Below are 56999 nucleotides of genomic sequence, written 5' to 3' on the forward strand. Positions count from 1 at the left end.
CCGGCCGCGCCGATCGCAAGCGCAGCATGGCCTGCAACCGCACAGGCGCCCAGTATTCTCCGGCTCACTCGGTCGCTTGAGCAGCCACCGGCACGGCTAGCGGCCTGCGGACGATCTCTGCCATTCCCCTTGCGGCCAGACGCGCATTGACATCCGGCAGACCGGTCTCGATCACCTGGTCGAGCGAAGCCAGCTGCTTGCCGAGCTCGGCAGACAGTGTCGCAAACACCGCCACTGTCTGATCGGTCGGCCGGGCCTCGGCGCTTTCCGCCACGTTGATCAGCCCGGCCAGCTTGTCATTGAGCATGATCGGATAGTTGAGCGGATCCTGCCGCGAGCGGTTGCGCACCTGGTAAATCTGCCCCTCGATGGCGCTCAGCTTCATGTCCAGCGCGGTAAGCGCAGTGCGCAGAGCAGGATCGGCTTTGGCATCGGTTGCGGCTGCGGCTGTCTGTTCCTTGATGCCACGGATCAGCAGCACCGCTTCATTCGCTTCGCTTACCCGCTTGCTGACCCGGTTGGCAAAGTCGAAGCGTGCAGCCAGATCGGCCTCGGTAACTCCCGTCAGGCGGGGGTCGGAGCGGATTTCAAAGGGCTGGGTGAAGGTCTTGCCATCCACCGTCAGCCTGGCCTGATAGCGACCGGGAATGGCCGTGATGCCGCCATTGCGACTGGTCCACAGGATCATTCCGGGAAAGTCGGTGAACCCGGGGTGACGCATCTTCCACACGAAGCGGTTTAGGCCGGGCTTCATGGTGGTGGTCGGCGCCGGCTTGGGCTTGAACGGATCGTCGTTCTCGCTGTCCTTCTTCTTGTCGTCCTTCTTGGGATCGACCGGATTGCCGGCGAAGCTCTGGATCAGCGCACCGTCCGGACCAAGAATGTCGAGCGCGAGCTGCTTCGGCCGGACCGGCAGGAAATAATCGATCGCCACGCCTTCATCGACCTCGCGCACGGCGGGTGCGGGAGCAAACAGCCGCTCGGTACGCGGCGCTCCGCTTTCGAGCTGGCGCAGCACGCCGATATTGTCGAGCACCCAGAACGAGCGGCCATGGGTTGCGATGACAAGATCGTTGGCGGTCACTGCCAGGTCGGACACCTGCACCGCAGGAAGGTTGCGCTGCAGCTTGCGCCAGTCCTTGCCCGCGTTGAATGACACCCATACGCCGCGCTCGGTCCCGAGATAGAGCAGCCCGGGGCGCACCGTGTCCTCGCGGATGCTGCGCGCCATCTCGTCGGCAGGCAGGCCCGACGTGATCGAGGTCCAGGTCTTGCCGTAATCGGTGGTCTTCAGCACATAGGGTTTGAAGTCGTTCAGCAGGAAGCGATGGCCGGTCATATAGGCCGTGCCATCGGCATGCGGCGAATCCTCGACCGTCGTGATCTTCAGGTAGCGCGGCAGGCCCTTGGGCGTGACGTTGCTCCACTGGCCGCCGCCATCGCGGGTCACATGGACGAGACCATCGTCCGACCCGGCCCAGATCAGCCCGCGCTCGCGCCGCGAGGGGGCGAGGGCGAATACGGTGGCATAGGTTTCCACACCGGTCTGGTCACGCGTGATCGGGCCACCCGACGGACCCAGGGTCTTCGGATCGGCGAGCGTCAGATCGGGGCTGATCTTCTCCCAGCTCTGGCCCTCGTTCCGGCTGCGCCAGACATGCTGCGAGGTGACGTACAGGCTCTTGGGATCGTGCGGATCGAACACGATCGGGAACGTCCACTGGAACCGCTCGGCAATCTCGCCCGCAGAATAGCCCATGGGGTTGTCCGGCAGCACGTTGATCGCGCGCGACTGACCGGTCGTGCGGTCGTAGCGGTCGAGCGTGCCGCCATAGCTTCCCGCATAGAAGATTTCCGGATTGAGCGGGTCATTAGTGACATAGCCGCTTTCGCCGCCGCCTGCGGCAAAGCCATATTGGCCGCCGCCAAGCACATTGACATGCTTCCAGTCGCGCGAGGGGACACAGATGGTCGAATTGTCCTGCTGCCCGCCGCATACGAAATAGGGGAAGTGGTTGCTCACCGACACACGGTACATCTGCGCGGTCGGGTAGTTCTGCCGCGTCCAGCTCTCGCCGCCATTGACGCTGACATTCGCGCCGCCGTCATTGGCCTGGATCATCCGCTGGTTGTTGGCCGGATCGATCCACAGGTCGTGGTTGTCGCCATGCGGCACTTTGATCTTGGTGAGTGTCTTGCCGCCGTCGTCCGAGCGGAAGAAATCGACGTTGAGGATATAGACCCGGTCCTTCTCGACCGGATCGGCAAGCAGGCGCGAGTAGTAGAAGGCGCGCTGGCGAAGATCACGGCTGTCGTTGGAGCGCCTCCAGCTGGCACCGGCATCGTCCGATACGAACAGTCCGCCTTCCTCGGCGTGTTCGACGATAGCATAGACGCGGTTCGCGTCGACCGGCGACACGCTCACCCCGATCTTGCCGATCAGCCCCGTTTGCGGCAGCCCGGGCGCGCGGGTCAGTTCCTTCCAGGTTTCCCCGCCATCGGTGCTGTGGAACAGGCCGCTGCCCGGTCCGCCAGAGCTCATGCCCCAGGGCTTGCGCCAGGCTTCCCACAAGGCGGCGTACATGTTGCGCGGGTTTTTCGGATCGATCGAGATATCGACCGCGCCGGTCCGGGTATCGCGGTAGAGCACCTTGCGCCAGCTCTTGCCACCATCGGTCGTCTTGAACACGCCGCGCTCGGCATTGGCTTCGCCATAATGGCCGAAGCCCGCGACAAAGGCGGTGTCGCAATTGCCCGGATCGATCCGGACACGCGCGAAATTCTGAACGTCCGCAAGCCCCGTCTTGGTCCAGGTCTTGCCGGCGTCCGTCGATTTCCACACACCGTTGCCCGGCAGGATGTTGCCGCGAAGCTGGGTTTCGCCGGTGGTGAGATAGAGGATATCGGGATTGGCTTCACACACCGCGACGCCGCCCACCGATGCCGTATCGAGCTGTCCGTCGGTGACCGGCTTCCAGGTCTGGCTGGCATCCGTGGTCTTCCACAATCCGCCGCCCACAGCGGTGAAATAATATTCGTTGGGGCGGCTGGCGCTGCCGGTGGCGGAGATGGAGCGCCCGCCGCGATCGGGGCCGATATTGCGCCAGGTCAGCGAGGTGAAATAGGCCTGCTCGTCGTCCGGCAGCGGCGCGTCAGCAGCCTCCTTGGCCTTGTCGAGCTCGTTTGCATCCTGCGCCATGGCGCCGCTGACCGGAACCCAGCAACATGCCAGCCCAATGAGCTTCATTCCCAGCTTCATGTGATTCTTCCCCTTGGCACCCCGGTATTTCGTCGCCCGGACCTGGCGGCGACCGTTATTTTCTATGGGAAGAACCATCGAGCCAATCGTCTGGAAAATCAAGCTGGATCATGACGTTGGTGCGCCAGGGCCATGCCAGCTGCTTCCGGGTGCAAGGCCATCAGGTTGATTGGGTTCAACTGGCTATCAAGCTGCGCAGAGCGTCATCTCGCGGACCGGCACGGCCTCAGCCACTCAAGTTCAGTCACGAATGTGGGAGCGCGGGGGGTGATCCGCGCTCCCGGTCAATGGCACTGGTACGGGTCGCGGAAGACCAGCACCATCAACAGCTCTTGTGATCGGCTTGCAAGAGAGCACCACGCAGGCCGTGCCCCCTGGCGCGAGCGCGCGGCATCCGTAGAGTGCACGCGGCCGAGCGGATCAGGGTTTCCTTGTGGAGCACCACAGGCGATAGACTTCATGATAGCCCGATGCGCAGCTTTCGCCCTCCTTCTTGGCATAGATCTTCGGCGCCAGCGTGCCCATCGGCTCGCAACGGTCGGTGTCGCCATCGGGTGTCCGCCAGCCGGAAGGGCAGGCGACTGCGCGGCTCGGCTTTTCTACGATGTTGCGGTTCTGGCCCTGCGCAAAGGCTGGCATGCTCAACGTGCTGATGGCCAGGCCCGCGATCAGCGCCATGTTGAAGAGTGCCATCGCGCCACCGATCAGGAGCCTGGTGCGGATATGCTGGGAGACCATGCGGGTTTTCCTTTGTCTGCCGAACGACTGCAGCAGGATTAGCGCCTTTGCATGTCCCACCCCATCCCGCGATTGCGGGATCGCGCCGCCGTAGCGGCCGCGCTAGGCTGATGGGTGGACAGCATGGTCCAAGCCTCGTTAGGCCTTGTGTCGGCGCGCATGCTGTGAAGAAGAGAAGCCATCCATGCGCGCGGATGCAAACCCGACGGATGGCAGAGGCTGGCCAGGGGGGATGGCGGATATGGATGACAGTCGCGAAACCGTACCAGGAAATCCCGCACCTGGCGCCGAGACGGGCGAACCCAGCCGCATCTTCATTGTCGAGGATGATTCGATCCTGCGCGCCAGTCTGATCGACCGGATCAGGCGTGAGCCGGACATGCGGGTGGTGGGCGAGGCCGACTGCCTGTCTGCAGCCAAAGCCGCGTTGCGCGGAGCAGCAGCCGGAGTCGATATCGTTCTGATCGATCTCGGGCTGCCGGATGGCTCAGGGCTCGAGCTGATCGATGCGATCCAGAAGAGCAAGGCGCCCGTCAAGATGCTGGTCTTCACCGTATTCGGCGATCGCAAGACGGTCAGTGACGCTCTGGCGGTGGGAGCGGACGGGTTCATCCTCAAGGACAGCGGCCCGGCAGAGCTGGCCACTGCCATACGCGCCGCCCGCGATGGTGGGGTGCCGATCAGCCCCAAGGCCGCGGCGCAGCTTTTGCGCGCCTTTCGCGAAGGTTCGTCCAACACGGGCGAGAGACCGCCCGCCGCTTCTGAAGAAACCCCTCAGGATTATGGCCTGACTGCCCGCGAGCGTGAAACGCTGGAAACCCTGGCGCGCGGTTTCAGTCAGCGCGAAGCAGCCGACATTCTGGGCGTGTCGCCGCATACCATCGTCTCGCATGTGAAGGCGATCTATCAGAAAATGGCCGTCAATTCTCGATCCGAGGCCGTGTTCGAGGCTATCCACAGCGGCCTCATCAAGGTGGAGGGCCGATGAATCCGGCGGCCTCGCCCGTGATTGCATTCCGGCATGCACAGACCATCCGCATGATCATCTGGATCATCGCGGTCCAGGCCGCGTTCTGGAGTCTGGCGCTGCTGGTTCGTCCGCCGGTGATCGACCCCGTCTTCAAGCAAAACAGGCTGGCGGACGTCGCATTGCAGGGCCCGGACGGTCAGATGCGCGAACCGGGCGGACGGCCCAATTACTATCTGGGAGAGGGACGCGAGGCCCGCTTCGTCGCCACGGTAAGGCTCGACAGCCCCGACCAGGGGCTGGTGGTATTTGCGCCGCGCTACAACCGTTGGGCCAGGCTTTCGGTCAACGGACAGGTCATCCCCTTGTCCGATGCCCCGGCCTGGCGTGGTGGCCGACTGGGCGGAAAATGGGTTGTCCCGCCAGGTTTCCTGCGGGCGGGCCGGAACGTCCTGACACTCGACATTGGGCGCGAGTGCTGCCGAGCCTATCTCGCAGCGCTGATTGCTGCACCGCCCGGCCCCATTGACCGTGCGATCCGGCAGTGGCGGCTGCAATCGGCTCTGCCACCTATCGGGCTGATGGTCCTGGGCCTGTTCGGGGCGGTGTCCTGCCTGATGGCGGCTGGCCGTTCTCCCTATCGTCAGCTCGGTCATGCTGCTGCGCTGGCCTTTATCGGCATGGCGCTGGGCGGCGTCTGGCAGATCGATGTTCTCACCCCCTCCAGCGAGCCGCTTTATGGTGCAGCGGGGCAATTGACCCTGCTCGCGACCTTCTCGGGGCTGGTGGCGCTGGCCGATCGCTGGTTTCCTGGAGGCCCCCGGTTCGACCGATATCTGACCGTGCTGGCGCCTGCATTTTTCGTCGTGATTGCAGCCACGGCCTTCACCACCGACGGCATGCCGACCCTTTTGCGCAATCTGGTCGATACAACCATCGTGGTGCTGGCCAATATTGCCATAATTGCATGCGTCCGCCGAGGTCTCCAGCAGGACCGGCAGGCCTGGATCCCGGATGCTGCCGTGGTCCTGCTGGTTCCATCGATCAGCCTGGCGGACCTGATCGACAGCATCCAGGTCGACCCGCTGGCGCTCAGTATTGCGCCCCTGGGCGTGCTCGCGCTGGCGATCCTGCTGATGCTCGGCATCGTTAGACGGGCGCGGATGCTGTCGCGGCGGCTTGAGGATGCCAATATCCTGCTCGATGCGCGGATTGCCGAAAAGCAGGCAGAACTAGAGGCAACCGCAGAGCTTCTGCGTCAGCGCGAGGCAGAAGCGGCCGTGCAGGGCGAACGCAGCCGGATCATGCGCGACATGCACGATGGCATGGGCGGACAGCTGCTGTCCGTGCTGATGCTCTCGCGTGACGAGAACAGCCCTCGGCACATGATAACGCGTACGGTAGAGCAGGCGATCGACGATCTGCGGCTGCTGATAGACAGTCTGGATTCGGTGGGCGACACGATGGACATCGCTCTCGGCCAGTTTCGCGAGCGTGCGGAGACGAAATTGCGGGCGGCAGGCATGAAGCTTGTCTGGTCCAATGCGCTTGACGGGCATTCGATCATGCTGGCGCCCGGCGCCATCCTGGCAGTCTATCGCATCATGCAGGAAGCGATAAACAACGCGGTGCGTCATTCGGGCGGGCAGGTGGTCAGCCTTGCAATCAGTCGGTACGGATCGAACGGGATAGAGATCGCCATTGCCGACGATGGCCGACCGGGGGCTGGCTTGTGGAAACGGGGGCGCGGTCTGTCCAACATGGAAATGCGCGCGCAGACTATCGGTGGATCGCTGGCGATTGAAACCGGGGCGCACGGCACACGGGTTGTGTTGCGCATCCCTGCGCATTGAGATCGCGTTTTGCACAGCAAGTGCCGGAAGCGGCCGGAGCAAAGCATGCGATCAAGCGCGCGCATGCGAGGGCTGCAACGGTTGCCACCCGCTGGGGGCCAGTGACGCTGCAGGTGGGCGCAGCATTTTTGCCCCCTAATTTTATGGGGGGAGCATGAAATTTAAACGAGTGATTAGGCATTTTGTCATATTTCCCGAAGCTCTCCAAACCTGCGACTAGGAGACCTTCGATGATTCAGTACTTTACCGCGAATGCACCCATTCGCCGGAAGTTCGACTTGTTGATTTTGCTGCTTGGCTCTCTGGCCAGTATCCCCTTGGTGGTGACATTTTCCGGGTTCGGCGGCCTTCTGGCGATCGAACTGGCAGAGGCTGTCGCCGTGGCCGCACTCATCGGCGTGATGCTGATCGCCAAGAAACTCATCTGTGACCCCTATGTCACGACCGTCGTTCGGATGGAGGGGCTTGCTTCGGGTGATGTTGCCCCGCCCATCCCTTATGTGCATTTCGAGGATTGTGTCGGGCGCATGAGCCGCGCGATGCTGATCTTCCGCGACAACGCCAAGGCCCGCGAGGACGCGGATGCGGCGCTGCAGGATGTAATCGGCGAGGTCACGACCGCCCTGGGTCATTTGCGCGACGGCGATCTTGGTTATTCGATCAGCATCAGGGCCGCGCTGGGCGAGCAGGCCAATGCGATCAGTAAGGCGTTCAACGATGCGACGGCGGCGCTATCGGCCATCATGTCCAAGGTCGCGGATACTGCAGGCAATGTCCTCAATGGTGCGACCGAGATTCGATCGGCCTCGGACGATCTTGCTGCCCGCACCGAGCAGCAGGCCGCCAATCTTCGCGACAGCGCACTCGCCATGGCAGAGGTCACGCAGATGGTGCAGCAGACCGCAACAAATGCGGGCGAAGTCGGTACACAGGTTGCCGAGGCCCATTCGGCTGCGACCGATGGCGGCAAGGTCGTGCATCGCGCCGTGGCCGCCATGCAGGCCATCCAGAAATCGGCGAGCGAGATCACCAATATCATCGACGTCATTGATGGCATCGCCTTCCAGACCAACCTGCTTGCACTCAATGCGGGGGTTGAGGCGGCGCGCGCGGGCGATGCGGGCAAGGGGTTTGCCGTCGTTGCCAACGAGGTGCGCGCTCTGGCCCAGCGCTCGGCCGAAGCGGCCAAGGATATAAAGGAGCTCATTTCCGCCTCCACGGCCAGTGTGTCGGATGGCGTGGCGCTGGTTGACGAGACAGGCTCAGTGCTGTTGCAGATCGGCGACCGGGTGGCTGCGGTCAATTCCCGCATCGCTGAAATCTCGGCCTCCGTGCAGGTTCAGGCGAGCCGGCTGCAGCAGGTCAATCTGGCTGTCGGAGAGATGGACAAGATGACCCAGCAGAATGCCGCGATGGTCGAACAGTCCACGGCTGCGTCGCGCAGCCTCGCAGAAGAGGCCAATGACCTGGCCAAGGCAGTGCAGCGGTTCAGTGGAGGCCCGGCTCCGGCGAGGCCCATGGGCAGCACGCCGCTGCGTCGCACCAAGCCGCGTCCGGTCTCGCAGACGACAGGCAATCTCGCCCTGCAGGTCGTTCACGATGATGCAGACTGGTCCGAATTCTGACCGTCACCGAGAAGGTCGGGTTCAGAACCAGAAGCGTATGCCGATGACGAAGTTGGTGACGCTGGGATCTTCTCCGGCTGCTCGCGCAAGATCGGCGCTTCGACCCGTTTTCCAGGTCTGTTCGACACCGATATAGGGCGCGATCTCGCGGATGATCTCGTAGCGCAGCCGTATGCCGACTTCGAAGCTCTCGATCCCTGCGCCGATTCCAAGCTCGGGCACGTCCTGCGCTGACAGGTTGAGTTCGGCGCGCGGCTGGATGAGGATCGACTGGATGATGCGCTGATCGAGCTCGGCTTCCACTCGTGCGGTCAAGTCGCCCCGGTGCGACAGAAACAGCGCGGTATCCAGCTCGAACATATAGGGCGCGAGCCCCTGGATGCCGATGACCGCATAGCTGGTATCGGGCCCGGCGAGATCCTGACGGAATCCGGCCTGAAGATCGAAGAACGGCGCGATCGCGCGCGAATAGAGTGCCTGGATTTCGAGCTCCTCGATCGGCGCGCCAAAGCTGCCTTCGCCCTCGCTCTTGAACCAGAACTTGTAAGTGGTGTCGCCGTAGAAGCCCTGCAGATCCCAGAGATAGCCGTTGCGGCCGTCGCGTGCCTGAAATTCGGTGCGGTCGGCCTGAAACCAGAACAGGTTGAAATCGCCATGGGTTTTCTGCAGGTCCTCGCGCGAAGCACGCATCGCCTCGGCGCCCCAGATGGCGTCTGCTGCACGAGGCGGGCCGCTTCCGGCTTCGGGCGGCGGCGGGGTTTCCATGTCGGGTCCGGGTGAAGCTGCCGAAGGCTCCGGCGCCCCGTGGCCCATGGCTGAATGATCCATGGTGCTGTGGTCCATCTCACCCTGATCCGATGCCCCGTGATCCATCGACCCGTGATCCATCTCGCCATGGCCCATCTCACCATGGTCTATGCCTTGATCTTGGTCAGCGGGTTCGGGTTTCTCCTCGGCTGGCGCGGCCTGGTGCCCGGCATGCGGGGTTTCGGCCTGATGGTCGTCATGCGCCTGATGCTGCTGGGCCAGTGCCGGGCTGGCGAGCGGGATCAGCGCGGCGGAGACCAGCAGCCCCAGCCTCATGCCCCGCGCCCCGGCCCGGCGACGGTTACGGTCTGCATCATCCCGCCGTGCATGTGATAGAGCAGGTGGCAGTGAAACGCCCAGTCGCCAGGCTCGTTGGCGGTGAGATCGAACTGCGCGCTGGCGCCGGGCTGGACGATCATCGTGTTCTTGCGCGGCTGCAACTCGGCCGACTGGCCGTTGACCATCTCGAAGAAAAGCCCGTGCAGATGAATGGGGTGCGCCATCATCGTGTTGTTGACCAGCTTCACCCGCACGCGCTCGTTCCAGGCAAAGCGGATCGGAACATCGCTCACCGCAGAATACATGCGCCCGTCGAACGACCACATATAGCGCTCCATGTTGCCGGTGAGGTGGAGCTCGAGCAGTCGCGTCGGCTCGCGCGCATCGGAATTGGGTTCGGCCGCCGCGAGCATGCGATAGGTGAGCACGCGGTGCGGCACATCGCGCAGGCCCAGGCCCGGATCGCCCATCTTGTCGACCGGCGCCATCGAGACCATGTCGATGCCGGGGCCGACCTTGACGTCAGGCGGCAGCAGGCTGGTGTCGCGCATCTTCATGCCCTGCATGCTCATGCTGCCCGAGCCATGGTCCATGGAGCCATGGTCCATTCCGGCGTGCCCCATCGCGTCATGGTCCATGGTTTCGCTGGCATGGTTCATGCCCATGTCCCCCATGGTGAGCAGCGGCGGATCGCGAAGGGCTGGAACGTCCGCGCGCAGCCCCGGCGCGCTCGCCAGCGTCGCGAGCGCCATGCCCGATCGGTCCATCGATTCGGCCATGATGCTGTAGGCGGGGGCGGACCCTGGCTCGAGAATCACGTCATAGGTTTCCGCCGTGCCGATCTGCAATTCGTCCACCTCGACCGGGCGCACGCGCTGGCCGTCGGTCGCGATCACGGTCATCGGCAGGCCGGGGATGCGGATGTTGAAAAAGGTCATCGCCGCGCCGTTGATGATGCGCAGGCGGATGCGTTCGCCGGGCTTGAACAGATATTCCATGCCCTCGTTGGGACCCCGGCCATTGGCGAGGAAGGTATAGGTCTTGCCGCCGATGTCCGCGATGTCGGTGGGCATCATCCGCATCTCGCCCCACATCCGGCGTTCCTCGCCGGACATCGGGTAATTGTCGGTCCAGGTGGACTGCTGGCGGTTGAAATAGCCCTCGCCGGTGCGCAGCCGCTTCATGATGAAGTGCGGGTCGAGCGTGGTGAAATCGCTGACCAGCAGGATATAGTCGCGATCGACCTTGATCGCCTCGCCGCCCCTGGGTTCGATGATCATCGGCCCGTAATGGCCGGACTGTTCCTGCAGGCCCGAATGGCTGTGATACCAGTAGGTGCCCGACTGGCGCACCGGGAACTCGTAGGTGAACGTTTCGCCCGGCTTGATCCCCGGAAAGCTGATGCCGGGAACGCCGTCATATTGAAACGGCACCAGCAGCCCGTGCCAGTGCACCGAACTGTCGACATCGAGCGTGTTGGTGACGTTGAGGCGCACCGTGTCGCCTTCGGTCAGCCGGATCAGCGGCCCCGGCACGCTGCCGTTGACCGCGATGCCTGGCCCGCGCCGTCCCTGAACTATGCGATGCCCGCTGCCGATCGTCAGATTGACCTCCGGACCGCGCACTTCGTCAAAACCGGCGAGAATCCGGGGTCCGCTGCGGCTGTGTCCGCCGCCGTGCATGCTGTGACCTTGCGCCCAGGCGGGAAAGGCGGCCAGGCCAAGACCGCCGCCGATACCGGTCAGGATGGAGCGTCTGGAGAAATCTCTGCGCATGTTTGTTGCTTGTCCTCTGGCGTGCGCATACTATACCCCCCTACGGTATGCAACGCCAAACTGGAAGGATCAGCATGGCCAAGGACAGGACCGCAATCCTCAATCGCCTGAAACGCATCGAAGGCCAGGTGCGCGGCATTGCGCAGATGGTCGAGCAGGACCGTTATTGCATCGACATCCTCAATCAGGTGCAGGCAGTGAAGGCCGCGCTGTCCAAGGCGGAGAGCGAGATCCTCAAGGATCACGCCGCGTGCTGCGTGTCGGAAGCGATCGCCTCGGGCGATGCGGCCGAGCAGCGGATCAAGTTCAACGAACTGATCGAGCTGTTCGAGAAGGTCAAGAAATGAGCGGGAGCAAGACTGCCGTGCTCCATCGCATGGTGATGGACAAGCATGTCTGTCCCTATGGCCTCAAGAGCAAGTATCTGCTCGAAAGTCAGGGCTACAAAGTCGAGGACCACTGGCTGACGACGCGCGAGGAGACCGATGCGTTCAAGGCGAAGCATGGGGTCAAGACCACGCCCCAGACCTTTATCGACGGGTCAAGGATCGGCGGCAATGACGATCTGCGCCGGTATTTCGGCAGGAAGGTGAAGGACGCGGACGCGGTTTCCTATGTGCCGGTGATCGCGCTGTTCGCGATGGCTGCGCTGATGGCAGGGGCGATCACTTGGCTGAGCATGGGCAGCTTGCTGTCGGTGATGACGATCGAGACCTTCATCGCAATTGCGATGTGCCTGCTTGCGGTGCCCAAGCTGCAGGATGTCGATGCGTTTGCGACCATGTTTCTTGGTTATGACCTGCTGGCCCGGCGCTGGCTGCCTTATGCCTATATCTATCCGTTTGCCGAGGGGCTGGCGGGCGTGCTGATGCTCGCGCGGGCGCTCGACTGGGTGTCGATCCCGGTCGCGCTGTTCATCGGATCGGTGGGCGCGGTGTCGGTCTTCTACGCGGTCTATGTCCAGAAACGCGACATCAAGTGCGCGTGTGTCGGCGGCAGCTCGCGGGTGCCGCTGGGCTTTGTCTCGCTGACCGAGAATGCGATGATGGTCGCCATGGCGCTGTGGATGGCCGTTGGTTCACCAAACTGATCGACGCAATCGGGTTGATTGCGAAGACTGGGTTGCCGGTCGATGCATTGCGGTCGTCCGTTGTCTGTCCCGATCAAGCTGTCCGGCAAATGAGCGGTCGCACGCAGACTTTGGCATTTCTTATGGACAGGCCGCAAATGTGATTAGAGTTGCATCCGGGCGTCGATAATCTGGCCGTCATCAGGGTTCCCGCGAGAGGAATCACTTTGGGAGATGGCCATGAACATCATGTCTGGCACGCGCCGACGCGCGTTGACCTCTACTGCACTCGGGCTGGCGGCGCTGTGCGGCCTGCCGGATACCGCCTCAGCGCAATCGGCATCCGCACAGACACAATCTGCTGAAGAAGCGCAGCCACAGGAAATCATCGTCAGCGCACGTCGCCGCGAGGAGACGTTGCAGGAAACGCCGGTCGCCGTGACCGTGTTCAGCGGCGAGGCGCTGGAAGACCGGCAGATCACCCAGACCCAGGATCTTGAGCGGTTCACGCCAAGCCTCCAGTTCAAGCCGGCGGGGCAGCTTTCGGGCAACAGCGCGGCAGCGGTGGTCTTCATCCGCGGTGTCGGTCAGCTCGATCCGACAGCTGCGGTCGATCCGGGTGTCGGCGTCTATATCGACGATGTCTATGTCGGGCGCTCGGTCGGCGGCACCATCGAACTGGGCGATATCGATAGCGTCCAGGTGTTGCGCGGCCCCCAGGGCACGCTCTTCGGCCGCAACACGATTGGCGGTGCCATTCTTGTGAAGACCCGCGAGCCCCAATTCGGGGCATTTTCCGGCAAGACCCGCTTGCGTATCGGCGAAGATAATCTGATCGAGGGCTCGACCGCGCTGAACCTGCCCATCACCAGCAACATGGCGGCACGCGTCTCGGGCGGGTTCCGCAAGCGTGACGGCTATGTCATTCGCGAATTCGACGGGCTGGGCCTGGGCAACGACAATGTCTATACCCTGAATGCCTCGCTGAAATGGGAGGCTGCGCCGGGGTTCAACCTGCTGCTGCGTGGCGACTATACCGAGCGCAACGAGAACGGTGCGCCGTTCGTGTTTGCGGGGATCAACGAGCAGGCACCCGTGCCCGCCATCGCCAGCGTGGGCGCTGGTTGTCCCGGTGCGACGATCCCGTTCGCGCCGCTGACGCCCGGAAACCCGCGCTTTGGTGCGCCCAATGTGCCGCTGATCAACGACCCGCGCTGCGCCAATGATTTCTACAATCGCGGGCCGTTCGTCAACGGCGGCACCGCGCCGGTCCAGAGCACCTCGAAAGTCTGGGGTCTCTCTGCGACGGCCAGCCTTGAACTGTCCGAAGCGCTCACGCTCAAGAGCATCACTGCCTATCGCGATACAGAGGCGAGGGGCATTCGCGATGCCGACAACACGCCCTTCGTGATCCTCACCACCGATGTCGGATCGGAATCGAAGCAGTTCAGCCAGGAGCTCCAGCTCCAGCTCGATGCGGGCCCTGTGAGCGGGATTCTCGGGGCCTATTATTTCGACGAGGACACCAACGAGCGCGCGTCGGTGCCGATTTCCTTTCCACCGACTCCTGCTGTGATCGGCTCGATCCTGGCGGGCGGGCCCGGCAGCCGGGACCTGCAGCTGTCGGTGCTCGAGACCAGATCCTTTGCCGTGTTCGGCGAGGGGACCTGGGAGGTCGCGACCGGGCTCGAGCTGACCGGTGGCCTGCGCTATACCGAGGATCGGAAAACCTATCAGGGCACGGTGCTGAACCTGTTTCCGTCCACCCGGCCCGATCCCAATCCCTTGCCGACCGCTGCCATCCCTCAGGGCGGGCCATTGTTCATCTTCCCCACGCCCAATCGCGAGACCTTTTCGGCGCTGACCGGATCGGCGAGCATCCGCTATCAGATCGCCGACTGGGTGAGCACCTATGTGTCCTATGCACGCAGCTTCAAATCGGGTGGCTTCAATACCCGCTACAACGCCCCCCCGGCAGGCAATGTGCCGATCCCGTTCGACGAGGAGACTGTCGATAGCTATGAACTGGGTGCGAAGCTCGACTTCGGAGCTTTCCGCCTGAATCTTGCAGCCTTCCAGGCCGACTATCAGGACATTCAGCTGATCTTTCGTGCGGGGCCAGTTCCGCTGCTGTTCAATGCCGGCAAGGCACGCATTAGGGGCTTCGAGGCAGAAGCGTCCTATCGCAGCGGCGGGTTCAGCCTCGACGGTTCGATCAGCCTGCTCGACGATGACATCCAGTCGGTCACGCCGATTCCCGGGGCGACGGCAACCGTCGTGCCGGGCGACGATCTGCCACTCACCCCTTCGTTCCAGGGCAGCTTCGGCGTGGCATATGATTTTCCGCTGACCGACACCATGAAGCTCACTCCCCGGTTCGATGGCTCCTACACGTCATCGCTGGTGTTCATCACCGGCAGCGTGCCCGAGATCGAGCAGGATGGCTATTTCGTCGCCAATGCCTCGCTTACCCTTTCGCATGACGATGGCTGGAAGCTGCAGGGAGGGCTGACGAACCTGTTCGACGAACGCTATCTGATTCAAGGCAACGCCTCGCTGGCCACACTGGGCTATGCCGAACGGATATTCGCCAGACCGCGGCAATGGTTCCTGCAGGCCAGCTTCCAGTTCTGATCCCAGGGCGCGGCGCACCCTGTCTGCGCCGCGCCCGCCGGTCGGTCAGCGCGAAGCCAGGCGAAGCTGTTCGAGAAACGCCGCCTGCGCCAGCGTCGGGCGCCAGCCGGTTCGCGTCACGACGCCGATCGTCCGGGTAAGACCAGCGGGTGCATCGACAATCTTGCGCAGCCATTGCGTGGAAAGTTCGACCGCCACCTGATCGGGCGAGAGCATCGTCAGGAAATCGCTCGTCACCAGCAACTGGCGGATCGCAATCACGGATCCGCACTCGATCGGCACGGTCGGCAAGGGGAGCCCCGCCTGCTCGAACATCTCGCGCCAGCGGCCATGCAGCGGCGTGCCTTGCGGTGAGACGATCCAGGGATAGGCCGCCAGTTCCGCCAGGGTCGGCACGCGGTCGGCCAACGGATGATCGCTGCGCCCGATGATGGCTGGCCGATCGAGAAATAGCGCCTGCTGCTCGACATCGCTGCCCGGTATGGGCTCACGCAGCGCCCCAATGACCAGATCCAGATCGCCGTCGCGCAGCGGCTCGATCAGGTCGGCAAAGGCGCCCTCGGTAATCACGATGCGCACATCGGGAAATTGCGCGTGGAACGCCGCGACCGCCGCAGGCAGCACCCGTGCCCTGGAAAGCGGCATCGCGCCGATGGCGATCTTGCCGACTTCGCGACCCTTCAGCGTTTCGACCTCGGCTAGGCCAGCCAGCAATTCGGCCCGCGCCAGGCGGAATGCGCGGATCATTCGCCGTCCGCTTTCGGTAAAGCCGATACCCTTGCCGCGACGCTCCACCAATGTGCGCCGCAGCGCGATCCCGAGATCGGCCAGCGCGCGATGCAGGCTTGGCTGTGAAAGCCCGGTCAGGGCGCTGGCGCGGGCATAGCTGCCTCCTTCGGCCACGGCCAGCAGCGCGCGCATCTGGGCCATGGTCACGCGAGGGCTGCCGACATGGTCCAGCGCGCAGGCAATGCGGGGAGCAAGCAGAGCGGCGGCTTCAGTGGGCTGCATGCCTTCGGGCATCCGGCTGAACAGCGCGATGCCCAGCTGTGTTTCGAGCTTGCACAGGCCCTGGGTGATGGCTGGCTGCGATATGCTGACGGCTTCGGCAGCAGCCGAAACACTGCCAAGGCGCAAGATGGCAAGGACTGCGCGCAAATGACGAAGGTTCAGATTTTCCATCATCATGCGGCATTTTTAGCATGGACTTATGGCTCGGCAGAAGAGGGAAATGATATTTCTCATAACAGTGACAAATCCGTCACGGCCCGTTCGCCCGCCCGATCTTCCCGCAGCTTGCGCCGCATCCGCAGGCGTTGATCCTGCGCGACAAGACAAGGCAAAAATGCCGTTAATTCTGCTTGTTAGCGGAATGCGAGGGATGCTTCCCTAGCCCAAAAGTCTTCATAGTGAAGGCAATTCGTCGCGATGATCCATCCCCAGTCCTGGTCTCGTCGGACGCTCGCCGGGCGTGCAGCGCCATCGAGGCCGTCGATGCTGAAACGGCTGGGAAAGGACCGCTCGGGCGTGGCACTGCTCGAGTTCGCCTTTTCGCTGCCCATCTTCCTGGGACTGGGTCTGTATGGTACCGAGGTGGCCAATCTGGCCATCACCCAGATGAAACTCAGTCAGATTGCGCTCAACCTGGCCGACAATGCCTCGCGCATCGGAACGCTGAACTCTGCCCTGGGTGCCAAGGAGATCAACGAGCAGCAGATCAATGACGTTTTCCAGGCAGCGGCCATTCAGGGTGGTGCGCTGGATGTCTTCGAAACCGGCCGGGTGGTGCTGTCGAGCCTGGAGGTCAACTCCAATGGCGGCCAGACCATCATGTGGCAGCGGTGCAAGGGCAAGCTGGCCGAGGTATCGGATTACGGAGCCGAAGGGACGGGCGCATCGGACACCAGCTTTCCCGGCATGGGGCCTGCTGGCGACAGGATAAGTGCCAGCACTGGCACGGCGGTCATGTATGTGGAGCTGACCTTCACCTACGATCCGCTGTTCGGCGACCTTTTTGTCGATCCACAACCCTTGCGTCAGGAAGCGGCCTATACGGTTCGAGATGCGCGCGAGATCGGGAGTGCGCCGACCAACAATGTCTCGGCAGCCAGGCTTTCGACGTGCGACAAATATGATACGATCTTGCCGCAAACCAGCGGTGTCTAGCCTGCAGCTGGCAAGCTGAGCGCGCCTCGTGGCGCGATGCCGGCCCGGCCGGGCAGGCGCATTCAGTGTCCTGTCGTTAGGCGCTTTGAGCGGACGCCGTGCCGCCGGCGTCATTCGCCGGGCGATAGGCGCTGGCGATCCATTCGAGGCGGCTGTTCGCCAGCGACTGCGCCATGTCCTCGGATTCCAGGATCTCGGCGATCGCAACCTGACGCTGTGCCAGCAGGTCGATATCCTGCAGGAGGGTAAGGTTGCGCGTTGCCGTCTCCACGTCCTGGCACAGGGCAGAGCCGACCTGTTCGGTCAGATGCCCTGTAGAGCGCAGGAGATCGGCTATGACGCGCAGAGCAGAACGGTCATGCAGCATTCTGCGTAGCCTCGTCGACCGGGCACAGGCGTGCACCGAAATCGGCGGGAGCAACAAAGTTCATGATGCCCTTGGCAACGGCCGCGCCGATCATTTCGGGGATGAGTGCGGTATCAGGCGACTGCAGCAGGCAGGTGCCTTCGCCTGCACGCAGGGCGGCCATGCCCGCTGCGCCGTCTTCGCCGCCACCCGAGAGCAGCAGGCCGACGCCCTTTGCGCCCACGGTCCTGGCAAGCGATGCCAGCAAGAGGTCGGCGGAGGGACGGGCGCCGTTCACGGGATCGCGTTCGACCAGGCGGATACGGCCGTTCGGCCAGCTGTCGATGACGACGTGGAAGCGCGGATCGACGGCGACATGAACGATACCGGGCTCGAGCAGCGCGCCGTCTTCGGCGATCTTGATCTGCGCGCGGCAATCCTTGTTGAGATTGGCCACCAGCGATGCCGTCAGCGCCTCGTCGATCGCCAGCGAAACGATGGTCGGCGGACAATTGGTGGGCAGGCTGGTCACCGCCACGGTGGCCGGGTCGATCGATCCCATGCCGCCAGCGATCGCCAGCACCTGGCCGTTCCAGCGGTAGTTGAACGAAGCGCTGAGATCGACCGCATCCTTGGCCTTGCTGCGCGCTTCCAGATTGGTGCGCGCGGCGGTCAGCACCGTCTTGCACAGCTTGCCCGAGATCTTGGCGAACTCTTCTGCCGTTGCCTTCTGGGGCTTGGGGAAACAGTCGACGGCGCCCAGCTCGATCGCGCGCAGCGAGATGTCCGCGCCCTTCTGGGTCAGCGTGGAGAGCATCACGACCGGGATCGGGCGCTCGGCCATCAGCTCGGCGAGGAAGTCGATGCCGTTCATGCCCGGCATTTCGACGTCCAGCGTCAGCACGTTGGGGCGCAACTCGGCAATCAGTTCGCGTGCTTCGATGACATCGCGGGCAGCGCCCAGCACCTCGATATTCTTGTCCTTTTCCAGCGCGCTGGTGAACAGCGCACGCATGGTGATGGAGTCATCGACGATCAGGACACGGGCGGCGGCAGTCATTGTATTGACCCTTCAATTACGGGAAACGGTGCTGCGTTCAGGCAGCGTCGGCAAATTCAACTTCGTGCGTCAGGGCGCCCAGATCGAGCACCATGACCATGCGGTCATCCAGCGATGCCAGACCCTCGAGGAACGGCAGCACCGAATCGCCCGTCGTCGGCGGCGGCTGCAGCGCGCTCTGATCGAACGTGACGATGTCGCGAACTGCATCGACGATCATCCCCTTCAGCTGCCCGGCAACCTCGGTGACGATGATGACATGGCGCTCGCCGGGCTTGGACTTGTTCCAGCCGAGGCGCGCTGCCAGATCGATGACCGGCAGCACGATACCGCGCAGGTTCACCACGCCAGCGACATAATCAGGCACGCGCGGCAAACGTGTGGTGGGAGACCAGGCGCGGATCTCGCGGATACCCATGATGTCGATACCGAAGGTCTGGCCCTCGACTTCAAACGTGATCAGCTGGCGGTTCATCTTACTTCCCTCAACAATCGAACGGCATCAATGCGTGACGCGGCGCACGGCTGCAGCGAGCTTTTGCGCGTCGAACGGCTTGACGATCCATCCTGTCGCACCGGCCCGGCGCGCTTGTGCTTTCTTCTCCTCTGACGCTTCGGTCGTCAGCACCAGGATCGGGCGATTTTCGTGGATCGCGCCTTTCCGCAGATGCTCGATCAGGCCGAAGCCGTCCATGCGTGGCATGTTGATGTCTGTAATAACGACATCGCATTCGTTTTCCTTAAGCCAATCCAGCGCGGAAACGCCGTCATCGGCCTGATCGACATGAAAGCCCTCTGCGGTGAGCGCGTGCTTCAGCAGCGCGCGCATGCTGGGGCTGTCGTCGACGGTCAGGATGCGGGTCTTATCTTGAGCACAGGTCATCTTCTGGGGTCCTCTTCTCAAAACAGCTCAATATCGCCGTGATCTTCACGGAGCTTGGGTGTGGGCATATCCCGGGGTGCCTGCGAATTGTCGACGATGCGGCAACGGGCCTGGCCGTGATAAGGGCGGAAATCGACACGGCGAGCCGACGGCCCACCCAGCGATTGACTGACCAGCGGAATGCCTTCCGCCTTCAGGAAGGAATTCGCGAACTCGGCATTGGCGGTGCCGATCCAGCTCATCCCGGACGACATGTTGGCACCCCCGTAAAGGTGCGCGCGCAGCATCCGGCGGTCTGCGCCATAGGCCAGCATCTCGTTGATCAGCACTTCCATCAGGTAAACGCCGTAATGCTCGTCGAGACCCGCATCATTGCCCGGGCTGGCGAGCAGGAAATGGTTCATGCCGCCGATATTGTTGGAAGAATCGTACAGGCAGCAGGCAATGCAGCTGCCAAGCACAGTCGTCAGCTCAAGCCGCGGATCGCCGCTCACGCGGGCCTGGCCCTGCATCACCATCAGGCGGACCCGCTTGTGCTTGGAAAAGTCGATGGGTTCCATCAGCATAGCGCTACTCCCCCGAAGGCGACCTGAGCGATGCGGTGGATCGGTGCGACCACGCTGGCTGCACCCAGGGCGATCGCTGCGCCCGGCATGCCGAACACGACAGAGGTCGCCTCATCCTGCGCGATGGTCATCGCGCCGCTCTCTGCCATGGCGAGCAGCCCGTGGGCCCCATCATTGCCCATGCCCGTGAGCTGGATGCCGATGGCGTCTGCGCCCAGATTTTCCGCGACCGAATGGAACAGCACGTCGACGCTGGGCCGGTGGCCGCTGACCTTCGGGCCTGGCCTTGCGCGGACATACATGCCCGATGCGCCGCTTCCCCGGACTTCCAGATGCCGCTCGGTGCCTGGTGCGATGTAGACATGGCCTGCCCGCACCGGCAGGTCCGGTTCGGCGATCATCACCTTGGGCGCGCAGACCGAATCGAGACGGCGGGCGACGGCTTCGGCAAAGGCACCGTTGATGTGCTGTACCACCATGGTCGGGGGGCAATCGGCAGGGAACTGGCTGAGCAGCACATGCAGCGCCTCCACTCCGCCGGTCGATGCGCCGATCGCGATGAGCCGGGTCTGCGCCGAACCCAGCGTCTGGCGCGGGGCAGGGGCGGGGCGGACGCGGTCATGCGCCTGAACCTTGGCCTGGGCGGCGTTGCGGATCATTTCGGCCAGGCGGCCCTGGTCGGAGACCAGAATGTTGCCCGCAGCACCGCTCGGCTTGGCATAGCATTCGACCGCGCCGATCTCGAGAGCGCGGACGGTCATGGCCGAACCGCTTTCGGCAAGGCCCGACACGATGACCACCGGCGTCGGACGCAGCGTCATCAGCTTTTCCAGAAATTCCAGCCCGCTCATGCCCGGCATTTCGATGTCCAGCGTCACCACGTCCGGGTTGAGCGCCTTGATCATGCTGCGCGCTTCGCGCGCATCGACAGCGGTGCCCACCACCTGGATGTCCGTCGCCGGACGCAGCGCTTCGACCAGAAGCGCACGCATGGTGGGAGAATCATCAACGATCAGGACACGGATGGTCATGCGCCCTCCTTAAGGTAGATAGTCTTACCGATTTGCGTAAGGCAGGCCGCAGCAGGGCCTATGACGCGCTCGCTGTGACCGATGTAGAGATGGCCGCCCGGCAGAAGCTGGTCGGCAAAGCGTGCGACCAGACGCTCCTTGGTCGGCTGGTCGAAATAGATCATGACGTTGCGGCAGAATATTACGTCGAACCGCCGCTTCATCGGCCAGTCATGCAGCAGGTTGAGCCGGTTGAAGCTCACCAGATTGCGGACCTGGGGATTGATGGTCGTCGTCGATCCGCTGGCCTGGGTCCAGAGCCTGCGCAGCTCGGGCGGCATGGCGGAGATGTTTTCGGTCGTGTAGGTCGCTGCGCGCGCGGTCGCGAGCACATTGTCGTCAAGATCGGTGGCCAGGATGCGAAGGTCGGTGCCTGCCAGCGCAGCCGCCATGCGCGGGTCTTCGCCCAGTATTGTCGTGACGATCGACCAGGTTTCCTCGCCGCTCGAACAGCCTGCCGACCAGATGCGCACCGGCTGACCCTTGCGCGCCTTGGCGATCAGGACCGGTGCTATCTCTTCTCCCAGATGCTCGAAATGATGCTCTTCACGGAAGAAATAGGTGTGGTTGGTAGTCAGCGCGCAGATGACCCGGCGGAGCTCGTCCTCGTTATTCTTCAACGAAGCAAGATAATCGGCAAAGGTGGTGAAACGCGATTCGCGCACCAGCGGGGCAAGGCGCGAATAGACCAGCATCGACTTGGCCGGAACCAGGACGATTCCCGCCGTTTCATGCGCCAGCCGCTGCACGGTGGCAAAATCCTCCGGCGAATAGACCGCGCGGCTGATCCCCGGCAGGGTTTCAAAGGAGAGGGTTTGCGCGTTCACGCAACCTCCCGGTAGCTCTGCGTGCCTGCTTCGGCCGCGACCAGACCATCAACATCGACGATCAGTGCGACACGGCCATCGCCCAGGATGGTGGCACCGGCGACGCATTCGACCGAGCGATAATTGGCATTGAGGCTCTTGATGACGATCTGCCGCTGGTCGACGATCGAATCGACCAGCAGGGCGGCCTGTCCGGCAAGTTCGGTATCGACGATGATCAGCACAGCTTCGGTGGGATCGTTGATCTGGCCGTCGAGGTCGAGCGCACGGGCGATGTTGACCACCGGGATGAACCGGTCGCGGGCCTTGAGCATCAGGCGACCATTGCCCAGGCGGTGGATCTCGCCTTCGCCGGGACGCAGGTTCTCGACGATGTGCGACAGCGGCAGCACGAGAGTCTGCGTGCCGACGGTCACGGTCATGCCATCGGCGATGGCAAGCGTGAGCGGCAGCGTCAGGATGAAGCTCGTGCCGGCGCCAGGCTCGGTCTTGACGGTGATGCGCCCGCCCAGATCCTTCACGTTCTGGCGGACCACGTCCATGCCGACGCCGCGACCGGAAATGCTCGAAACCGTCTCGGCGGTCGAGAAGCCGGGGGCAAAGATCAGGTTGTTGATCTCGTCAGCCGAAAGGTTGGCGTCGGGCGCGACAAGGCCCTTTTCGACAGCCTTTTTCAGCACCTTGGCCTGATCGATCCCGCGACCATCATCCTCGATGCGGATCAGGATGCGGCCCGAGCGCTGCTCGGCCGAGAGCTTGAGCGTTCCATCGGGGCTCTTGCCGTTCGCGGTGCGGGTGGCAGCATCTTCGATGCCATGGTCAGCCGCGTTGCGGATCAGGTGCGTCAGCGGATCGCCCAGACGCTCGATGATCGTCTTGTCGATTTCGGTTGTTTCGCCCGACACTTCCAGATTGATGTTCTTGCCGGTGCTGGCCTGCAGGTCGCGCAACAGACGCGGCACGCGGCTGAACACGGTGCTGATCGGCTGCGCGCGGATCGCCATCGCACGTTCCTGCACATCGCGCGTCAGCGATTCGAGCATGGCCAGTTCGCTACTGTTGCGCATGCCATAGGACGACATCTGCTGGCCGAGCATGGCCTGGGCGATCATCATTTCGCCGACGGTGTCGATCAGCTGGTCAAGCTTGCGCAGGTCGATGCGGACCGATTGCGACACGGGGGCCGCAGGCGCCGCGGGCGGCGCGGCCTGCGACGAAACGAGCGCTGGCTTCGCGCCAGCTTCAGGCTTTTCAGCAGCTGCTGCCTGTTCTGCGGCAGCAGGCGCGGGCGCCGGCTCTACAGCGGGCGCAGCCGCAGCCACGGGCGCGGCGGTTACCGGTTCCGGCGTCACTACGGGCGCGGGCGCTGCAACGGGCTGTTCCACGGGCTGCGCTGCCACAGGGGCAGGAGCAGGTGCGGGAGCAGGAGCGGGTGCGGGTTCCGGCGCAACTTCGACCGGGGCGGGCGGAGCGCTGACCGGGGCAGGAATGCCAGAGCCGGAGTCGATTGCAACGTCCAGATCGTCGCCCGAGAAGCCGAACACGTCCTCGATCGCATCGCGCTCGACCTCCCCGGGCAGGGTGACGTCCCAGGCGAGATACGCGCCAGCGGGATCGAAGCTGTCGAGATCGGGCAGCGCACTGGTGTCGAGGCGCACGGTGCCTTCGCCCAGCGAGCGCAGTTCGCGCAGCAGCAGCAACGGCTCACCGCCGTTCAGCATGGCGCTGGCCTGGGGCTTCATGCTGACGCGCCATGCTGCCTTGGCAGGCGTGATGTCGGTGGCAATGTCGCTCAGCATCGCGTCAAGATCGAACGACAGCAGGTCGTCGACGCTCGACATGGTTTCGGCAGCAGCCGGTTCCTCGGGCGTTGCGACAGCAACCGGTTCCGGTTCGGGTTCGGCGGCGACTGGCGCAGCGGCGGCCGGAGCAGACTCTGCAGGCGCAGCCGCGCCACCCTGCTGGGCTGCGGCAAGCTGGGCCAGCATTGCGCTGTCATCGGGCGAATCGTGCCCTTCGAGCGCGCAGGTCACGTGATCGCCGAGCAGATCGAGCGCCCGCAGAAGCAGCGACAGCAAGTCTTCGGTCATCGGCAGGATGCCGTCGCGCACGTCCGAGAGCAATGTCTCGAAACCATGGGTGTAGACCTGCAGCGACGTGTAGCCGAATGCCCCTGCGCCACCCTTGATCGAGTGGACCGAACGGAACACGTCGTTGACCGCGTCCATATTGTCGGGCTGGGTCCGACAGATGGTCAGCGCCCGCTCGGCAGATGCCAGAGCTTCCTCGCACTCGGCAAAGAAGATGGTACGGATTTCCTCGTTCGTCATGACGCCATTCCATTTCCGCACAGCATGTCCGGATCAGCTCCGGCATTGGTCAGCGTTGAGCGCATCTTCTCGGACGGAGTGATGGTGAGCGACTGCCCGGTGCGATTCGCGGTCTGGCGCGCGCTCAGCAGCAGCTGGAGCATGGCCTGGCCGAGCGCAGAGACGTCCGACCCGTCGAGCGTCACCGGTCCTGCCTTCAGCTTGTCCCGCAATTCGGGGTGCAGCGCGATCGCGGCGGCGCGGTCGCAGCGGCTGGGCAGAGTCAGTTGAGTCATCACCCTGTTCTCCTGTTCCTCAGAATTCAGACCAGTCTTCGTCGGAATTGGTTAATGCGAGGTTTCCTGAGACCATCGGAGCGCGCGCTACTGCTGCACGGCGGGCCGGCTTGGCGCTCGCTGGCCTTGCGGGAACGACATTGCCGGTCTGGAAGCGCTGGACGACCTGCGAAAGATCGGTGGCCTCTTCGGCAAGGCTGCGCGCTGCAGCATTCGATTCCTCGACCATCGCGGCGTTCTGCTGGGTCATCTTGTCCATCTCGCCGACGGCGATATTGACCTGCTGCAGCCTCGTGGCCTGGATCTGCGCAGAGGACGATATCTCGGTGATGCGCTCGTTGATGGCTGCCACGCGGTCGCTGATCTGGACGAGCACGGTTCCGGTCTCGTCGACCAGGGCCACGCCATCGGAAACACCTGCCGTCGATGCAGTGATCAGTTCCTTGATGTCCTTGGCGGCATCGGCCGAACGCTGGGCGAGGGCGCGCACCTCGTTGGCGACCACGGCAAAGCCCTTGCCGGCATCGCCCGCGCGGGCTGCTTCGACGCCTGCGTTGAGTGCAAGCAGGTTGGTCTGGAACGCGATGCCGTCGATAACATCGATGATGTTGGTGATCTGGCTCGAGGATTTCTGAATCGCGTCCATTGCCTGCACGGCGCGGCGAACCACGGCGCCGCCGTCCGTAGCGGCATTGTGCGCCTCGCTCACCTGCTTGCCGACCTCGGCCGCGTTCTGCGCGGTCTGCTGGACCATGCTGGTCACCTCGCGCATCGCGGCGGCGCTTTCTTCAAGGCTGGCGGCCTGCTGCTCGGTCCGCTGGGCCAGATCACCCGATGCCGAGCGGATTTCGGAGGCTCCGGTGAGAACATTGGCTGCGGCGGACGAGGTCTGGGTAAGCAGCTGGCACAGCTGTTCCATCGTCTCGTTGAAATTCCGGCGCAGCGAATCATACTCGCCGTCGAAGCTCTGATGAATCGCGTAGTTGAGATTGCCCTGCTTCATGTGCTGCAGGCCAGTCGTAAGCTCGGTCACCACGACGTGCAGTGCGTCATCCGATCCGGTGCGTGCGACCGAATTGTCCTTGAAGGCGAGCATCGCCTTGTTCATCCGGCCCACGCAATCCCGATGATCGGTATAGGCTATGGGGCTCTGGAGATCGCCGGCAGCCAGCGCCTCCATGCGCACGATGGTGGCCACATACGGATCGCAGATCGCCTTCTTCGCAAACAGGACGAACGCCCCTGCAGCCAGCATGACAGCCAGTTCCACCAGAAGCTCAGCCCCAGCTCCAGGTTCGCCACTCACGAGATCGGCGGCGCCGAGCACGACAGGAACAGCGGTCAGCGCCACCAAGACCGTGAAGATGATGTCGAATTTCTTGCGGATAGGATAATGCGCGCTGAAGTCTTTAAACATGTGCCCCCCATTGCTGCCGTCGGCAAGCGTCGGAGACTCGCGATAATCGGCAAACCGATAAACAATGGTTAATGATAAATGCCCGCGTGGTTACGCTGCTTTGGCACCGAGCCGACCGGCGAAGCGTACGATGACGCTCTCCGCCAGAACGCGGCGGTTATCACGGGCCAGCCTTGCGGGAGGGGTGATGGCGAACTGTGCCAAGCCAAGGAATTGGAAAGCTTGGGTGAATTTACCGGCTTCATGGAATCGACCGGCGAGCCAGGCCAGTCCCGCAAATAGCAGATGCAGGTTCAGCAGGCATTGTTGAGCTGGTGGCGCCCGCCCGGAAAGTCCTGTTTGCGGCGCCGCAAAAAAAAGCGATCGGCGCAAAAATACCGGAGCGCGCGTCGCACTGTCCCATCGCTTCGACAGGTGCTCGCAACAAACTGTGCTCGCGCGTCAAGCAGGCATGACCATATGACGAGCGAGGCCCTTTTCGGCGCAGGAAATGTTATGAGGATATCCGTCCGTCAACACTCTTCGTCCATGAAGAGTGGTGACCCCTACGGGAATCGAACCCGTGTTTCAGCCGTGAAAGGGCCGCGTCCTAACCGCTAGACGAAGGGGCCATCTGTGCGGGAAGCGCCCCTCTAAGCAGTTGGCTTCGTGCAGTCAAGCGCCCGTTTTGGCTTTTTTCCGCTTTTTCAGAAATCCACTGGAGCAAGGTCGTCCACATGCATTTCGGCGGCGTGGTTGCCGTTCCAGTTGTCGATCTTTACCCGCCCCGCAAGCCAGAATCGCCGGTCGCGCGGGGCGCCTAGCAGAGCCTGACCCAAGGGCGTGTCGACGCTGCGGAACGCCATGGCCTTGAACGATGCACCGTCATCGCCCGCCGCGATCGCGCGGACATGCGTGGTGCCGACGACATCGCAGCGCACGATTCGTACTGGTCCGGTGGCGATGCGCGGCGCGGGCCAGCCCATGCCATAGGGCCCGGCCGATTCCATCTGCTCGACAAGCTCGGGCGTCAGACCACGCGGCGCGACCAGCGCATCGACCAGCAGCCGCGAGGCGCCCGAAGCTGCCGCGACGGGCGCTGCCAGACGCTCTTCCAGAAACTCGCTGAAACGGTCGAGGAGATCCGCGTTGATCGTCAGCCCTGCCGCCATCGCATGGCCGCCGCCCGCGACGAGCAGCCCGGCATCCTTGGCCGCGATGATTGCCGCGCCCAGATCGACGCCGGGGATCGAGCGGCCCGATCCCTTGCCGATTCCCGCATCATCCAGCGCGATGACCAGCGAGGGGCGATTCGTCCTTTCCTTGATCCGACCGGCGACAATCCCGATGACCCCTGGATGCCAGCCTTTGCCTGCGAGCACCGCCACGGCGCGGTTGTGCTGCGCGGCGAGCAAGCTTTCTGCCTCCTCCTGGACCATCGCCTCGATGGCGCGGCGCTCGTCGTTGAGCCGCGACAGTTCCGCAGCGATGGCGCGCGCTTCGGTCTCGTCTTCGGTGGTCAGCAATCGCACGCCAAGGTCCGCCGAGCCAACGCGTCCGCCTGCATTGATGCGCGGGCCTAGCGCAAAGCCGAGGTCAGAACAGACCGGCGCGCGGGTCAGCCTGCTCGCCTCGATCAGCGCGGCCATGCCGATATTGCGCCTGCGCCCCATGATCCTGAGGCCCTGCGCCACGAACGCGCGGTTGAGACCTTTCAGTTGCGCGACATCGGCGACAGTGCCCAGTGCCACGAGATCAAGCATCTCCATCAGCGCCGGCTCCGGCCGGCTGGTGAAATAGCCTTGCGCGCGCAGGGTCCGCACGACAGCAGCGGCTAGCAGAAAGGCGACGCCCACGGCGGCGAGATGGCCGTGCGATGCCGCCTCGTCGTCCTGGTCGAGCCGGTTCGGGTTGACCAGCGCAAAGGCACGCGGCAGTTCGGCGGCGCATTTGTGGTGATCCACGACGACGACATCGACGCCTGCCTCGTGTGCCATCTGCAGCGCCTCATAGGCCATGGCGCCGCAATCCACGGTGACGATCAGCGTCGATCCTGCTTCGGCCAATTTGGTCAGCGCGGCGCCGGAGGGGCCATAGCCTTCCATCAGCCGGTCCGGGATATAGGCACCTGCCTCGAGCCCGAGAGCGCGCAGCAGCCGGATCAGCAAGGCTGCGCTGGTCGCTCCGTCGACGTCGTAATCGCCATAGATGGTCACCTTCTCGCGCGCGATCACGGCCAGAGCGAGGCGGTCGGCAGCATTGTCCATGTCGCGAAAGATCGAGGGATCGGGCATGAAGCTGCGGATCGTGGGCGCGCGGTGCCGCTCCAGATCGTCGCGCGGAACGCCCCGGCTGAGCAGCAGCAGTGATACCAGATCGTCGGGCTGCAGATCGGCCTCCCGCCGGTCGCCCTCCGCGCCTCGCCAGTGCCAGGGCTGGTCGGTAAGCGATCGGGCTATGCCGAGAACCGGATCGGGATGCAGCGTGGCCATGCGGGGGAATTCCTGGTTATGAGAATGAACCGTTTTCCGGCGAAAGCTGGAATCCAGAGCGGGCACGGAGCAATCTCGCCTCTGGGCTCCGGCTTTCGCCGGAGAACGGTGCTGGTCTTTCAGAAGGTCTAGCCTGCCAGCCAAAGTTTGGCGAGAGCCTGTCGCAAGGGCTTGGACGTTCTCTCCAGCATCGATAGACCATGCCCATGTCCCAGCCACCGACCCTTCTCATCGTCTGGCACAGCCGCACCGGTACGGCGCGCGCGATGGCGCAGGCAGCAGCGGATGCGGCGCGCGCCGAAGGCGAGGTGCGCATGCTGGCGGCAGATGAGGCACACCCCGAAGACCTGCTTGCCGCCTCGGGCTATCTGTTCGTCTGTCCGGAGAATCTGGCGAGCATGACCGGCGCGATGAAGGAATTTTTCGACCAGAGCTACTACCCCCTTCTCGGGCGTATCGAGGGCCGACCCTATGCGGCGATGGTCGCAGCAGGATCGGACGGGGCAGGGGCTGTGCGGCAGATCGAACGGATCTCGACCGGCTGGCGATTGAAGCGCATCGCCGAGAGTCTGATCGTCTGCACCCATGCGCAGACGCCCGAGCAGATTGCTGCGCCCAAGCTTCCGGACGAAGCTGCTCTGGCTCGCTGCGGCGAATTGGGCGCGATGATCGGCGCGGGGCTGGCCATGGGCATTTTCTGAGCTTAAGTGTTTGCATCTGAAACGAGATTTGGGTCCATTCCAGGGGAGTATCGCATGCTGTTCCGTTCGTCGCTGCTGGCTGTCGCCGCGCTGATCGCTGTTCCCGCTGCAGCTCAGCAGGCGCCAGTCGAAACCCGCCAGGTTGGAACCGCGCGGCTGGAAAACGTGCCGGAGATTCCGCAGGACATCCGCGACGCCGTGCAGCGCTATCAGAATTATCGCGAGGCGCGCTTCCAGGACTGGCTGCCCGACGGATCGATGCTGATCACCACGCGCTTCGGTTCGACCTTGCAGGTGCACCATGTGCCCGCGCCCGGTGCGGCGCGGCGACAGCTGACCTATTATGGCGAGCCTGTAGGCGGCGCGAAGGTCGTTCCTGGCAAGAATCGGTTCGTGCTGACCCGCGATACCGGTGGCGACGAATGGTTCCAGCTGTTCGTCCGCGATCTCGACGGCGTCGGCCAGCCGCTGACCGAGCCGGTGACGCGCAACCAGTCACCGGTCTTCGCCAAGGATGGCAGCCTGCTGGTCTGGTCGCGCGCCACCAAGGGCTCGCCCGATTACGCGATCATGGCCGCCGATCCCGCAGACCCCAAAAGCCGACGCATGGTCTGGCAGGGCACCGGCGCAGTCGGGCCGCAGGACATCAGCGCCGACAAGGCGACGGTGCTGCTTGGCAAGGGCATTTCCAATCGCGAGAACCAGTTGATGCTGCTCGACATGGCCAGCGGCAAGGTCACCCCGCTCGACTGGTCGCTCAAGGCCAGGGCGCGGTTCGAGGATCCGCGCTTCATCGATGGCGGCAAGGCGATTGTCGCGATCACCAATGCGGGCAGCGATTTCCGGCGGCTGGTGCGGATCGACACTGCCACGGGCCAGATGACCCAGCTGTCCGACAGGGTAAACTGGGATGTCGAGTCCTATGACCTTTCGCCTGACGGCCGCACGCTGACCTATACCATCAACGAGGATGGCTATTCGCGGGTTCTGCTCAGCTCGCTTACTACGCCGGGTGCCGTATCGTCGCCCGCACTGCCGCGCGGCGTCGTGACCGCGTTGGCCTTTTCGCCCGATGGCGGGAAGCTGGCGGTGGGCCTCACCAATGCAACGACGGCGGGAGATGTCTGGGATGTCGATCTCGGCAGCGGCAAGGTCACGCGCTGGACACAGTCCGAAGCCGGAGAGATTGATGCTGCCAGACTATCCGAACCGACCCTGATCCGCTTCAAGAGCTTTGACGGGCTTTCGGTCCCCGCCTTTGTCTATCGGCCAAAAAATGCTGCGCCTGACGCGAAGCTGCCGGTGATCATCGACATCCATGGCGGGCCCGAGGCACAGACCCGGCCGAGCTGGAACCCCGGCGCGCAATATTTTGCCGATATACTGGGCGCCGTGGTCATCCTGCCCAATGTGCGCGGGTCCGACGGATATGGCACCAAGTATCTCAATCTCGACAACGGGCCGCTGCGTGAGGACAGCGTCAAGGACATTGGCGCGCTGATCGACTGGGCAGGCGCGCAGCCCGGCATGGATGCCAGGCGGATCGCGGTCTATGGCCAGTCCTATGGCGGTTACATGTCGCTCGCCAGCATGACCTTTTATTCGGACAAGCTGGTAGGCGGGGTCGAGCGCTATGGCATCAGCGATTTCATCAGCTTCATGGCTAATACCGAAGCCTATCGCCGCGACAACCGCCGCGCCGAATACGGTGACGAGCGCGATCCCAAGATGCGCGCGGTGTTCGAACGGATCGCGCCGCTCAAGAATGTGGGCAGGATCACCAAGCCGATGCTGGTGATGCAGGGCGCGAACGATCCGCGCGTGCCGCAGTCCGAATCCGACCAGGTGGTCGCCGCGCTCCGCTCGAACGGCGTCGAGACCTGGTACGTGCTCTACGCCGATGAGGGCCACGGTTTCCTCAAGAAGGCCAACAACGACCTGCGCCGCGAAGTCGAGACGGTCTTCCTCAAGAAGCTGTTCGCGCAATGAGGACATTCTTCGACGCGCGCCAGCATGACCATGCGCCTGCGATGGAGCTGCATAACGGCGCCTATGTGCCCTATGCCGAACATCGCGGGCGAATGGAGAACGTGCTCGAGGCGCTGAGCTATGTCGAGGCTCCGCGCGATTACGGGATGGAACCGATCCGCCGGGTGCATCGCGACAATTATCTCGAGTTCCTGCAGAGCGCGCACCCGCGCTGGGTCGAAGCGGGGCGCAACGGCGATGCGCATGGCTATGCCTGGCCGGTTGTCGGGCGGCGTCCTTTGAAGTTGAACCGCATTGACGCCGATCTCGGCCAGTTCAGCTTCGATGCCTCCAGCCCGATCGCTGCGGGCACCTGGACCAGCGCCTATTGGGCGGCGCAATCGGCGCTGGCCGCGACCGAGGCGGTTCTGGCGGGGGAGCGTGCGGCCTTCGCGCTGTGCCGTCCGCCGGGCCACCATTGCGGCGCGGATTATCTCGGCGGCTATTGCTTCATCAACAATATCGCGGTGGCGGCTGAGGCGGCAATAGCGGCGGGGAAGAAGCGCGTCGCGATCCTCGATATCGATTACCATCACGGTAACGGCACCCAGGACATATTCTACGATCGCGGCGACGTGCTGTTCGTCTCGGTTCATGCCGACCCCGCGACCGACTATCCGTTCTTCTGGGGCCATGCCGACGAACACGGCGAGGGGGAAGGCGAGGGCGCCACGCTCAACCTGCCGCTGCCGCGCGGCACGGACCTGGCCGCCTATACCGCTGCGCTGGATACAGGCCTCGCCGCGATCCGCGATTTCGGCGCGGACATGCTGTGCGTTTCGTTCGGTGCGGATACCTTTGCCGGCGACCCGATCTCGCAGTTCGCCCTGCAGACGGCGGATTACACGCCGATAGCGAGATCGATCGCAGCGCTCGATCTGCCGACCGTGATCGTCATGGAAGGCGGCTATGCGGTGGACGCACTGGGCGCGAATGTCGCGGCGTTTCTGGCGGGGTTCGGGTAGACAGACATGGGTGCCCCGCGAAGTTGGAACCGCTATTCCCCTGTCTTCACCTTGCGATAGGGAACAAACTGGCTGAGCGCGCAACTACCCAGTGGTACGCCAATGCGCATATCCTGCACCAGCACGATATCGCCCGCGCACAGGCGGCCGACCGGGGTCTGCGAGATCATCGTGTTGTCGCGGGCGCGGGGGCAGCCCAGATACGGCGTGTTGACGTACACTACCGAGCCATCGTCGTAGAGCAGCACATCATCGCTCGCCGCGGTGGAGCGGCGCAGGCGGATGTTTGGAATGCAGTCAACCGGATCGCCCGCCACCCGGTCTTTGAGATAGATTTTCGCGAGCTTCTGGCCGCGCTCATCGAGTTTGGCGATAGCATCGGTTGTCCGCGCGCGGATTTCTGTATCACGGCTGTCCGATGCGATCAGTGGGGTCGCGCAGGCGAGCGCGGCGAGGCTGAGCATGAGGGGCATGTTGCGCATGGTCGTCATCCTATTGTTCGGCCCCCTGAGGCAGCCAGTATAACCCAGCCCTTCGCACCTCGCCAGCGGCTTACCAGGTGCCGGTATTGGGCATCGACACCCAGGGTTCGGCGGGCTCCAGATGCCCTTCCTGCAACAGCTCGACCGAAATGCCGTCTGGGCTGCGGACGAAGGCCATATGGCCGTCGCGGGGCGGGCGGTTGATCGTCACGCCTGCGTCCATCAGCCGCTGGCAGGTTTCGTAGATATTCTCCACCCGATAGGCGAGATGCCCGAAATTGCGGCCGCCGCTGTATTCCTCCGGGTCCCAGTTGTGCGTGAGTTCGACCTCGGCAACGCCTTCCTGGCCGGGCGCTGCGAGAAAGATCAGCGTGAAGCGCCCCTGTTCGCTCGAGAAGCGGCGCGTTTCCTTGAGGCCGATCAGTTCGAAAAATTTGATCGTCGCATCGGGATCGGTGACGCGGATCATCGTGTGGAGATATTTGGTCATTATACTGGCCTCAATTCATCGCAGTTAAGACACGGTTCATCGCAGCTCGGTTAGTCGATCAGGCGTGTCGTCGGGGGTGTATGTTCCCCGCAGATATAGGCGGCGCGCAAGGCATTGGAAGGACTTTCGGACATGGTTGATGGTGGGGGATCGGACGGATCGGGCAGGCGCGGCTGGGTGCGCGACAATGTGTTTCTCGCCAGTGCCGCGATATTGGCGATCGGCATGGTGGCGGGCGGCTATCTGCTTGGCGACGGTCTGCTGCGCGCCAAGCAGGCTGACCGATCGGTGACGGTGCGCGGTCTGGCGGAAAAGGACGTGACGGCGGATCTTGCCACCTGGACGATAGCCTATTCGGCCCAGGCCGACGACCTTGCGACCGCTCAGGCCGATATCGATGCCGATACAAAGGCGCTGCGTGGCTTCTTCACCGAACTGGGCTTTGATGGCGATGCGCTGCAGCCGACGGGCGCGAACGTGTCACAGTTCAACAACAATTACGGATCGACCACGTACACCATCCGCCAGCGCATGTCGCTGCGGACCAACGACATCAGGAAGGCGCAGGCGGCAGTGAAACGCCAGTTCGATCTGATCCGGCGCGGTGTCGTGCTCGAAGAAGGATCGGGCATGGCTTACAGCTTTACCAAGCTCAACGACATCAAGCCCAGGATGGTGGCCGAGGCGACCAAGGACGCGCGCGCATCCGCCGAACAGTTCGCCAAGGACAGTGGCACCGATGTCGGCGGCATCAAGAGCGCGACCCAGGGCTATTTCTCGGTGGAATCGCGCGATGGCGACAGCGGCGGCAGCTGGGGCGTCAGTGACACGCCGTACAAGAAGGTCCGCGTGGTGACGACCGTGGACTTCTACCTGGATTGATGGGGCATACAAAATCCTCCCCGGAACGGGGAGGGGGACCGTGAGCGAAGCGAATGGTGGAGGGGGAGCGGGATAGCGCCCTGCTTGAACCACAATGCCTAATCGCTTCCCCTCCACCACGATGCTGCGCATCGCGGTCCCCCTCCCCCCTCTGGGGGAGGATTTTTTTTTCACGGATTACGGCTTTGCTGGGGGCACGGCGCTCTCCGCCTCTGCCTTGTCCAGCTCGCTCAGATGGGCACGCGCCGTTTTTGCGATCGGTCCTTCCGGGCGGATTTCGACAGCCTGTGTCCAGTTGCGCCGGGCAACATCATGTTTCCCGGCGCTGGCGGCAATGTTGCCCGCCTCCAGCGCCACTTCGGGATCACGCGGGGCCAGCCGGGCGGCGATGTCGATATCCGCCTGCGCGCGATCGAGCTTGCCCAGGCGCCGCGCGAGCGTGGCCGACAGCAACCAGGCCAGCGGATCTTCCGGCGCCAGCTTGTGCGCCTCGGCCAGCGCGATTTCCGCCGCATCGGTCTTGCCTGCAACTACGAGCGCGCGGGCCCGGTCGAGATGCAGCTCTCCCAGCAAAAGACCTTGTGCCACTCCCTGGGCCATTGCGGCATCGAAATAGGTCAGTGCCTTGTCCGCATCGCCAGTGGCGAGCACTGCATTTCCGGCCTGGGTCCACAGATTCGTGGCGCGCTTGTCTCTCGCTAGCTCGGCATCGCGCGCTGCATCGACAAAGGCATCGGCTGCGGCGGCCCAGCGGCCTTCCTTGGCATAGGCAAAGCCCAGGCAATGGCGCGCGAAATAGCCGCCGCCGGCGATCAGCCACTCATTGGCTGCAACGATGCCGCTTGCAGGATCGTCGGTTGCCATATCCATGCAGGCATCGAACCTCGCTTCGTCGGCCACCGGCGACGTGAAGCCGCGCAGGGAAGGGCTGGGGCGTGGGTCCTCGGCGGGTTGTGAGGCTGGCTGTGATGGCACAACCGGGGCGTTGGCATCGGCGGGGCCGATCTGGCTGAGTGCAAGCAGCAGCGTGGCGGTGAACAGGGTCATGGCGGCTCCTTGACCTGCGCGACCTTAACCGGCGCTGGCTGGCTGGCGCGCCGCAGCGGCTATGGCAGCAGCAAAGGCCCTGCCTCCATCGGCCGTGCGATCCAATGATAGCCACGGCTCGATCAGCTCTATCTCCATCAGCGCATAGCCGCCCCGGCCATCGCCGACCATGTCTATGCGGGCGTAGAGCAGTTCCGCGTCGATCGCCTGCAAGGTCGCCAGCGCCAGAGCGCGCGCTGCCGCTGGAGGATCGACCGCCTGCGACTGCCCGCCAAACTGGCCCTGCACCCGGAAATCGCCGCTGGCGGGACGCTTGAGAATGGCGTGGGCAAACTCTCCGGCCAGCCAGAACAGCGAATATTCGCCCTCGCTGGCAATGGCAGGCATCATCGGCTGCACCAGCATGGTTTTGCCGAGAGCCGCAATGGGGCAGGTGACGCCATCTCGCAGCAGCCAGGTGTGATCCGACGCTGCTGAAACCGGCGGTTTGATGACCAGATCCCGAGCAGCGAAGGCGGAACGCGCTTCAGCCAGTGCCGCCTCGTCCAGCGCATCGCTCAGGATCGTCGGAACGATCGCTACGCCCTTGTCCTGCAGCGCAAGCAGATAGCGCTTGTCGGTATTCCAGCGCAGCACCGGCAGTGGGTTGAGAAAGCGCGTTCCGTCCCAGCGATCAAGCTGATCGTACCAGCGCTGCAGGTCGCGGTGGTAGCCCCATGCCATCAGCGGCAGTGCCAGATCGGCCGATATCGGCGCGACGTCCGTCCAGGCGCGCCATTCTGCCGACAGGTCATGCGCGGCAAGCAGAGGCTCGATCAGGACCGCCTGGTCCTGCCAATCATCATAGCGCTTGAGATCGGCCTTGTCGGGAATAAGGATGCAGATGCGCATGGAACAGGTCCGGCTTTGAGAAGGGGAGCGGTTCGGGCTTGATCGCTCTGCCCTTTGCGGTCAACAGTCCGGCCATGACCGATCCTGCGCCCGTAATCCAGAGCCTGTTTGCCGGGCTGCCCGTCTTCATGCTGCATCTCGGCACCGCGACTGTCGCCTGGGCGCTCGCGCTGGCCCTGTACATGTGGATCACGCCGCACAAGGAATTCGCGTTGATCCGCAATGGCAACGTCTCGGCGGCAGTGTCGCTGGGTGGAGCAGGCCTTGGACTGGCTGTCCCGCTTGCCTTCTGCCTCGCTGCCTCGGTCAATGTATGGGATGTCCTCATCTGGGGGAGCGTGACCCTGATCCTGCAGCTGATCGCCTTTCGCGCGGTCGATCTGGCAATCGGCAACCTGTCGAAGCGGATCGAGGAAGATCAGCTCGCAGCAGCAATCTTTCTGGCGATGACCAAGGTTGCGCTCGCCGCCCTCAACGCGGCCGCGGTTGCCGGATAAGCGAATGGCGGAACCGCTTGCGCGGCCCCGCCATCGGCTTTCGAGATCGGTCGATCAGAAGCGGAACGCAGTGGTCACGCGGATCGAATGGAACTCGAAATTCGGATCGCTGCGACGCATATCGGTCTCGCCGGCGCGCAGCAGGAACGGATTGGTCGCAGGCGCGGTGCCCGGACCCACGTTCACGACATAATCGTCATTGGTATAGGTGTTGTAGAGATATTCGAGGCCGATCGTCATGTTGTTGGCGATCTTGGCTTCGACGCCGCCACCGGCCTGCCAACCCCACGACCAGTCCTTGCCGTTGCGCGGCGTGAAGGCATTGGCGCCATTGGTGGTGCGGAAGCTGTTGTCGATGCGGCCATAGCTAGCGCCGCCGGTGCCGTAGAACAGGATGCCGCCGCCCGGGGTATAGCCTGCGCGGGCGCGCGCCGAGATGGCATAATCCAGTTCGCGGGTGAACACGTAGTTGGCGGGGGTCGAGCTGAATGCGGTCACCGAATCCTTGGCTTCCGACCGGCTGCCTTCGACGAGCGCACCGATCACGAAATTGCCGTAGCGCTTGTCGGCGCCGATACGGATGCCGTATTCGATGTCATTCTGGTCCTGACGGCAGCCATCGCCGGCAATAGCGGTGCGTGCCGAACCGCGGCAGAAGCCGGGGTTGAAGGCATTGGCGCCAGAGGTCGTGAACACGCCATCGCTATAATCGCCGTCGCCGTTTGTGTCGAAATTGACGCCTTCATCGCGCGGGCTGGACTGGGCGGAATAGCCGAAATGGCCACCGACATAGACGCCGTCGAAATCGGTATCTTCCTTGGCCGTCTGGGCAAAGGCCGGGGTCGCCAGCATTGCAACCGCGATGGCCGACAGTGCGGAGAATTTGATGGGGGTTTTCATATTTTCGCGTCCTTGCGTTTTTGTATTCAGACGGATGCCAAACCTACAGATGGCGATCGAGTTCCACAGTCTACCGCTTTGCAGCTTGTATGTTGTGTTTTTGTCACATGATTACCGCCAGCTATGCTTAACATGAACCAGGAATTAATGAGAAATTCGTCGAGTGTTCATCAACATGGTGGAGTTGGACTGTGCAGCTCGATCTTTTCTCATATTGCCGAAATGGGTCCGGCACCGCTTGATTCTGCTGGCAGCGGGGCTAGCGTCGCAATTATGCACAAGTCCGATCTGGGTTCCCTTGTTCCGGTAGAGCGATGAGCAAACGCCGCAGTTCCAATCGCGCAGGATGCCTGCCCTGGGTGCTGGGCGGGATTCTGCTGCTCGTCTGGTTCGGGGGAGATCGCGGAGAATGGGCGGACACTCCGCTGAGTGTCGAGCAGTTCGATCCGCGCAGTCCCCGCCGGCCCATGCCCGACATCGGCGAGGGTTTCGTGATCGCCGATCTGGGACCACAACAGGATAGCCAGGGAACGGCCTTTGCCGTCGATCGCGATGGGACCTGGCTGACTGCGGAGCATGTCACGAATGGCTGCGACCGGATCGGGCTGGTCGCGAGCGATGGCATCGACGCGATTTCCGACGTGTTCGAAAGCCGCGAGGCCGATGTCTCGGTGATCCGATCGGGACCGTTGCCGGATTTTGCGCTGGCACTGACCGAAGAACTGCCGGAAGAAGGCAGTCTGGGCTATCATATGGGCTTTCCGGCCGGAAATCCTTCGGTGGTCGTGTCGCGCTTCCTGGGCGCGGCCTATGCGACGCGCGGCGGGCCGGGCGGACAGAGCGAACCGATCCTCGCTTGGGCAGAGGGCGATCGCCTGCCCGATTTCGATGGGCCTCTCGGCGGGATCAGCGGCGGACCGACTTTTGACGAACAGGGCCGCGTGGTGGGGGTCAATGCGGCATCGACGCCGCGCCGGGGCAGGGTACTGACCACCGACCCCATGGCAATCCTGCGACTGGTCGTCGCCAGCGCGGCGGTCGACGATCGAGGCGAGGTTGCAGATCTTTCGACACCCGATCTGGCCGTGCAACTCTTCCAGGTGCTGCTCGATCGCGGCATCATCCGGCAGGTCTATTGCGATGTCCGCTAGGGCTGGCTAAAGGCCCGGCACGCAATTGCCAGAACGGACCCCATGATGACCGAGACCCCGGAAAGCCCCGAACAGACCCCCGCCGCCGTGAGTGGCGCTGCGGACGTGCCGCCGGACCGGCTCGCGATCAATCCGCGCAGCCCCCATTTCGACGCCGATCTGCTGGGCCGGGGCATCGGCATCCGGTTCAAGGGTGTCGAAAAGAACAATGTCGAGGAATATTGCATTTCCGAAGGCTGGATTCGGGTTCAGGCCGGCAAGACCATGGACCGCAAGGGCCAGCCGCTGACCCTGAAGCTGAGTGGCCCGGTCGAGGCCTGGTACAAGGATCTGGGCGAGGACGCGCCGGTCGCCAGGGTCTGATGCCCTGATCGGCTGCCGGTCATCAGCTTCCGGTCGCGGCGATCAGGTCGCCGATCGGATCGACCGCCAGACGCGGTACCGGCCCGGGTGAAGCCTGCGCCGTCGCCTTGCCCGTCTTGTCCTGCTGTTTCAGATATTTCGCATATTCGCGGCGCTGCTTTTCGATCTCCTTCAGCCGGCGCTTGGCCTCCTTCTCGGCCTGACGCTGTGCCTTGCGCTCTTCGCGGCTGAGCCTGGCCGGTCCGGTGTCGGCAGAGGCGATCTGCACGGGGGGTGTCTGCAACCGGCTCGGCGCGCGGCCCTGCGGATAGATGAATCCGTGCACCGGATAGCGCGTCGTGCCCAGCGCGCCGATCGGCGTGAACCAGACGCGAACCTCGCTCCAGTCATTGGCGGCTGACACGTCCTCGGCCAGAACATTGCGCTCGATCTGTCCCTTGCGGCCGTCGATCGGCGACCAGTTGGCATGATCGAGCAGCACTCGGCGCTTGTCGAGCACCTTGGCCACCGTCGCGACATGGCCAAGCTGCATCGAGCGATAGGGCTTGAACGCCATCACCGCGCCGACCGCAGGCCGCTGGCCGCGCTGGTATTTCCCTTCCGCCTGCTGCCACCAGCTGTGCGCATCGCCATAGATCTCGATGCCGCTTACCTGCCGTGCATAGGGCACGCATTGCAGCAGCGGCTCCTGCGCATTTGCAGGCTTAACCGCGACCAGTAACGCGGCGGCCATCGCCAGAACGGGCAAGGGGGCAATGCGAGGAGCCATCGCGGCAAAATTGCGGCAAAATGGTTGACGAAAAGTTTACCCAAACCCCTGCGTGTTTCCGCTTGTCGCAAACCTGCGCTCGCTTCAGCGTGCCGCCATCGCATGAGGACGATTCGAGGGGGCAACAGATGGGACAAGGCACGCGGCGGCTGGTCGCTGAGGGGCTGGGATCGGGGCTGCTGTTCGCCTGTGTCGTGGGCTCAGGGATCATGGCCGAGGCGCTGGCAGGCGGCAATGTCGCGATCGCGCTGCTTGGCAACACGCTGGCGACCGGCGCGATCCTCTACGTGCTGATCACGATCCTTGGGCCCATATCCGGCGCGCACTTCAATCCGGCTGTGACTTTGGTGATGCGGCTGCGCGGGGAGATCGGAAGCCGCGAGGCGCTGGCCTTCGTGGTCGTGCAACTGGCGGGCGGGATTATCGGCATCTGGGTGACGCATCTGATGTTCGACCTGCCGATCCTGCAGCTTTCCACCAAGGCGCGCGCGGGGATCGGCAACTGGACGGGTGAGTTCGTCGCCACCTTCGGCCTGTTGCTGACCATTCTGGGCGCGGTACGATACCGTCCGGACAATGTGCCTGCGGCCGTCGCGCTGTATATCGTCGCGGGATACTGGTTCACCAGTTCGACCAGCTTTGCCAATCCGGCGATTGCGGTCGCGCGGTCCTTGTCGAACAGCTTTGCCGGGATCGCGCCGCAGGATGTGCCGCTGTTCATCGTGGCGCAGCTTGCAGGCGCGCTTGCGGCCTATGCGGTGGGGCGGAGGCTGTTTGTGGAAGAACTGCCCAGTCCGCAACCGTAGCGCTATGTCCCTCGACTACGCTCGGGACAAACGGAAGAGGGGTGCAGGGCCTTTCCTGATCACCGTTTGTCCCGAGCGAAGTCGAGGGACGTTGCACCGGGCCTGTCCTCCTGACGCTCACACCACGACTTCCCTCATGACAAAGCCGTGCAAAACGCCTATGCGCGCGGCCATCATGTCCAGCCCCATCACTATTCCCGCCCCGCCGAAAGTCGGCATGGTCTCGCTCGGCTGCCCGAAAGCCCTGGTCGATTCCGAACGCATCCTCACCAAGCTGCGCGCCGAGGGCTATCAGATGTCCGGCGATTATGCCGGTGCCGATGTCGTGCTGGTCAACACCTGCGGATTCCTCGACAGCGCCAAGGAAGAGAGCCTCGAGGCGATCGGCGAGGCTATGGCGGAAAATGGCCGGGTCATCGTCACCGGCTGCATGGGTAACGAGGCCGATGTCATCCGCGCGCGCTTCCCCGATGTGCTCGCAGTCACCGGCGCGCACCAATATGAGGACGTGGTGCAGGCCGTCCACGATGCCGCCCCGCCTGCGCGCGGTGCGTTCATCGATCTGGTGCCCGAAGGCGGCATCAAGCTGACCCCGCGCCATTACAGCTATCTGAAGATTTCCGAAGGCTGCAACCATCGCTGCTCGTTCTGCATCATCCCCAGCCTGCGCGGCGATCTCGTCAGCCGCCGCATCGATGCGGTGCTGCGCGAGGCGGAAAAGCTGGTCGCGGCCGGCACGCGCGAACTGCTCGTCATCAGCCAGGATACTTCGGCTTATGGCGTCGATACAAGGCACGAACCGCGCGACTGGAAGGGCCGGCAGGTCCGCGCGCACATGACCGATCTGGCCCGCGAGCTGGGCGGATTGCGCACGGCAAAGGGCAAGGCGCCCTGGGTGCGGCTGCATTATGTCTATCCCTATCCGCATGTCGACCAGGTCATCCCGCTGATGGCCGAAGGGCTGCTCACCCCCTATCTCGACATCCCGTTCCAGCACGCTGCGCCGTCGGTCCTCAAGCGCATGAAGCGCCCGGCGAACGAGGCCAAGGTGCTCGACCGGATCAAGGCCTGGCGCGGAATTGCACCCGACATCACCATCCGCTCGTCGTTCGTCGTCGGCTTTCCCGGCGAGACGGAAGCTGATTTCCAGTATCTGCTCGACTGGCTCGACGAGGCGCAGCTCGACCGCGTCGGCGGCTTCCGCTTCGAACCGGTCGAGGGCGCGGCGGCGAACAGCCTGTCCGATCCGGTGCCCGAGGAGGTCAAGGAAGAGCGCTACCAGCGCCTGATGCAGAAGACCGCCGCGATCAGTGCCGCCAAGCTCGCCGCAAAGGTGGGCCGCACGCTGCCCGTCATCATCGATGAGGTGGGCGAACCCGACGAGGAAGACGGCTCAGTCGGCGCGACCGGTCGCTCGCAGGCCGATGCGCCCGAGATCGACGGCCATGTGTATCTGCGTGACGTGCCGCAGGGGCTGGAGCCCGGGTCGTTCGTCGATGTACTCGTCGAGGATGCCGACGAGCATGATCTGTACGGGGTGGTTGCCGGGCAGGCGTGAATCGATCCGGGCGAGACACCGTACCTGCTGCCAACCGGGGCACCGCCCGTACGGCGATCGGGAGTGACGTTGCTCGATCCATATATCGTTAACCATTCCGTCCTAGGCTGAAATCTCCCAGATTTTGCCCAGACCGTGGATGGTGCCGTGCCCAAGTCTCGAACATTGCCAGCCGGACATGCACAACCCGGTCTTGCGGCCGTGATGATCGTCCGCAACGAGGAACGCTGCATCACCCGCTGCCTCGACAGCGTGCGGCCATGGGTCGACAGGATGCTGGTTCTCGACACCGGCTCGACCGACAGCACCAGAGAGCTAGCCCGGCAAGCCGGCGCCGACGTGCACGAGATCGAATGGCCCGGCAGCTTCTCGGAGGCGCGCAATCGGTCGCTCGACCTGGCGGATGCGGACTGGAACCTGGTGATCGATGCAGACGAGTGGATCCTCTCCGGCGGCGAACTGCTGCGCGCCTGGTGCCGGAATCCTGCGCGCCTCGGCGTCGTCTGTCAGCGGAGCATGATCGAACTTGGCCAGGATGCGCCGGCCGCGGCTGCAAGGGCCGAGGGCCAGCACTGGATCACGCGTCTTCTGCCTCGCGGTGTACGCTATGAAGGCCGGGTCCACGAACAGGCAGCATCAGACCTGCCGCGGATCAGGCTGGAATTGCACCTCGGGCATGACGGATATCTCGACGCGCAGCTGAATGCCAAGCGCGATCGCAACGGCGCGCTGCTGCTGCTGGACCTCAAGGACAATCCCGGCGACCCGTACATCCTCTATCAACTCGGCAAGGAGGCCGAGGTGCGGCGCGAGTTCGGCGACGCGTGCCGATATTATCGACAGTCGCTGGAGGCTACCCCCGGCAGCGCCAACTGGCTGCACTGTCTTTCCACGCACTATCTGTACTGTCTGGGACAGACGGGTGATTTCGATACGGCCTTTGCCTTTGCCGACCAGAACATGACCCGCTGGGCGCATTCGCCCGACTTCTTCTTCGTCCTTGGCAATCTGGCGCTGGACAAGGCCATGACCGACCCTGCCAATGCGCTGGGCGAATGGATTCCGTTCGCTGCTGCCGCCTGGGAACAGTGCCTCGAGATCGGCGACCAGCCGTCGCTCGAAGGCAGCGTGCATGGTCGAGGCAGCCATCTGGCGAGAATGAATCTGGAAGCGATCCGGTCGCAGATGCCCGGCCTCGCAGCCTGAGGGCGATCGGAAGATCGCCACTGTTGTCGCCTGCGCCTGTCGAATCCCGCGCCACCGGCAGCCCCCAATCCCGCTCTCCGGCGAAAGCAGGAGACCAGGAGTCAGGACACGCGCCCGTGCCTCAACGCACGCTTCCCTTTGCGCCTTTGCGTGAAACGGCAGCTGAAAAGGTTTGCACGAAGCCGCGAAGACGCTTTCGAAGGCCCCAAGACCCTTCCCATCCCACCCGAAGTGCATGTCGCCCTGGATTCCGGCTTTCGCCGGAAAACGGGACAACTTCGCGTGCCTATGCGCGTCCCATCCCTGTCATGCTGAACTCGTTTCAGCATCTATCGCGCCTCGGCAGCCGAAGCCGCTTGGGGAAAAATAGACCCTGAAACAAGCCTGTCCTGAGCGTAGTCGAAGGGGTCAGGGTGACGTTGTGTGATGTGTCGACAGTGGCGCAGGGCCTTCGACTGCGCTCAGGCTGAGCGGAGGGATTGGCAGCTTTGGAGGCTCGCTAGAAAAAGCTGCCGTTCTGCAAAGGACCCCTTTGCGGTCATTCTCTAAAGCGCTATGTTTGGTGAGAAAGCACGGTCGTCAGGGAGAGCCTTGGTGATGTTACGCATACGCCCAACCATCATCGCGCTGGCCTGCTTGGCAAGTGCTTGCGCGATTTTCGCAGCTGCCTCGCTTCATGAGGGACTGCTTGAAGGCGGGAAAATGCTGGCCGATTGGGTGGCGACCCGCTGGACGGGCCAACAGATCGAAGTTGTCATGCTATATGCCATGCCTGCTTCACTTGCCGTGATGGCGTTGAGCCTTGCCTTGATTTTTGCCTCGACGCTGAGCGCCAAGAAGCAATGAACTGGTCATGGCAGGTTGTAGAATTGGTCCCATAGCCGCCATTCGTCGATTCACCCATAACTCGCCACAAGAACCGCAACAGCTAATCTTCAAACGCGGACACTCTCCTCAAACCGGCAACCCGCCCTGCGCCTTCGCCTCTTTCAGCACGAAGCTCGTGCTGATCGCCTTGATGCCTGCAATCGGGCGGAGCTTGGTGTTCGCGAAGTCGGCATAGCTGTCGAGGTCGCGGCTGACGACGGTGAGGATATAGTCTGCGCCGCCGGTGACCTGGTGGCAGGCGATGACCTCGTCGAGATCGGCGACTGCTGCCTCGAAATCGCGGGTCACCGCTTCACCATGGTCGGCGATTTCGACGCTGACATAGGCGAGTACGCCGAGGCCCAGCGCGCGTCTGCTCAAGCGTGCGGCATATCCGCGGATCACGCCGTCCGCTTCCAGCCTGCGTACGCGCCGCCAGCAGGGCGAGGCGGACATGCCGACGGTTTCGGCGAGCTCGGCATTGGTCATGCGCCCGTTGTCCTGCAATGCGCGCAGGATGCGGATATCTTCTGCGTCCAGATCAATCATGGGCAGGATTTACCTGTATTGTGCAATCAAGGGAAGGACCTTCTAAGACGAGGCGATATCGAGCAATGATAAGACAGGATTTTTCCCTGCCCCGGTGCTATATGTCTCGCTCAGCATTCAACAGGGGACGCACCAATGGAAAGCCTGCTCATCAAGCCCGGTGCGGTGGATTTCTCGGTCATTCCGGATGTCCCCGCCGACACCTTTGTCGCCCCGCTCGTCCGCCCCGGCCATCTTGGCGAGGACTGGCTCGAACCGCAGCAGCGCCAGTACACCACGGAAGAACATGCCATCTGGGACGATCTGTTCGCGCAGCAAATGGACGTTTTGCCGGGCCGCGCGGCGAGCAGCTTCATGGCGGGGCTGGACCGGCTCGATCTGGGGCGCGGTGGCGTGCCTGATTTCGGGGCGCTCAGCGAGGAACTGCAGGCGATCACCGGCTGGTCCGTCGTCCCGGTGCCGATGCTGATCCCCGATCACGTCTTCTTCTATCACCTCGCCAACCGGCGCTTCCCGGCGGGCAATTTCATCCGATCGCGCGAGGAATTCCACTATATCTCCGAGCCGGACGTGTTCCACGACGTGTTCGGTCATGTGCCGATGCTGACCGATCCGGTCTATGCCGATTACATGCAGGAATATGGCCGTGCCGGGTGGAAGGCGCTGGCCTATAACCGGCTCAAGGCGCTGTCGGCGCTCTACTGGTACACAGTCGAGTTCGGGCTGATCCGCGAGGCCGATGGCATCAAGGCCTATGGCGCGGGCATCCTCTCCGGCCCGCTGGAGGCGAAATTCTCGGTCGAGGCGCAGTCGCCCAACCGCATCCACCTCGAAGTCGACCGGGTGATGCGCACCGATTATGTCATCTCGGACATGCAGCCGACCTATTTCGTCATCGACAGTTTCGAGGAGCTGTACCGCAAGACGGTCGAACGCAATTTCGACGACCTGTATCGCGCCCTGACGCCGGGTTTCACCTATTCCAACCAGGCGGTGCTGGGCGGCGACAAGGTCTATCACCTCGGCACCCAGGAATATGCCAATCGCGGCGGCAAGGGATCGGGCGCGCGCCCCGTCTGACCGCTGACACGATTGTCAGTTGCGTGAAGGGAGCGCGCCGGTCTAGCTTCAAGCCATGACCGAGATACGCCCCTTTACCATCGATGTGCCGCAATCCGCGATCGACGATCTTCAAGCCCGCATCCGTGCCGCCTGCTGGCCCGAGAAGGAACAGGTCGATGACTGGGACCAGGGCATTCCGCTCGCCGTGGTGCAGGATTTCGCGACCTATTGGGCCAAGCAGTACGACTGGCGCGCGTGCGAGGCGGCGCTCAACGCCCATCCCAATTTCCTGATCGAACTCGATGGGGTGGACATCCATTTCCTCCACATCCGTTCGCGCCATGAGGGCGCGCGACCGCTGATCCTGACGCATGGCTGGCCCGGATCGGTGCTGGAGTTCATGGAGGTGATCGAGCCGCTGACCAATCCGGCGGACCCGGCGGATGCGTTCCATCTCGTCATCCCCTCGCTGCCCGGCTTCGGCTTTTCGGGCAAGCCTACCGAGACGGGCTGGTCGATCACGAAGATCGCCGCCGCTTGGAATGACCTGATGCTCGCGCTCGGCTATGACCGCTATTTCGCGCAGGGCGGTGACTGGGGATCGGGCGTGACGCTGGAAATCGCGCGGCAGAATCTGGGCGCGTGCGCCGCTGTCCATTCGAACATGGTGCTGGCGCTGCCTGATCCTGCGACCCTGGGCAACCTGAGCGACCTGGAAAAGCGTGCTGCGGCGCGGATGCAATATTATCAGGAAAAGGAAAGCGGCTATTCATCGATCCAGAAGACGCGGCCGCAGACCATCGGCTATGCGCTCGCCGATTCTGCTGTCGGGCAGATGGCCTGGATCCTCGAAAAATTCCGCAACTGGTCAGACTGCGACGACGATTTCTCCGGCTTCAGCCGCGATGCGCTGCTCGACACGATCACGCTCTACTGGCTGACCAATTCGGCGGCCTCGTCGGCGCGGCTCTACTGGCACAGCTTCAACGCTATGGGCTTTGATCCGATCAGCCTTCCGACGGGCGGCACGATCTTTCCCAAGGAGCTGTTCCAGACCTCGCGCCGCTGGGCGGAGAAGCGCTTCAGCAATCTCATCTACTGGAACGAGGTGGAAAGAGGCGGGCATTTTGCGGCGCTCGAAGTGCCCGATATCTTCGTCGAGGAAGTGCGCGCCTGCTTCCGAAACGCCAGCCTCTGAACGAGAAACCCCGCCAGCACGGTTGCGCTGACGGGGCTTCCCATGTCCTGATCTGGCGAGATCAGTGTTTGGTGACCTGAACGCTCTGGATGTCCTGGGCACCAAGTTGCGCCTGTACACTGTCCTTGCCGACCAGATGCGCCGCGCCGACGGCCATGAACACCGTGCCCGGCCTGTTCATCCGCGCCTTGATCCATTCGACCCAATTGGCATTGCGATCGGTCAGCAGCGCGTCGTACAGGCCGGGATAGCTCTCCATGCCCTCGTTCATCAGCTTGTCGAGTGTAACGAGGTCGCCCTTGCCCCAGGCATCGACCAACGCATCGATCTGCGTCGTGATTTCCGGCACGCCATCCAGCGTCACGTCGAGGAACGCGACCTGCTCCTTGGTGCTGAGGCCGTCGAAGATGCCGAGCTGCTGCTCGACTGTTTCGAGCTGTCCGATCGATTTGTTCTGTGCCTTGGCAGCGGTCATCAGCACCTTCTCGGCCCCGCTGTTGAGGTCATAGCCCTGCATCATCAGCGGCAGCGTGGTGAGCGTGACGCTGGCATACCAGGGCTCAAACTGATCGAGCGCCACCGGGGGAATGTTGAGCGTGCCCAAAGTCTTCTCGTACTTGGTCAGCACAGGCGGGGTCAGCAGGCTGCGCAGCGTGATCCCTTGCGGGTTGGTGGCGAGCCTGTTGACGGTGGCCTGCATCGCGGTCGGGTCCGACGGCTCCTGCACTTCCAGGATCAGTTCGTCCGAGGCGTCGAAGGCGGTCTTGATATCGCCCTTGAGCCAGTTGAGGCCCGGCCGGAGCACGTGGACGGTGCCGAACAGATAGATTGTGGTGTCGGAATCGCGCACCACCCACATCGCCGGGTTGACGTCCTTCTTGGCCGGGGCTGGGGCGGGGCCAAGCGCTTCGGCCAGCGTCGTCGGCTGCTGCGCCAGCAGCGGTTCGCCGGCAAAGCCGATGGTGACGATGGCCGCGACGGCCAGCGTGGCAGCGCCGCTGCGCAGGGTCTTGAACAATTTTGTCATGAGGTCATCCTCTTCACTGGGGACTTTGGGGGGCGAGGCGTTAACGGAACTTGTACCAGACATAAGCGAGCACGTTGCTGATGAGGCCTGCTAGAAACAGCCAGAGCGCATCGGGCTCAGGCACGATTCCGCCCAACCACAGGGTGAACCAGGTCGGATAGCCGATCAGCATGATATTGCCTGCGACAACCATGGTCTTGGTGTGGATCACACGCTCCAGCTCGTCGGAGACCTGCATCAGCTTCCACGAACCATAAATTGAGGAAATGACAAACACGAAAGCGCTGAGCACCGCCAGCCAGGGAGGGATGCTGTGAGCGGTAAGGTGGCCCACATTTTCGTCCTCGAAAAAGCCGATGAGAAAGCCGGATACCATACCCACGCAGAATAGTGCGCCGACGACTATGTTGATCCGTTTTTGGCGCTGCTTGGCGCGTGCCTGCCAGTCGCTCTCAACCATGCTGGCCTCCGGTGAATTCATCATCGAATATCTCCTCGATATGCATGTCAAACAGCCGCGCGATCCGAAAGGCCAGTGGCAGCGACGGATCGTATTTCCCGGTCTCGATCGCGTTGACCGCCTGGCGCGAGACGTCGAGCCTCGCGCCGAGTTCGGCCTGGCTCCAGTCGCGTTCGGCGCGCAGCACCTTCAGACGGTTCTTCATGTCTTCCATCCGTGAGTCATCCTTGTGCACCTGCAGATACCGGCGCGGTCATGCGAGAACCAGATGGATCGGCATGATGCGCGCGGAGGTTCCAGACGAAGGCGCAGATCTTGCGTCTGATCCCTGGAGGCTGATCCATGCGCAGACGGCGCAGGTGAGCAGCACAAGTCCTGCTGCCCAGCCGTAAGCGCGGCGGGTGGCGATCGTCAGCAGCGGCGGGTCTGGCTTTTCCATCGGTGCATCCTGTCATTGCTCGCTGACCAAATGTCAGCTTACCCTGACTTTATGTCGTGATTCGCTGACCATGTCAAGTGACCCTGACTTAGTGCCAGTGTCGCATGACATCCGCTACGGAATGGCGCGGTTTTCGGTGGCTGGTCACCAGCCGGGCGCGCTGATACCCTCTCACTCAAAGACATCAGGGGAGAGACAGCATGGCGGACGAATCGGCCACCACCATCCACGCGCGCACCTGCCATTTGTGCGAAGCGAACTGCGGCGTGCTGATCGAGGTCCAGGGGCGCAAGGTCGTCTCGATCAAGGGCAATCCCGATCATGTGCTGTCGAGGGGCCATATCTGCCCCAAGGCGACCGCGCTCGCCGATCTGCAGGATGATCCCGACCGCCTGCGCCGCCCGGTCAAGCGCACCGAAAGCGGCTGGGAGGAAATCGACTGGGACACCGCGTTTGCCGAAATCGGCGCGCGCATGGCCGAGGTCACGGAGGGCGGCGGCCAGCCGGCGCTCTACATGGGCAACCCCAATGCGCACAACTACGCCACCGGCACGCAGACCGGGGTGCTGCGCAAGGCGCTGGGTGTGCGCACCCTTTATTCGGCCTCGACGCTCGACCAGATCCCGCACCAGCTCGTCCAGATGTGGATGTACGGGCACAATGCGCTGTTCCCGATCCCCGATATCGACCGCACGCAGTTCATGCTGATCATCGGCGGCAATCCGCTCGCCAGCAACGGCAGCGTGTGGACCGTGCCCGATGTGAAGAAGCGGCTGAAGGCGGTGCAGGCGCGGGGAGGGCAGGTGGTCGTGGTCGACCCGCGCCGCACCGAGACCGCGAAGATCGCCGACGCGCACTATTTCGTCCGCCCAGGCACCGATACCGCGCTGCTGCTTGCGCTGTTGAAGGCGCTCGACGAGGCGGGTCTGGTCGCGCCGGGACGGCTGGAGCCGATGCTGGACGAGGGCTGGGACGCGGCCTGGCAGGCGATTCGCGGCTTCGAGGTTGCGCCGCTCGCCGCGCATTGCGGCATCGACGAAAGCGTGATCCGCGACCTCGCGGCGAAGCTCGGCAGCGGTGATCCGGCTATCGTTTACGGCAGGATGGGCGTTTCCGTCACCGAGGCAGGCACGCTCAACCTCTGGCTCATCCAACTCCTGAACATCGCCACCGGCAATCTTGATCGCGAGGGCGGGGTGATGTTCTCCTCGCCGGTGATCGATCTGGTCGCGGGCGCGGGGCCGGGCACCTATGACCGGTTCCGCTCGCGCATCGGAAACCGGCCCGAGGTGATCAGCGAGTTTCCGTCCGCGCTGCTGCCAGAGGAGATAGCCACTCCCGGGGAGGGGCAGATTAAGGCTCTGGTCGTCATCTCGGGCAACCCGGCGCTGTCCGCCCCCGGAGCCTGGGGCGAGGCGCTGCCGCAGCTCGAGCTGATGGTGTCGATCGACATGTACGTCACCGCGACCAGCGCGCACGCGCATTACATTTTACCGCCGTGCGGGCCGCTCGAAAAGGATCATTATCCGCTGTTGCTGGGCCCGATCGCCATCCGCAACTATGCCGATTATTCCGCGCCGACGCTGCCGATGGAGGAGGGGGCGAAGGCCGATTGGGAAATCGTGGCGGAACTGGCGCGTGCGATCCTGGCGGCGAAGGGCGAGGCGGTGCCCAATATCGTGCCGCCGCGCGCAGTGCTCGCCTCGATGCTCGCGCGTTCGGATTACAAGGTGACGCTGGAGGAACTGGAGGCCAACCCCAATGGCGTGGATTTCGGGCCGCATGTGGAGCGTCTGCCCGAGCGGTTGCAGACGCCCGACAAGCGCATCGCCTGCGCGCCGCCGCTCTGTCTCGAGGCGCTGGAGCAATGGCGCGTTCATCTCGAAGCCATGCCCGCTGACCAGTTGCTGCTGATCGGGCGGCGGCATGTTCGCAACAACAACAGCTGGCTCCACAACAGCCCGCGCCTCGCCAAGGGGCCGGACCGTTGCACCGCGATGATCCATCCCGACGATGCGGCAGCGCACGGCATCGCGACGGGCGATCAGGTGCGCGTGACCAGCCGCGTGGGATCGGTCCAGCTCGCCGCCGAGGTCAGCGAGGATGTGATGCGGGGCGTCATCTCGATCCCGCACGGCTTCGGCCAGGACAAGCCGGGGACGCGGCTCTCGGTCGCGGCGAGGCGTCCGGGCGTGTCGCTCAACGATCTCACCGATCCGGCGGCGATGGACCCGATCTCGGGCAATGCCGTACTGAATGGCACCCCGGTGATGCTGGAGCGAGTGGAGCAGGCGGTCGCGGCGGAATAGTTTTTATTCCCTAACCGTTATCGTCAAACCCGCGAAAGCGGAGGTCCCGCTTCCTTCAGACCTGAGCGCATAAGCGGGATTCCCACGTTCGCGGGAATGACGACCATTGGGTTGGCAAAGCTCAACTAAACCCCCTGACACCAAGCCTGAATCACCAGTCCCTTGACCCGCGCCCCTCCATCCGCCAAAGCGCGGCGCATATTTTTGCAACTGCGAAGGCCGGACGTTTGAGCGAGCAAAGCCTTTCCTTTCAGGACATGATCCTGACCCTGCACCGGTTCTGGAGCAGCCATGGCTGCCTGATCCTGCAGCCCTATGACATGCCGATGGGCGCGGGCACCTTCCACACCGCGACGACGTTGCGCGCGCTGGGCCCCGATCCGTGGAACGCCGCGTTCGTCCAGCCCTGCCGCCGCCCGACCGATGGTCGCTATGGTGAAAATCCCAACCGGCTGCAGCATTATTACCAGTATCAGGTGATCCTCAAGCCCTCGCCGGGCGACATCCAGCAGCTCTATCTCGACAGCCTGACCGCGATCGGCGTCGATCCGCTGCTGCACGACATCCGCTTTGTCGAGGACGACTGGGAAAGCCCGACGCTGGGCGCCTGGGGCCTGGGCTGGGAGGTCTGGTGCGACGGCATGGAGGTGACGCAGTTCACCTATTTCCAGCAGATGGGCGGCTTTGATTGCAAGCCGGTGGCGGGCGAGCTGACCTATGGGCTTGAGCGGCTCGCAATGTACATCCAGGGCAAGGACAGCGTGTACGATCTCGATTTTAATGGCCGGGGCGTCACCTATGGCGATGTGTTCCTCGAGAACGAACGCCAGATGAGCGCGTGGAATTTCGAGCATGCGAACACCGAAAGCCTGTTCGATGCGTTCAAGAAGGCCGTTGCCGAGTGCGAGAACTGTCTCGACGCCAAGCTGCCGATCCCGGCCTATGAGCAGGCGATCCAGGCGAGCCATGTCTTCAACCTGCTCCAGGCGCGCGGCGTGATTTCGGTCGCCGAGCGCCAGGCCTATATGGGCCGCGTGCGCGACCTCGCGAAGGGCAGCTGCCAGGCGTGGATGGAGAAGAATGGGTGGGCGGCGTGATGGTGCGAACCTCCAACCACCGTCACCCTGAACTTGTTTCAGGGTCCATCGGGCACCCAGCGCCTTCGCCCTGTCGGCTTCAGGACGGTCGATGGATGCTGAAACAAGTTCAGCATGACGGGGTTTGCGAAATGGGCCAGGAGCGCGCGGCATGACCGACTTCCTGCTCGAACTCCTCTCCGAGGAAATCCCCGCGCGGATGCAGGCGAAAGCCCGTGCCGACCTGGAAAAGCTGTTCGCCGATCAGCTCGCCGCTGCGGGGCTGAAGGCGGAGAGCCTGCAGACCTGGTCCACCCCGCGCCGCCTCGCATTGATCGCGCGCGGGCTGCCCGAGACGACGCAAGCGGTATCCGAGGAGCTCAAGGGTCCCCCCGCCGACGCGCCCGATGCTGCGGTCGAAGGCTTTTTGCGCAAGGCGGGGCTGACCCGCGACGCGCTCGAAACCCGTGACGTCAAGGGCCGCGCGACGCTGTTCGCGGTGATCGACAAGCCGGGCCGCGCGACTGCCGATGTGCTGTCCGAAGCCATCCCCGCGATCGTCCGCGCCTTTCCCTGGCCCAAGTCGATGCGCTGGGGTGCGGCGAGCCAGACCACGGAATCGCTGCGCTGGGTGCGTCCGCTCCAGGGCATCATCGCGCTCTTGGGCGGCTATGTCGTGCCGTGCGAGGTCGACGGCCTGGTTGCGGGCAACACGACTGTCGGCCACCGCTTCCACCACCAGGGCGCGGTCACCGTGTCGGGTGTCGAGGATTATGCCGATGTGCTGCGCGCGGCTTATGTGATCGTCGATCATGAGGAGCGTGCGAAGATCATCCGCGACGGCGCGGCCAAGGCTGCGGCGGACGCGGGCTTCGCGCTGATCGAGGACGAGGGGCTGGTGGTCGAGAATGCCGGACTCACCGAATGGCCGGTGCCGCTGCTCGGCCGTTTCGACCCGGCGTTTCTTGAGGTTCCGCCTGAGGTCATCCAGCTAACCGCCCGGGTGAACCAGAAATATTTCGTGGTGCAGGATGCGCGCGGCGCGCTCGCCCCGGCTTTCGTCTGCACCGCCAACATCGCCGCGCATGACGGCGGCCAGGCGATCGTCGCGGGCAACGAGAAGGTGCTGGCGGCGCGGCTCTCCGATGCGCGATTCTTCTGGGAACTTGACCAGAAGAAGACGCTGGAACAGCATGCCGAGAAGCTGAAGGCCATCGTCTTCCACGAAAAGCTGGGCACGGTGGCCGACAAGGTCGAGCGCGTCGCCAAGCTCGCCCGCTGGCTGTGCGAAGAGGGGATCATAAAGCCCTCGCCCCTTCAGGGGAGAGGAGGGAGCCGCGAAGCGGCGGAAGGAGAGGGGCAGTCGCCCACCTCTGCGCAGTCCCCCCTCCCAACCCTCCCCTCTGAAGGGGAGAGGGCCGAGTTGGCAAATCTCGCCGAACAGGCTGCCCGCCTGTGCAAGGCCGATCTCGTCACCGAGATGGTCGGAGAATTCCCCGAACTTCAGGGGCTTATGGGCGGTTATTACGCGGTCAAGGAAGGTCTCGATACCCAGGTCGCCGCCGCCATCCGCGACCATTACAAGCCGGTCGGGCAGGGCGATGACGTGCCGAATGCGCCGGTGACGGTGGCGGTAAGTCTGGCGGATAAGCTGGATACGATTGCTGGGTTCTTTTTTGAAGAGATGCCGCCCACAGGATCGCGTGATCCTTTTGCCCTTCGACGTGCCGCGCTTGGGGTATGGACGACTATATCAGCCAATGGTTTGCGACTGCATTTGCAGACCGCTTTGACGCTTGCAATTGCATTTTACGGCAAGCGAATTGGGGCGGCTGGTGCAGACTTGGTGAAAGCTTATCGAGCAGCAAAGGAAGCTGCCGGTTTGGAATTTACTGACGCTGATCTGGCCGAAGCGCGGGCCGCATTCATCAGCAATAATCTTTCTGATGAGGCTAAATCAGCCATGATTGTCGGAAGGGTCAGGCCTGCGGTTACCGCAATTCTCGACTTCTTCGCCGACCGCCTCAAGGTCCAGCAGCGCGAGGCCGGCGTCCGTCACGACCTCATCGACGCGGTGTTCGCGCTCGGGGGCGAGGACGATCTCGTTCGCCTCCTCGCGCGGGTGAAGGCGTTGCAGGGCTTTGTCGAAACGGGCGAGGGGACGAACCTGCTTGCCGGGTACAAGCGTGCGGCGAACATCCTCAAGAAGGAAGAAGCGCCCTCTCCCCTTCAGGGGAGAGGGAGGAGCCGCGAAGCGGCGGAGGGAGAGGGGCAGTCGCCGACCTCTGCGCAGGCCCCCCTCCCAACCCTCCCCCCTGAAGGGGAGAGGGCTTTGCAGCACGAACCCGCCGAAATCGCGCTGATCGACGCTCTCGATAAGGCCGAAGCGGCGGCGGACGATGCTATCGCGGCGGAGGATTTCGAAGGCGCGATGGCCGCGCTTGCAGAGCTGCGCGCACCGATCGATGCGTTTTTCGAGAGCGTCACCGTCAACGATGCCGATCCCGCCAAGCGCGAAGCGCGGCTCAATCTGCTCGCGCGGTTCCGCGCTGCGGTTCACCGGGTCGCCGATTTTTCGAAGATCGAGGGATAATCTCGACCGACAACCCCTTCAAACACAGACAGGCTGAAGCTGATGACCAAATATGTGTACCGGTTCGGTGGCGGCGCCAATGATGGCGGTGCTGGCAACAAGAACCTGCTGGGCGGCAAGGGCGCGAACCTTGATGGCATGGCGTCGATCGGCCTGCCGGTGCCTCCGGGCTTCACCATCAGCACTGAAATGTGCACCCGCTATTATCAGGATGGCGAGGTCTTTCCCGACAGCTTGAAGGCCGAAGTCGCCGATGGCCTCGCGCATATCGAGGGCGTGACCGGCAAGAAGTTCGGCGATGCCGCCGATCCGCTGCTCGTCTCGGTCCGCTCGGGCGCGCGCGTTTCCATGCCCGGCATGATGGACACGGTGCTCAACCTCGGCCTCAACGATGCGACCGTTCAGGGCCTCGCCCAGGTCTCGGGCGACGAGCGGTTCGCGTGGGACAGCTACCGCCGCTTCGTCCAGATGTATTCGGACGTGGTGCTGGGCCTCGACCATGATGCGTTCGAGGAAGCCTTGGAAATCATGAAGGAAGACAATGGCTTCTTCAGCGATACCGAGATGGAGGCGAAGCACTGGAAGGCGCTGGTCGGCGAATACAAAACGCTGGTTGAGGACCAGTGGGGCAAGCCCTTCCCGCAGGATGTGCATGACCAGCTCTGGGGCGCGATCAGCGCCGTGTTCGGCTCATGGCAGTCGGAACGCGCCAAGGTCTATCGCCGCCTGAACGACATTCCCGCCGAATGGGGCACCGCGGTCAACGTGCAGGCGATGGTGTTCGGCAATATGGGCGACACTTCGGCCACCGGCGTTGCGTTCACGCGCAACCCCGCGACCGGCGAGAATGTCTATTATGGCGAGTTCCTGATCAACGCGCAGGGCGAGGACGTGGTGGCGGGCATCCGCACGCCGCAATACCTGACCAAGGCCGCGCGCGAGGAAGCGAACGCCAAGCCGCTGAGCATGGAAGAGGCGATGCCGGAGACCTATGCCGAGCTGGCGCGCGTGTTCGACATTCTCGAAACGCATTATCGCGACATGCAGGACATCGAGTTCACCGTCGAACGCGGCAAGCTGTGGATGCTGCAGACCCGATCGGGCAAGCGCACCGCCAAGGCGGCGCTGCGCATCGCGGTCGAAATGGCGAGCGAAGGCCTGATCACCGAGGAAGAGGCGATCGCGCGTGTCGATCCGATGGCGCTCGACCAGCTTCTCCACCCCTCGCTCGATCCGTCGGCCACGCGCGACGTGCTGACCAAGGGGCTTCCGGCCTCGCCGGGTGCGGCGAGCGGCATCATCGTGTTCGACGCGGATACGGCAGAGCGCCGCAACGAGATGGGCGATGCGGTCATCCTGGTGCGCATCGAGACCAGCCCCGAGGACATTCACGGCATGCACGCCGCCAGGGGCATCCTGACCGCGCGCGGCGGCATGACCAGCCACGCGGCGGTGGTGGCGCGTGGCATGGGCCGGCCCTGCGTCTCGGGCGCGGGCAGCCTGTCGATCGACAACAAGGAGCGCGTTCTGCGCATCGGCAAGCGCGAGCTGCGCGAGGGCGACACGATCACCATCGACGGCACCTCGGGCGAGGTGATGCTGGGCGAGGTGCCCACCGTGCAGCCCGAGCTCGTCGGCGATTTCGGCGTGCTGATGGGCTGGGCCGACAAGGTCCGCCGCCTCAAGGTGCGCACCAATGCTGAGACGCCCGAGGATTGCCGCGTCGCGCGCGATTTCGGCGCGGAGGGCATCGGTCTGTGCCGCACCGAGCACATGTTCTTCGAGGCGAGCCGCATCACCTCGGTGCGCCAGATGATCCTCGCCGAGGACGAGGCTGGCCGCCGCGCGGCGCTCGAAAAGCTGCTGCCCGAACAGCGCGGCGACTTCCACAGCATCTTCGAGGTGATGGCGGGCTTGCCCGTGACCATCCGCCTGCTTGACCCGCCGCTGCACGAATTCCTGCCGCATAGCGAGAGCGAGTTTGCCGAAGTCGCCGAGGCCGCTGGTGTCGGCGTTGAGGTGCTGAAGCGCCGCGCCAACGAACTGCACGAGTTCAACCCGATGCTCGGCCATCGCGGCTGTCGTCTCGGCGTGACCTATCCCGAAATCTACGAGATGCAGGCGCGCGCGATCTTCGAGGCGGCATGCGATGTCGCCGAAAAGAGCGGCGCGGCCCCGATCCCCGAAGTGATGATCCCGCTGGTCGCGACCAAGCGCGAGCTCGAGCTGATGAAGAAGGTCGTCGATACGGCTGCCGAACTGGTGT

52 protein-coding genes and 1 tRNA gene (2 of these 53 cut by a window edge) are annotated in these 56999 nt (G+C 63.6%); 24 read left to right on the forward strand and 29 right to left on the reverse strand.

Translation table 11 applies throughout. The features are described 5' to 3' along the window. The 3 genes from C7451_RS02275 to C7451_RS02285 form a co-directional block, all read right to left on the reverse strand. Positions 1-68 carry the 5' end (the start) of a TonB-dependent receptor plug domain-containing protein gene (locus tag C7451_RS02275; RefSeq protein ID WP_110297327.1) on the reverse strand. It extends 1882 nt beyond the left edge of the window, so the window shows 68 of its 1950 coding nt (coding positions 1-68); it begins with the start codon at positions 66-68; its stop codon lies off the left edge, out of view. Further along, the gene (locus C7451_RS02280; RefSeq protein WP_244181492.1) at positions 65-3259 is read right to left on the reverse strand and encodes a WD40/YVTN/BNR-like repeat-containing protein; all 3195 of its coding nucleotides are present in this window, start codon (positions 3257-3259) and stop codon (positions 65-67) included. Before C7451_RS02280 ends, C7451_RS02275 begins: the two co-directional genes overlap by 4 nt. A 420-nt stretch (positions 3260-3679) precedes the next feature. After that, positions 3680-3997, reverse strand: coding sequence for a hypothetical protein (locus C7451_RS02285; RefSeq protein WP_110297328.1), 318 nt, complete (start codon positions 3995-3997; stop codon positions 3680-3682). Between the two features lie 241 nt (positions 3998-4238). Between C7451_RS02285 and C7451_RS02290 the strand changes: the two genes are divergently transcribed. From C7451_RS02290 to C7451_RS02300, 3 genes are all read left to right on the forward strand, one after another. Further along, positions 4239-4985 carry a response regulator gene (locus C7451_RS02290; RefSeq protein WP_167398397.1) on the forward strand — a complete coding sequence of 249 codons (747 nt, stop codon included), beginning with the start codon at positions 4239-4241 and terminating at the stop codon, positions 4983-4985. After that, on the forward strand, positions 4982-6817 hold the full coding sequence (locus C7451_RS02295) for a sensor histidine kinase (protein WP_110297330.1): 1836 nt from the start codon (positions 4982-4984) through the stop codon (positions 6815-6817). Before C7451_RS02290 ends, C7451_RS02295 begins: the two co-directional genes overlap by 4 nt. Positions 6818-7047: 230 nt before the next feature. Further along, positions 7048-8442, forward strand: coding sequence for a methyl-accepting chemotaxis protein (locus C7451_RS02300; RefSeq protein ID WP_110297331.1), 1395 nt, complete (start codon positions 7048-7050; stop codon positions 8440-8442). Positions 8443-8463: 21 nt separating this feature from the next. Here the strand turns inward: C7451_RS02300 and C7451_RS02305 are convergent, their stop codons facing one another. Beyond that, positions 8464-9525 carry a copper resistance protein B gene (locus C7451_RS02305; protein ID WP_110297332.1) on the reverse strand — a complete coding sequence of 354 codons (1062 nt, stop codon included), beginning with the start codon at positions 9523-9525 and terminating at the stop codon, positions 8464-8466. Next, the gene (locus C7451_RS02310) at positions 9522-11303 is read right to left on the reverse strand and encodes a copper resistance system multicopper oxidase (RefSeq protein ID WP_110297333.1); all 1782 of its coding nucleotides are present in this window, start codon (positions 11301-11303) and stop codon (positions 9522-9524) included. The genes C7451_RS02305 and C7451_RS02310 overlap by 4 nt, the downstream gene beginning before the upstream one ends. Before the next feature lie 74 nt (positions 11304-11377). On the opposite strand from C7451_RS02310, the gene C7451_RS02315 reads away from it, so the two are divergent. The 3 genes from C7451_RS02315 (at position 11378) to C7451_RS02325 (ending at position 15006) form a co-directional block, all read left to right on the forward strand. Next, positions 11378-11650 (forward strand): metal-sensitive transcriptional regulator, encoded by a 273-nt coding sequence (locus tag C7451_RS02315; protein ID WP_110297334.1) that lies wholly within the window; start codon positions 11378-11380, stop codon positions 11648-11650. After that, the gene (locus tag C7451_RS02320) at positions 11647-12393 is read left to right on the forward strand and encodes a glutaredoxin family protein (RefSeq protein WP_244181494.1); all 747 of its coding nucleotides are present in this window, start codon (positions 11647-11649) and stop codon (positions 12391-12393) included. The genes C7451_RS02315 and C7451_RS02320 overlap by 4 nt, the downstream gene beginning before the upstream one ends. A 219-nt stretch (positions 12394-12612) precedes the next feature. Further along, entirely contained in the window at positions 12613-15006 is a 2394-nt protein-coding gene (locus C7451_RS02325) for a TonB-dependent receptor (RefSeq protein WP_244181496.1), read from the forward strand. Between the two features lie 45 nt (positions 15007-15051). Here C7451_RS02325 and C7451_RS02330 read toward each other — a convergent pair whose 3' ends face one another. After that, complete coding sequence (locus tag C7451_RS02330) at positions 15052-16194, reverse strand: LysR family transcriptional regulator (protein WP_110297335.1); 1143 nt, start codon at positions 16192-16194, stop codon at positions 15052-15054. A 306-nt stretch (positions 16195-16500) separates the two neighbouring features. Here C7451_RS02330 and C7451_RS02335 point away from each other — a divergent pair, with 306 nt between their 5' ends. Further along, positions 16501-17172: a TadE/TadG family type IV pilus assembly protein gene (locus C7451_RS02335; protein WP_110297336.1), complete on the forward strand. Its 672-nt coding sequence runs from the start codon at positions 16501-16503 to the stop codon at positions 17170-17172. Positions 17173-17248: 76 nt separating this feature from the next. On the opposite strand, the gene C7451_RS02340 is transcribed toward C7451_RS02335, so the two are convergent. The 12 genes from C7451_RS02340 to recJ form a co-directional block, all read right to left on the reverse strand. After that, positions 17249-17539: a hypothetical protein gene (locus C7451_RS02340; protein WP_110297337.1), complete on the reverse strand. Its 291-nt coding sequence runs from the start codon at positions 17537-17539 to the stop codon at positions 17249-17251. Next, the gene (locus C7451_RS02345) at positions 17529-18578 is read right to left on the reverse strand and encodes a chemotaxis protein CheB (protein WP_110297338.1); all 1050 of its coding nucleotides are present in this window, start codon (positions 18576-18578) and stop codon (positions 17529-17531) included. Before C7451_RS02345 ends, C7451_RS02340 begins: the two co-directional genes overlap by 11 nt. Before the next feature lie 37 nt (positions 18579-18615). Beyond that, positions 18616-19053, reverse strand: coding sequence for a chemotaxis protein CheW (locus C7451_RS02350; protein WP_110297339.1), 438 nt, complete (start codon positions 19051-19053; stop codon positions 18616-18618). A 27-nt stretch (positions 19054-19080) separates the two neighbouring features. Then, a complete protein-coding gene (locus C7451_RS02355; protein ID WP_110297340.1) occupies positions 19081-19461 on the reverse strand; it encodes a response regulator in 381 nt (126 codons plus the stop codon). A gap of 17 nt (positions 19462-19478) precedes the next feature. Continuing rightward, entirely contained in the window at positions 19479-20021 is a 543-nt protein-coding gene (locus tag C7451_RS02360; protein WP_110297441.1) for a chemotaxis protein CheD, read from the reverse strand. Next, positions 20021-21058 carry a protein-glutamate methylesterase/protein-glutamine glutaminase gene (locus tag C7451_RS02365; RefSeq protein ID WP_110297341.1) on the reverse strand — a complete coding sequence of 346 codons (1038 nt, stop codon included), beginning with the start codon at positions 21056-21058 and terminating at the stop codon, positions 20021-20023. The genes C7451_RS02360 and C7451_RS02365 overlap by 1 nt, the downstream gene beginning before the upstream one ends. Continuing rightward, the gene (locus C7451_RS02370; protein ID WP_110297342.1) at positions 21055-21924 is read right to left on the reverse strand and encodes a CheR family methyltransferase; all 870 of its coding nucleotides are present in this window, start codon (positions 21922-21924) and stop codon (positions 21055-21057) included. The genes C7451_RS02365 and C7451_RS02370 overlap by 4 nt, the downstream gene beginning before the upstream one ends. Then, complete coding sequence (locus tag C7451_RS02375) at positions 21921-24254, reverse strand: chemotaxis protein CheA (protein WP_110297343.1); 2334 nt, start codon at positions 24252-24254, stop codon at positions 21921-21923. Before C7451_RS02375 ends, C7451_RS02370 begins: the two co-directional genes overlap by 4 nt. Continuing rightward, a complete protein-coding gene (locus tag C7451_RS02380) occupies positions 24251-24529 on the reverse strand; it encodes an STAS domain-containing protein (RefSeq protein WP_110297344.1) in 279 nt (92 codons plus the stop codon). Before C7451_RS02380 ends, C7451_RS02375 begins: the two co-directional genes overlap by 4 nt. Positions 24530-24548: 19 nt before the next feature. Continuing rightward, complete coding sequence (locus C7451_RS02385) at positions 24549-25946, reverse strand: methyl-accepting chemotaxis protein (protein WP_167398398.1); 1398 nt, start codon at positions 25944-25946, stop codon at positions 24549-24551. 536 nt (positions 25947-26482) lie between these two features. Next, positions 26483-26557 (reverse strand) — tRNA-Glu (locus C7451_RS02395). A gap of 75 nt (positions 26558-26632) precedes the next feature. Further along, the gene (recJ, locus tag C7451_RS02400; RefSeq protein ID WP_110297346.1) at positions 26633-28417 is read right to left on the reverse strand and encodes a single-stranded-DNA-specific exonuclease RecJ; all 1785 of its coding nucleotides are present in this window, start codon (positions 28415-28417) and stop codon (positions 26633-26635) included. Between the two features lie 206 nt (positions 28418-28623). Between recJ and C7451_RS02405 the strand changes: the two genes are divergently transcribed. The 3 genes from C7451_RS02405 to C7451_RS02415 are packed head-to-tail and all read left to right on the forward strand — an operon-like array spanning position 28624 to position 32111. Beyond that, positions 28624-29118 (forward strand): flavodoxin family protein, encoded by a 495-nt coding sequence (locus C7451_RS02405; RefSeq protein ID WP_110297347.1) that lies wholly within the window; start codon positions 28624-28626, stop codon positions 29116-29118. Positions 29119-29172: 54 nt separating this feature from the next. Next, entirely contained in the window at positions 29173-31107 is a 1935-nt protein-coding gene (locus tag C7451_RS02410) for a S9 family peptidase (RefSeq protein ID WP_110297348.1), read from the forward strand. Further along, positions 31104-32111 carry a histone deacetylase family protein gene (locus C7451_RS02415; protein WP_110297349.1) on the forward strand — a complete coding sequence of 336 codons (1008 nt, stop codon included), beginning with the start codon at positions 31104-31106 and terminating at the stop codon, positions 32109-32111. The genes C7451_RS02410 and C7451_RS02415 overlap by 4 nt, the downstream gene beginning before the upstream one ends. Positions 32112-32143: 32 nt before the next feature. On the opposite strand, the gene C7451_RS02420 is transcribed toward C7451_RS02415, so the two are convergent. Both C7451_RS02420 and C7451_RS02425 read right to left on the reverse strand, forming a co-directional pair. Further along, positions 32144-32602 carry a hypothetical protein gene (locus tag C7451_RS02420; protein ID WP_110297350.1) on the reverse strand — a complete coding sequence of 153 codons (459 nt, stop codon included), beginning with the start codon at positions 32600-32602 and terminating at the stop codon, positions 32144-32146. A gap of 61 nt (positions 32603-32663) precedes the next feature. Continuing rightward, positions 32664-33083 (reverse strand): VOC family protein, encoded by a 420-nt coding sequence (locus tag C7451_RS02425; protein ID WP_110297351.1) that lies wholly within the window; start codon positions 33081-33083, stop codon positions 32664-32666. Between the two features lie 132 nt (positions 33084-33215). Here C7451_RS02425 and C7451_RS02430 point away from each other — a divergent pair, with 132 nt between their 5' ends. Further along, positions 33216-33965: an SIMPL domain-containing protein gene (locus C7451_RS02430; protein WP_110297352.1), complete on the forward strand. Its 750-nt coding sequence runs from the start codon at positions 33216-33218 to the stop codon at positions 33963-33965. Positions 33966-34142: 177 nt separating this feature from the next. Here the strand turns inward: C7451_RS02430 and C7451_RS02435 are convergent, their stop codons facing one another. Beyond that, positions 34143-35012, reverse strand: a complete 870-nt coding sequence (locus C7451_RS02435) for a tetratricopeptide repeat protein (protein WP_110297353.1) — start codon at positions 35010-35012, stop codon at positions 34143-34145. Positions 35013-35036: 24 nt separating this feature from the next. Further along, positions 35037-35903 carry an ATP-grasp domain-containing protein gene (locus C7451_RS02440; RefSeq protein WP_110297354.1) on the reverse strand — a complete coding sequence of 289 codons (867 nt, stop codon included), beginning with the start codon at positions 35901-35903 and terminating at the stop codon, positions 35037-35039. A gap of 74 nt (positions 35904-35977) precedes the next feature. Here C7451_RS02440 and C7451_RS02445 point away from each other — a divergent pair, with 74 nt between their 5' ends. Next, positions 35978-36400: a DUF350 domain-containing protein gene (locus C7451_RS02445; protein WP_110297443.1), complete on the forward strand. Its 423-nt coding sequence runs from the start codon at positions 35978-35980 to the stop codon at positions 36398-36400. A 54-nt stretch (positions 36401-36454) separates the two neighbouring features. On the opposite strand, the gene C7451_RS02450 is transcribed toward C7451_RS02445, so the two are convergent. After that, a complete protein-coding gene (locus tag C7451_RS02450) occupies positions 36455-37300 on the reverse strand; it encodes an outer membrane protein (protein ID WP_110297355.1) in 846 nt (281 codons plus the stop codon). A gap of 314 nt (positions 37301-37614) precedes the next feature. Here C7451_RS02450 and C7451_RS02455 point away from each other — a divergent pair, with 314 nt between their 5' ends. Both C7451_RS02455 and C7451_RS02460 read left to right on the forward strand, forming a co-directional pair. Then, positions 37615-38451, forward strand: coding sequence for a S1 family peptidase (locus tag C7451_RS02455; RefSeq protein WP_110297356.1), 837 nt, complete (start codon positions 37615-37617; stop codon positions 38449-38451). A 45-nt stretch (positions 38452-38496) separates the two neighbouring features. Further along, positions 38497-38814 (forward strand): DUF3297 family protein, encoded by a 318-nt coding sequence (locus C7451_RS02460; protein ID WP_110297444.1) that lies wholly within the window; start codon positions 38497-38499, stop codon positions 38812-38814. A 22-nt stretch (positions 38815-38836) separates the two neighbouring features. On the opposite strand, the gene C7451_RS02465 is transcribed toward C7451_RS02460, so the two are convergent. Further along, the gene (locus C7451_RS02465) at positions 38837-39583 is read right to left on the reverse strand and encodes a CHAP domain-containing protein (RefSeq protein WP_110297357.1); all 747 of its coding nucleotides are present in this window, start codon (positions 39581-39583) and stop codon (positions 38837-38839) included. 128 nt (positions 39584-39711) lie between these two features. Between C7451_RS02465 and C7451_RS02470 the strand changes: the two genes are divergently transcribed. The 4 genes from C7451_RS02470 to C7451_RS02485 all read left to right on the forward strand — a co-directional run bounded on the left by C7451_RS02470 (position 39712) and on the right by C7451_RS02485 (position 43999). Then, the gene (locus C7451_RS02470) at positions 39712-40389 is read left to right on the forward strand and encodes an aquaporin (protein ID WP_110297358.1); all 678 of its coding nucleotides are present in this window, start codon (positions 39712-39714) and stop codon (positions 40387-40389) included. Between the two features lie 160 nt (positions 40390-40549). Then, the gene (rimO, locus tag C7451_RS02475; protein ID WP_110297359.1) at positions 40550-41947 is read left to right on the forward strand and encodes a 30S ribosomal protein S12 methylthiotransferase RimO; all 1398 of its coding nucleotides are present in this window, start codon (positions 40550-40552) and stop codon (positions 41945-41947) included. A gap of 147 nt (positions 41948-42094) precedes the next feature. Next, positions 42095-43153 carry a tetratricopeptide repeat-containing glycosyltransferase family 2 protein gene (locus C7451_RS02480; RefSeq protein WP_244181499.1) on the forward strand — a complete coding sequence of 353 codons (1059 nt, stop codon included), beginning with the start codon at positions 42095-42097 and terminating at the stop codon, positions 43151-43153. A gap of 597 nt (positions 43154-43750) precedes the next feature. Continuing rightward, complete coding sequence (locus C7451_RS02485) at positions 43751-43999, forward strand: hypothetical protein (protein ID WP_146215270.1); 249 nt, start codon at positions 43751-43753, stop codon at positions 43997-43999. Between the two features lie 108 nt (positions 44000-44107). Here the strand turns inward: C7451_RS02485 and C7451_RS02490 are convergent, their stop codons facing one another. Then, positions 44108-44569 (reverse strand): Lrp/AsnC family transcriptional regulator, encoded by a 462-nt coding sequence (locus C7451_RS02490; protein ID WP_196490324.1) that lies wholly within the window; start codon positions 44567-44569, stop codon positions 44108-44110. Between the two features lie 135 nt (positions 44570-44704). Here C7451_RS02490 and phhA point away from each other — a divergent pair, with 135 nt between their 5' ends. Together phhA and C7451_RS02500 are read left to right on the forward strand one after the other, a co-directional pair. Further along, the gene (phhA, locus tag C7451_RS02495) at positions 44705-45649 is read left to right on the forward strand and encodes a phenylalanine 4-monooxygenase (RefSeq protein WP_110297362.1); all 945 of its coding nucleotides are present in this window, start codon (positions 44705-44707) and stop codon (positions 45647-45649) included. A 55-nt stretch (positions 45650-45704) separates the two neighbouring features. Continuing rightward, on the forward strand, positions 45705-46829 hold the full coding sequence (locus tag C7451_RS02500) for an epoxide hydrolase family protein (RefSeq protein ID WP_110297363.1): 1125 nt from the start codon (positions 45705-45707) through the stop codon (positions 46827-46829). Between the two features lie 61 nt (positions 46830-46890). On the opposite strand, the gene C7451_RS02505 is transcribed toward C7451_RS02500, so the two are convergent. Genes C7451_RS02505 through C7451_RS02520 form a run of 4 tightly spaced genes read right to left on the reverse strand, consistent with a single transcriptional unit; the run spans position 46891 to position 48755 of the window. After that, positions 46891-47856 carry a TraB/GumN family protein gene (locus C7451_RS02505; RefSeq protein ID WP_110297364.1) on the reverse strand — a complete coding sequence of 322 codons (966 nt, stop codon included), beginning with the start codon at positions 47854-47856 and terminating at the stop codon, positions 46891-46893. Positions 47857-47896: 40 nt separating this feature from the next. Then, positions 47897-48340 (reverse strand): hypothetical protein, encoded by a 444-nt coding sequence (locus C7451_RS02510; protein ID WP_146215271.1) that lies wholly within the window; start codon positions 48338-48340, stop codon positions 47897-47899. Then, positions 48309-48521 (reverse strand): helix-turn-helix transcriptional regulator, encoded by a 213-nt coding sequence (locus tag C7451_RS02515; protein ID WP_110297445.1) that lies wholly within the window; start codon positions 48519-48521, stop codon positions 48309-48311. Before C7451_RS02515 ends, C7451_RS02510 begins: the two co-directional genes overlap by 32 nt. 48 nt (positions 48522-48569) lie before the next feature. Beyond that, positions 48570-48755, reverse strand: coding sequence for a hypothetical protein (locus C7451_RS02520; protein ID WP_110297366.1), 186 nt, complete (start codon positions 48753-48755; stop codon positions 48570-48572). Between the two features lie 200 nt (positions 48756-48955). On the opposite strand from C7451_RS02520, the gene C7451_RS02525 reads away from it, so the two are divergent. From C7451_RS02525 to ppdK, 4 genes are all read left to right on the forward strand, one after another. Next, on the forward strand, positions 48956-51064 hold the full coding sequence (locus C7451_RS02525) for a molybdopterin oxidoreductase family protein (protein WP_110297367.1): 2109 nt from the start codon (positions 48956-48958) through the stop codon (positions 51062-51064). Positions 51065-51321: 257 nt separating this feature from the next. After that, positions 51322-52161, forward strand: coding sequence for a glycine--tRNA ligase subunit alpha (locus C7451_RS02530; RefSeq protein ID WP_110297368.1), 840 nt, complete (start codon positions 51322-51324; stop codon positions 52159-52161). A gap of 151 nt (positions 52162-52312) precedes the next feature. After that, positions 52313-54733, forward strand: a complete 2421-nt coding sequence (gene glyS, locus C7451_RS02535) for a glycine--tRNA ligase subunit beta (protein ID WP_110297369.1) — start codon at positions 52313-52315, stop codon at positions 54731-54733. 42 nt (positions 54734-54775) lie between these two features. Next, on the forward strand, positions 54776-56999 hold the 5' portion of the coding sequence (ppdK, locus tag C7451_RS02540) for a pyruvate, phosphate dikinase (RefSeq protein ID WP_110297370.1). It continues 440 nt past the right edge of the window; 2224 of the gene's 2664 nt are visible here — the first part of the coding sequence; it begins with the start codon at positions 54776-54778; its stop codon lies off the right edge, out of view.

Origin of the sequence: Blastomonas natatoria (genome assembly GCF_003201955.1) — a bacterium.
GTDB classification, from domain to species: Bacteria; Pseudomonadota; Alphaproteobacteria; order Sphingomonadales; family Sphingomonadaceae; genus Blastomonas; species Blastomonas natatoria.

Coding starts and splice junctions, on each gene's coding strand:
- C7451_RS02445 (WP_110297443.1), top strand. CDS start 35,978: ATGACCGATCCTGCGCCCGTAATCCAGAGCCTGTTTGCCGGGCTGCCC.
- C7451_RS02385 (WP_167398398.1), bottom strand. CDS start 25,946: ATGTTTAAAGACTTCAGCGCGCATTATCCTATCCGCAAGAAATTCGAC.
- C7451_RS02490 (WP_196490324.1), bottom strand. CDS start 44,569: ATGATTGATCTGGACGCAGAAGATATCCGCATCCTGCGCGCATTGCAG.
- C7451_RS02380 (WP_110297344.1), bottom strand. CDS start 24,529: ATGACTCAACTGACTCTGCCCAGCCGCTGCGACCGCGCCGCCGCGATC.
- C7451_RS02330 (WP_110297335.1), bottom strand. CDS start 16,194: ATGATGATGGAAAATCTGAACCTTCGTCATTTGCGCGCAGTCCTTGCC.
- C7451_RS02520 (WP_110297366.1), bottom strand. CDS start 48,755: ATGGAAAAGCCAGACCCGCCGCTGCTGACGATCGCCACCCGCCGCGCT.
- C7451_RS02340 (WP_110297337.1), bottom strand. CDS start 17,539: ATGCTGCATGACCGTTCTGCTCTGCGCGTCATAGCCGATCTCCTGCGC.
- C7451_RS02420 (WP_110297350.1), bottom strand. CDS start 32,602: ATGACGACCATGCGCAACATGCCCCTCATGCTCAGCCTCGCCGCGCTC.
- C7451_RS02500 (WP_110297363.1), top strand. CDS start 45,705: ATGACCGAGATACGCCCCTTTACCATCGATGTGCCGCAATCCGCGATC.
- C7451_RS02440 (WP_110297354.1), bottom strand. CDS start 35,903: ATGCGCATCTGCATCCTTATTCCCGACAAGGCCGATCTCAAGCGCTAT.
- C7451_RS02295 (WP_110297330.1), top strand. CDS start 4,982: ATGAATCCGGCGGCCTCGCCCGTGATTGCATTCCGGCATGCACAGACC.
- C7451_RS02460 (WP_110297444.1), top strand. CDS start 38,497: ATGACCGAGACCCCGGAAAGCCCCGAACAGACCCCCGCCGCCGTGAGT.
- rimO (WP_110297359.1), top strand. CDS start 40,550: ATGCGCGCGGCCATCATGTCCAGCCCCATCACTATTCCCGCCCCGCCG.
- C7451_RS02325 (WP_244181496.1), top strand. CDS start 12,613: ATGAACATCATGTCTGGCACGCGCCGACGCGCGTTGACCTCTACTGCA.
- C7451_RS02350 (WP_110297339.1), bottom strand. CDS start 19,053: ATGAACCGCCAGCTGATCACGTTTGAAGTCGAGGGCCAGACCTTCGGT.
- C7451_RS02410 (WP_110297348.1), top strand. CDS start 29,173: ATGCTGTTCCGTTCGTCGCTGCTGGCTGTCGCCGCGCTGATCGCTGTT.
- C7451_RS02285 (WP_110297328.1), bottom strand. CDS start 3,997: ATGGTCTCCCAGCATATCCGCACCAGGCTCCTGATCGGTGGCGCGATG.
- C7451_RS02525 (WP_110297367.1), top strand. CDS start 48,956: ATGGCGGACGAATCGGCCACCACCATCCACGCGCGCACCTGCCATTTG.
- C7451_RS02335 (WP_110297336.1), top strand. CDS start 16,501: ATGCTGAAACGGCTGGGAAAGGACCGCTCGGGCGTGGCACTGCTCGAG.
- C7451_RS02505 (WP_110297364.1), bottom strand. CDS start 47,856: ATGACAAAATTGTTCAAGACCCTGCGCAGCGGCGCTGCCACGCTGGCC.
- C7451_RS02315 (WP_110297334.1), top strand. CDS start 11,378: ATGGCCAAGGACAGGACCGCAATCCTCAATCGCCTGAAACGCATCGAA.
- C7451_RS02305 (WP_110297332.1), bottom strand. CDS start 9,525: ATGAGGCTGGGGCTGCTGGTCTCCGCCGCGCTGATCCCGCTCGCCAGC.
- C7451_RS02415 (WP_110297349.1), top strand. CDS start 31,104: ATGAGGACATTCTTCGACGCGCGCCAGCATGACCATGCGCCTGCGATG.
- C7451_RS02360 (WP_110297441.1), bottom strand. CDS start 20,021: ATGGAACCCATCGACTTTTCCAAGCACAAGCGGGTCCGCCTGATGGTG.
- C7451_RS02375 (WP_110297343.1), bottom strand. CDS start 24,254: ATGACGAACGAGGAAATCCGTACCATCTTCTTTGCCGAGTGCGAGGAA.
- C7451_RS02515 (WP_110297445.1), bottom strand. CDS start 48,521: ATGAAGAACCGTCTGAAGGTGCTGCGCGCCGAACGCGACTGGAGCCAG.
- glyS (WP_110297369.1), top strand. CDS start 52,313: ATGACCGACTTCCTGCTCGAACTCCTCTCCGAGGAAATCCCCGCGCGG.
- C7451_RS02435 (WP_110297353.1), bottom strand. CDS start 35,012: ATGACCCTGTTCACCGCCACGCTGCTGCTTGCACTCAGCCAGATCGGC.
- C7451_RS02465 (WP_110297357.1), bottom strand. CDS start 39,583: ATGGCTCCTCGCATTGCCCCCTTGCCCGTTCTGGCGATGGCCGCCGCG.
- C7451_RS02405 (WP_110297347.1), top strand. CDS start 28,624: ATGTCCCAGCCACCGACCCTTCTCATCGTCTGGCACAGCCGCACCGGT.
- C7451_RS02530 (WP_110297368.1), top strand. CDS start 51,322: ATGATCCTGACCCTGCACCGGTTCTGGAGCAGCCATGGCTGCCTGATC.
- C7451_RS02310 (WP_110297333.1), bottom strand. CDS start 11,303: ATGCGCAGAGATTTCTCCAGACGCTCCATCCTGACCGGTATCGGCGGC.
- C7451_RS02290 (WP_167398397.1), top strand. CDS start 4,239: ATGGATGACAGTCGCGAAACCGTACCAGGAAATCCCGCACCTGGCGCC.
- C7451_RS02455 (WP_110297356.1), top strand. CDS start 37,615: ATGAGCAAACGCCGCAGTTCCAATCGCGCAGGATGCCTGCCCTGGGTG.
- C7451_RS02485 (WP_146215270.1), top strand. CDS start 43,751: ATGTTACGCATACGCCCAACCATCATCGCGCTGGCCTGCTTGGCAAGT.
- C7451_RS02345 (WP_110297338.1), bottom strand. CDS start 18,578: ATGACTGCCGCCGCCCGTGTCCTGATCGTCGATGACTCCATCACCATG.
- C7451_RS02470 (WP_110297358.1), top strand. CDS start 39,712: ATGGGACAAGGCACGCGGCGGCTGGTCGCTGAGGGGCTGGGATCGGGG.
- C7451_RS02365 (WP_110297341.1), bottom strand. CDS start 21,058: ATGACCATCCGTGTCCTGATCGTTGATGATTCTCCCACCATGCGTGCG.
- recJ (WP_110297346.1), bottom strand. CDS start 28,417: ATGGCCACGCTGCATCCCGATCCGGTTCTCGGCATAGCCCGATCGCTT.
- C7451_RS02300 (WP_110297331.1), top strand. CDS start 7,048: ATGATTCAGTACTTTACCGCGAATGCACCCATTCGCCGGAAGTTCGAC.
- C7451_RS02320 (WP_244181494.1), top strand. CDS start 11,647: ATGAGCGGGAGCAAGACTGCCGTGCTCCATCGCATGGTGATGGACAAG.
- C7451_RS02510 (WP_146215271.1), bottom strand. CDS start 48,340: ATGATGAATTCACCGGAGGCCAGCATGGTTGAGAGCGACTGGCAGGCA.
- phhA (WP_110297362.1), top strand. CDS start 44,705: ATGGAAAGCCTGCTCATCAAGCCCGGTGCGGTGGATTTCTCGGTCATT.
- C7451_RS02280 (WP_244181492.1), bottom strand. CDS start 3,259: ATGAAGCTGGGAATGAAGCTCATTGGGCTGGCATGTTGCTGGGTTCCG.
- C7451_RS02430 (WP_110297352.1), top strand. CDS start 33,216: ATGGTTGATGGTGGGGGATCGGACGGATCGGGCAGGCGCGGCTGGGTG.
- C7451_RS02355 (WP_110297340.1), bottom strand. CDS start 19,461: ATGACCTGTGCTCAAGATAAGACCCGCATCCTGACCGTCGACGACAGC.
- C7451_RS02450 (WP_110297355.1), bottom strand. CDS start 37,300: ATGAAAACCCCCATCAAATTCTCCGCACTGTCGGCCATCGCGGTTGCA.
- C7451_RS02425 (WP_110297351.1), bottom strand. CDS start 33,083: ATGACCAAATATCTCCACACGATGATCCGCGTCACCGATCCCGATGCG.